This is a genomic window from Pseudoalteromonas sp. AOP31-A2-14 (assembly GCF_052378035.1).
Taxonomy (GTDB): domain Bacteria; phylum Pseudomonadota; class Gammaproteobacteria; order Enterobacterales; family Alteromonadaceae; genus Pseudoalteromonas.
The window spans coordinates 2,555,001-2,612,671 of the sequence record NZ_JBQSXI010000001.1; the positions used below are offsets into that span (position 1 = coordinate 2,555,001).

Below are 57,671 nucleotides of genomic sequence, written 5' to 3' on the forward strand. Positions count from 1 at the left end.
AAACTCTTCAATTAAAAGTTTTTTCTGTCCTTCCCATAAAGGGAGCGGACATGCTCAATGAATTCTGAATTTATTTAATATCTTTCGATATTGAATTGACTGTGCTGAATAAATAAATTTATTCCGTTGGTCACTCAGTTCAATTGAGACTCTAAATTTTTTGCCTCATCTAGCGAACTAGAATCGGCTGTTAGAACTCAATCTGTACGAGTGCCCACACAGATGATTGCTTTATATTGTTAAAGAACGTTGCGATTAAAGCGCTTTGCTTTACCTCGCTAGGGCTGCGCATATTACGCTTTCCTATTTTTTTGTCAATACTTAATTTTAAACTTTCTAAAAAATCTAAACTCAAGTTTTACTCGACTCACTGACTTGCTGCTTGCCTCGCTAAGCGTTGCCTGCTCTGCCGTGTCAGTGGGGTCGCATTATAGGGAGGACAGATTTTTACGCAAGCGTTTTTATTCCCTTTTTTACATTTATTTTTTACCCCAAAGATACAAAGATGATAACCACAAGTTACTCACAAAACCCTGTGGACAACTCTTGTATTTGTCTCTTTAAAACTCAAGATACTTCTTTAACGATATCTCTAAATACAAAAAGCACCTTAAAGTAAGGTGCTTTTATAATATTATTAGCAATAAATGTTAATACAAGATGCTATATAACTTACGACGATATTTAGCTGCTAATGCGTCACCATCTGGGAGAGTGGCAATAATAGCTAAAAAGCTTGCTTTAGCTCCATTAAAGTTTAAATCTTTCTTGAGTACAATAAACAACGCTTCAAGTGCTTCTTCTTTTCGGCCTGCTTCATTTAATAAACTACTAAACTCTATTTTTAGATCAAGATCGTTAGGGGATTTTTCAACTTGTGCTTGCTTAGCTTTAATTTCTGGTGAGTCAGTTACTTCAAGTGCTTGCTTACACTTAGCACTAATATTAGTGTAATAAGCATCTCGCTCATTTTCAGCTACGGAATCAAGTAGGGCTTGCGCATCATCTAATTTATGTATTTGAATACATATATCAGCAAGCACTAATTTAACCCGAGTGTGGGTACTATCTAATTCATAAGCCTGCTTAGCATAAGTAAAGGCACTATTGAGGTCTTGTGCAAGTAGTGCTTGCTTAGCTTGCTCTAGTAATAGTTCAGATTGTGCCGGTAGGTGCTTGGCTAATACTTCACGCACTTGTTGCTCAGTTTGCGCGCCAGGTAGCATATCAACAGGTGCTGAATCTTTTAAGAAAACCAACGTTGGTAATGTTTGCAAGCCAACTTGCTGTGCTAATTGTGATGCAAGCGCTTGCTCTGTATCACAGTCGAGTGTAGCTACTAGTAAATGCTCACCATATTCACTCGCGATTTTATCTAAAATAATGGCTTGAGATTGGCATTCAGGGCTTTGTGCCGAGTAAAAGCTAAGTAATACTAGCTTTTCTTGTGAGGTTTCACCTAACACTTGCTGTAGGTTTTGAGGATTAACATTGACCATATTATTCATTACGATTGATTGCCATATCAGAGTATTTAGAGTTTTATATGGTGGCATAGATAGCAATTACAAGTCTAAAGGTCCTTTATGAAATAACTTAGTTTATATACCACGCTATTATTATCGACTCCCTTTGTATCAGCCAACACCTTGGCTCTGAACTTAGACAAAATAGTACCAGGAATCGCTACCTTGATTTGTACTTATGAAAAACTTTTTATTAATTAACCATAATCTAGGTGACTAACAAGATTTGCGGGTTTAATCGCCTGTAAATTAAGTGTTAACTTTAGTACTATACGAGGGTCTATTAATATTTCGCAATTAAATTTGCAGTAAATTCGCTAGGTTTTTAGTCAAGGCAGAGCCTACGTAGTATGATTGTTCCTTATTATACAGAGGGTAAAATCAACAGAAATACCAAACATATGCTGTGCGTCTAGTTTTGCATAAGGACAAATTACCTTTTATTGCTTGATTTTGACTTAACTTATTCGGTTACAAATCTTGTGCTACGATTAAATTGCCTTTGATTAAGTAGGTTTCTCACGGCAAGATCATTATAAATTGAACTTATAGAGCAAGTAGTGATCAGATCAAGGCATAATAATTACTTGGTCGCATAAATATGAGCACTACTTTTCTGAAACATTTTAATTCAATTACAGATCCTCGCATTGAACGTTGTAAAAAGCATGAACTTATCGATATTCTTCTCCTTGCTATTAGCGCTGTACTCTCTGGTGCAGAAGGATGGGAAGATATTGAAGACTTTGGGCACCTAAAGCTTGATTGGTTAAAAAAATACGGCACGTTCAACGCAGGAATTCCAAAACATGACACGATTGCTCGCGTCATGTGTCGGTTAAAAGCAAATGAAATAGAAAGGGCATTTCAATCTTGGATATCATCACTGATTGAAACTACAGGTGCAGATATCATCGCTATCGATGGCAAAACCGCACGGCGTTCATTTACCACAAAAGACAGAAAAAGTGCCTTACACACGGTCAGTGCATGGAGTTGCCAACACCAGTTAGTGCTTGGGCAGACGGCTGTTGATAATAAAACAAATGAAATCACCGCAATACCAGAATTACTCACCCTGCTCGATATTGAAAACAGTATCATTACGTTAGATGCGATGGGATGCCAACAAGAAATAGCAAAACAAATCATCCAACAAAAAGCAGATTATATTCTTGCACTTAAAGGTAATCATTCAGGCATGCAAAAGGAACTAGAAGCGTGGTGGCACAAGTGCGAGCGTGAAAGGTTAACTAAGCATAATTGTGATGAACATACCGAAATAAGCTCAGGACATGGGCGTGTTGAAACACGTACATGCCAGCAGTTACTTATAGATAAAAGCTGGCTAGGCAAGGATTATCGTTGGCCTGGCTTAACGAGTATTATTAAGGTCAGGGCTGAAGTTCATGATAAGTCGGCAGGGTCGGATACCACTGAAACACGCTGGTATATAAGTTCATTAGACTTAAATGCAGCGCAAGCACTCAATGCAGTACGCAGTCACTGGCAGGTTGAAAGCATGCATTGGATGCTTGATATGAACTTCAGAGAAGATGAATCGAGAATACGCAAACTTCAAGGGCCATTAATGTTTAATGTAATGCGAAAGATAGCCATGGCGCTTTTTAAACAAGATGCATCTAAGTCAGCAAGTATGGCGAGGAAAAAGAAAATGGCAGGGCTAGACGATGATTACCGCTCAACCCTGCTAGAGTCTGGGATTAAAATGCGCTAGCCGTGGTAGGTTTCTACCCAAAAAGGCTAATAGACCTAATATTAATAACAACCCATCAGGCAGGCAAGGCGAGCCGCTATCATTTACTTAAAACAATGGAGATATAATCATGATTACGTTGACCGTCAACGGTAAAACTCGTGAGTTTGCAGGTGATCCAACTACTCCCGTACTATGGTATTTACGAGATGAGCTACAGTTAATAGGCCCTAAGTTCGGATGTGGTATGGCTCAATGTGGTGCATGTACTGTCCATATTGATGGTGTTGCGCAACGTTCATGCATATTGCCAATTTCCGCTGTTTCAGGCTTAAAAATAACGACGATAGAAGGCTTAAGTGATGATGGCGAGCATCCCGTTCAACAAGCATGGTTAGAGCATAAAGTTCCTCAATGTGGCTACTGTCAATGCGGCCAAATGATGCAGGCAGCAAGTTTACTGGCAAGTAACCCGACGCCTAGCGATGAAGAAATCGTACAGAGTATGTCTGGTAATATTTGCCGCTGCGGCACTTACCCCCGTATTCATAAAGCAATTAAATCTGCATCAAAAGTAATGGCGGGTGTTGAGCATTATGTTCCTGAGAAAAAAGGGGAAAAGGCATGAGTCAATATTTTGATTTAACACGCCGGGGGTTTTTAAAGTCCAGTGCCGCTGTAGGCGCTTTAGTACTAGGTACTTGTTTTGTTGGTGCTGCACCTAGAGCCATGGCTGGAGTACTTACAAAACCATCGGAGTCTGCTAAAGAGGCTAATTTATTTGTTGCATTACGTCCTGATGGCATAGTTGAAATTACCTGTCACCGCTCTGAAATGGGCCAGCAGATCCGTACTGCCATCGCACAAATCGTAGCTGATGAAATGGAAGCAGCATGGGACAAAGTGGTAGTTATACAAGGTAAAGGCGACCTTAAGTATGGCGACCAAAATACCGATGGTTCACGCAGTATTCGTTACAATATGCAACGTTTGCGTGAAATGGGTGCAAGTGTTCGATACCTTATGCAACAAGCAGCGGCAACCCGCTGGGGTGTACCTTTAAATTCATGTATAGCAGAGCAGCATGTTGTTACTCATAGCTCCGGAAAAACCCTGACCTACGCAGAGTTAGTAAATGATGCGCTAAACATAACACCGCCACAAACGGATCAAATTCCCCTTAAAAAGCGCAGCGAGTGGCGTTATATTAATACTGCAATGGCGCATATTGATTTAAAAGATCTTGTAACAGGTAAAGCGACATTTGCTGCCGATGTATTAGAACCTAAAGCATTAATCGCTGTGATTGCCCGCCCTCCCGTAGTTGGCGGCAAAGTTAAAAGCTTTGATATTAAAGCTGCTAAAGCCATAGATGGTGTGGTAGATATCGTCGAGATCCCAGCATCAAAAGGAACGCCATTATTTCAGCCCAAAGGCGGTGTTGCTATTATTGCCAAAAATACCTGGGCTGCCATGAAAGGCCGAAAAGCGCTAACGATAACATGGGATGATGGTAAAAACGGCGACTATAACTCTGAAACATTCAAAGCAAGCTTATTAGCTACCGTCGCTTCGCCTCAAAATTCCGTGCGAGAAGTTGGAGATGCCGCTGACATATTAGCTAAATCAACTGATAAGTTAGTAGCCGACTACTATGCCCCTCATTTGACTCAAGCGCCAATGGAGCCGCCTTGTGCAACTGCAATGTATTACAAAGATCACGTTGATGTATGGGCTGCGACTCAAAATCCACAAGCAGATATGAGTACCGTTGCTGCGATGGTCAACATGCAAAAAGAGCAGATTAACGTTCATGTCACTATGCTAGGTGGAGGCTTTGGCCGAAAGTCTAAGCCTGACTTTTCAGCAGAAGCAGCTTACCTCTCAATGAAAACTGGTCAGCCTATCCGAGTGCAATGGACGCGTGAAGACGACATACAACATAGTTTTTATCATGCAGTTTCGGCGCAGCACATTGAAGCATCGCTAGATAAAAACGGGGCAATTGAAGCCTACTTACATCGTACTGCATTTTCGCCAATAGCATCAACCTTTCAAGAAGGTGCCACCACGCCAGGTAGCTTTGAGTTACGTTTAGGTTTTACCGATAACCCTATCAACACACCCAATATGAAGTTAGAAAACGGCGAAGCTGCTGCTAAAACGAGAATTGGTTGGATGCGCTCGGTTTCGAATATTTTCCATGCTTTTGCCATTCAGTCATTCATCGGCGAAGCCGCACACAAAGCTGGTCGCGATCAAAAAGACTACTTACTTGAAACCATAGGTCCTGATCGAATCTTAGATGTAACAGAGCAAAATGCCGAATATGATAATTACGGAGGCGATAAAGCGGTTTATCCATTAGATATTGCTAGGCTGCGCCATGTTATTGAAAAAGTGGCTGAGATGAGTAAGTGGGGCAGAAAACTGCCTAAAGGTCGAGGTTTAGGTATTGCTGCACATCGTAGTTTCTTAACTTATGTAGCGACTGTAGTTGAAGTAGAGGTTTCTGACAGTGGAGAGCTAAAAATCATAAAATCATGGGCAAGTATTGATGCGGGAACGGTTGTTAATACCGATACCGTCATCAACCAAGTACAAGGGGGTTCTATTTTTGGTATCACCGCGGCGATTAGTGAAGGTATCACTTTTGATAAAGGCCGAGTACAACAAAGTAACTTCCATGATTATCGCGTCCCTCGAATGAGCGATAGCCCATTAGAAATAGACGTAGAAATTATTCAAAGTGATGCCCCTCCTGCAGGAGTCGGGGAGCCTGCGACGCCCGTTTATGCCCCAGCGCTTTGCAACGCTATTTTTGCCGCTTGCGGTAAACGCATTAGGCAGTTACCTATTGGTGATCAGCTAAAAGCTTAACTCTTTAGCCATAAACTGCCTATGAAACACATAAAGTTCATAGGCAGTTTGTTGACCAAATATATGCATAGATTGAAACCAAATTAAAAAGCAACAGTTTTAATAACGATAGATACAATTTATTCTCTAACCACAATACTTACGAGCCATCATACATAATGCTACCTGCTAACACTCTTGACACCCATGACGTACTCTCTGCTTGGCAAAACCACAACCCTAAAAGCACATGGGCTATGGCTATAATTGTTGACTGCCAAGGTCACAGCTACCGCAAGCGCGGAGCGTTCACGCTTGTTAACCAAGAAGGTGAACAATTAGGTGTATTAAGTGGCGGATGCCTTGAAGCCAATATTCGGTTAATGGCAAGGAAATCCCTTGCCTTAGAGAAGGTGATGACCAAAGAATATGATGGTAGAGATGAAAATGACGCCTCCTATCAAATGGGTTGTGGCGGTATAGTCTGGATAAAATTTATTCCCCTTAACGACAAAAACAACCATTTACATCTCAATGAAATACTCAACAACTTAGAACAGCGCAAAAGTGTTCGTTTCGGTTTAGATTATGATAATCAAACAAACACCGTTTGCAGTTACGTTAACAGCTCTAACAAAACGCAACTCACCGTAGACATAACTCCAAAAATTCATTTACTAATTTGTGGTGGAGGCAAAGATGCAGCGCCAGTATGTCAACTTGCCAAACAACTTGGCTGGCAGGTCTCTATTTGGGATCCAAGAGCTGCATATGCCAATAAAAATGACTTCATTAACGCAGATAGCATTTTAAAAGATCCACACAGTGAATTATTTCAGTATGCAATTAAACGAAAAGTTAACTTTGCTATTCTTATGTCGCATAATTTAGAATTAGATGCGCAAGCACTGACTGCATTAGCAGACACTGATATTAATCATATCGCCTTGCTAGGCCCTAAAAGACGATATAAAGATGTTGTCTCAGCCAGCGGCATTAATCCGAAAGCTATAAAGCCTAACTTATCTGGCCCTGCAGGACTGGATATAGGAGGTGACTTGCCTACGAGTATTGCATTATCAATTATTGCTAAGTTTCACGCCTTGGCCTTTAATAAAGGTTGATTTAACTGTTTTGTTGCTTCAATTGCGCCACGGTATCTATATCAAGCTCAGCATTAGGTAACAAAACTGAATTAACATTATTTGATGATTTAATTAGATTTCTAGCTCCTTTATCATCTTGTAAATCAAGTAAGCTTGAGAAGTAGTCTATAGGAAATATAGCAGGCACACCTTGGTGATCGGCGTATTTTGAACACGTGATATGCATCGAATCTTCATACCAGCAATCTATTAGCGCTTGCATATCTTCTTGTGTGATAAGTATTTGGTCAACAGTAATAAACATCAGCCCTTCGCAGTGCGAAGGACAATGGGTAACTGCCGTTTTAATAGAGCTCGACATCCCTTGCTGCCAATCTGGATTAAAAATTACATAATGCTCTTTAGCTATGCGACTTAAATGCGAATAAATAACCGGATGATGCGCCCCTGTAATTACCATAAAGTCGCAATTTATAGTTTCGAGTAAAGCAATACGTCTTTCAATTAGTGTTTGGTCTTTATAGTAAGCCAATTGTTTAGGCGAACCAAAACGCGAAGCCTCGCCAGCGGCAAGTAGCGCAATAGCAAGCTTCGGTTTTATTTTATCATTCACGTGGTAAACCTCATTACATAGTAACTTGTTAAATTATAACAGTGATAAAGCGATGACAAAGCCCCTACACCTGCTAATTGATAAGATCAGAGATAGTCTATTATTTACATAATTTGTACTTGAAAAAACGCCTGTTTATTACCTCTAATTTAACTTACCCGAATCATTTGTATCACATCACTAATCACCTACGCTTTTTTAAGTGATTGCTGTTACATTGCTAAAGTTTAAATAACAAAACGCTCTTAAACATTGCTTACTTTTGCTTTAAACCTGCCTTGTTTTTAGTTCCAATTAAACTAACGCTGTTGGCGGCTTTTGCTAGGCGTTACTAGCGCGACTATTCGTTGTTTTTTTATAGGTTGATTTTCGATAAGGCGTTTTTTTACCTCCTTTACTAAAACGCCGCTTTTGCGCCGTTTTTGGTAATTGGGCAAAAACATCGCTATTGCAGTGTTTAGCCTGCTCTACAAAGCTATTAAGGTCGTTTAATAAGGGGGTTAAAAATTGCTGGTAACTCATTTGTTGATCAGCGATATTTCCTAATGAGGCTTCCCATTTTGCGGTTAAATCAGGGCTGGCTAACCCCTCAGGTAAAGCACTGATAAGCGCTGTACCTGTCGCAGTTGCTAAAATAGTTTTTCCTTGGCGCTCTAAAAAACGGCGTTTAAATAAAAGCTCTAAAATACCTGCTCTTGTCGCTTCGGTTCCTAAGCCATCAGTTTCTTTTAAAATCTTTTTTATTTCTATATTTTTAACATAACGGCTTATACCTGTCATTGCACTTAGTAAAGTGGCATCAGTAAAGTGTGCAGGCGGACTGGTCATTTTATCAATCACTTCTCCTTTCGCACAATGTAACTGCTGACCTTTCGTTAAAGGAGGTAGTGTTTGCTGTTCGTTAAGCCCTGTTTTTCCCATTAACGCTTTAAAGCCTAAACTCACTTCTTGCTTTGCATTGGCTTTAAATAAACCACCAGCAATACACACTTCAACTTTTGTCTCATTAAAAACATAGTCTGAGTAAAACTGAATAAGATAATGACGGCTAATTAAGCGGTAAATCTTAGCTTCATCACTACTTAAAACAGTTGATTGTAGCTGTTTTACAGTAGGTATAATTGCATGGTGTGCGGCAACCTTTGCATCATTAAAGCATTTACTGCGTTTTTTTACATCCGCGTTATTACACAGCTCACTACCCTGCCCACCATTATTAGCTATAGCTTTAATAATACTAGCTGCTTCTTGAAAGTGTTCTTTCGGTAAATAGCGATTATCTGACCGCGGGTAGGTAATTAACTTATGACGCTCATAGAGACTTTGGCAAGTATCTAATACTTTTTGCGCTGGCATAGTAAATGCCTTTGCTGCATCTATTTGCAAAGCAGATAAATTATAAGGTAATGGCGCTTGCTGCTTTTTTTGCTTTTGTTCAAGTGACGTCACTTCAGCGGGTTGCTCAGTAATTCGCGAAGCAACATTTTCAGCAAGCCCACGATGAAGCACTCTTCCTTCTTCATCTTGATAAGGCGCACAGGCTTTGCTGGGTTGCCACTTAGTCGTAAAAGCTTGCCTTTCTTCAGTGCTTACATGCGCTAACACTTCATAAAAGGGTTTAGCAACGAAATTAGCAATCTCATTATCGCGATTGACTACCAACCCTAAAATAGGTGTTTGTACTCGCCCCACTGACAGCACATTACCAAACCCCGCCTTTTGCCCAGCCAAAGTATAGGCACGTGTTAAGTTCATACCAAATAACCAATCGGCACGAGAGCGGGCAAGCGCAGAAACACTTAACGGGATAAAGTCACTATTGGCGCGCATAGCATGCAGTGCTTTTTTTACCGCACTAATATTTAAATCACTTATTAATAAACGTTGAATTTGCTGCTTTTTGGTTTTTGATAGTTTTACTTGTTCAATCACTTCATCAACCAATAATTGACCTTCGCGATCCGGATCGCCAGCATGGACAAGTTCTTCCGCCTGTTTTATTAATTTTTTTAGTATCGTAAGTTGCTTGCGGGTTTTAGCTTTAGCTTTTAACTGCCATTGCTCGGGGACGATAGGTAAGTCATCAAAGCGCCACTTTTTAAACTGCGTGTTGTAATCATCCGGCTCGGCTTGCTCGAGCAAATGACCAATACACCATGAAACGCAGTCGCCATTGGCGACTTCGATATAACCATCATACTTTTTATGTGGCTTTGGTAGGGCATCGGCAATTGCACGACCTAACGATGGCTTTTCGGCAATATAAAGTTTCATGGCTGCACATTAATTTCACTGTTTATATAAACAGTAGTTTAGCACAGTGCTTTTAATCTGAAAACTCAGACTAATTTTTTACTTGGCTGGTTTTCTATCACGCTGCATAAATAAGTAAATAAGCGGTAAGTAACACACAATGGCCGTGCCTGTATTAATCAGCGGCATTAGTGTTTTATATAGGTAGGTACTATAAGATAAATCCCATAGATGACGGTCGACCAAACGAAACAACTGTAAAATAGGCGCGCTAATTACCACCAATTGACCAAGCACACCTTGCCACAGGTATACTTTATCTTTAATTGCCCAGTAAGCGATTAACGCCATCCATATTAAATCGTTAGCCGCCCACACAACATAGCGGTAAATATAAGGCTCATCTAATTCTCTTAACGTGTCATGAATTAAGGTACCATAGAAAAAAAATGCCGCAGTCACTAATACAAAACGTAAGGCTAAAAAATCTTTTCGTAGATAAAAAACAAAAATAGCCGGACTTAAAATAAACACCCAGCTAATATTTAAAACTGAAATTCCATAATTGAACCAATCTGGCAATTTTAAATTACCTTAATCTGGTTTTTTATCATCATCGCCACCGCCATTACCAGGCATATAGCTGTATTTATTTAGCTTTTTCATATATTCACCTTAATTACACTTATTATATTAATGTTAGTTAATATTAAGCGAAAATAGGTACTTTGCCAAGCATCATTGCCCTACATCAATCGGAGCAGACTCTTTAGCTTTACCTTGCAGTATGGAAATTTCTACTCGTCGGTTACCTCTGCGGTCGACTTCGGTTACATTTAGCACCAGCGGGCGAGTCTCAGCATGGCCTACAACTACCATGCGATTTTTATCAAAACCTTACTACTTAGCCAATGCTGCTTAAAACATCGACATGACAATGGTTGCTAAATCCACTAACCTCTCCAGAGGAATCGATACATTATGTTACTTCTACACATTTCTTATTAACTACATATCGGCAATCTATTGAATTAATTGAATTATTTTATATAAAAATGAACAGCACACCTATTATTAACATCATTTTAATCGAATATCGCCACCCCACAACGTTTAAGCTTGCATTCATAAAATGAATGTTTACATAAAGATCACTATTAAAGTGCATCAGTCTTTGACCTAGTTTCGCATTCCCCCTAAAATTGGCTGCATATTAATAACAGCTAAGTTGAATCCGTATGGCGATCAAAAAACCTGAAAACCTCAGTTTTGAGCAAGCACTTGAAGAATTATCGACTATCGTAACAGATATGGAACAAGGTGAACTTTCCCTTGAACAGTCATTAAAACAATTTGAACGCGGTATTGCTTTAGCCAACGCATCTTCAAGTAAGTTGCAACAAGCAGAGCAAAAAGTTTCTATTTTAATGGGTAATGAGAGTAAGGCTGAACTAACTCATTTTGACAACACTACGGAATAAATAATGCAAATAAAAGAGCAAATAAAACAAGCTCAGCTTGATGTTGCAGCCATACTTGAAAACTACTTTGCGCAGCCGCTTAATACCGATGACACTTTAAAAACAGCCACTCATTACAGTATTTTAAATGGGGGTAAGCGGTTACGCCCATTTTTAGTCTATGCGACGGGCAAAATGCTCGCAGCAAATAAACAAGATCTAGATATACTCGCAGCCGCTATTGAATGCATTCATAGCTATTCGTTAGTACATGATGACTTACCAGCGATGGATGACGACGATCTACGCCGCGGTCGCCCAACGTGTCATATCATGTATGGTGAAGCACATGCTATTTTAGCCGGTGATGCACTGCAAACACTTGCATTTAATTTAATTGCTAATCACCCGTTTAAAGTTACACCAACACAACAAATGAAAATGATTTCGGAACTTGCTCAAGCTTCTGGCCTAGAAGGGATGATAGGTGGTCAAGCTTTTGACATTGCAGCAACGAATAAAACCATAACGATTGATGAACTTGAGCATATTCACCAATTAAAAACCGGCGCATTACTAAATTGTGCAATTACATTGGGCGCATTATGTGCAAATAATGTCACAGAACATACTTTTAAGCAGCTTGATGTGTTTGGTAAAGCGATAGGTTTAGCTTTTCAGGTACAAGATGATATTCTTGATATTGAAGGTGATACATGCGTACTTGGTAAACCTCAAGGCTCAGATGCACAAGCTAATAAAGCCACTTACCCAGCCTTGCTAGGCCTTGAAGGCGCAAAACAAAAGGCACGTAGTTTGTTAGCTGATGCAATTACGGCCCTAAATGAAATAGAAGCCGACACTCGAGAACTTGAACAATTAGCCTATTATATTGTCGAACGTAACCACTAAAAACACACATATTCAGTGCCAGTGGGATGTATAAAATAACTAAAAAATCAGCGCCGTATTGCGTTATACTATGCGTTGGTTAGCGAAGGATGTATTAAAAATCATGACACTTGATAGTAGCAAGTATCCATTATTAAGTTTGGTTGACGAACCAACACAATTACGCGATTTAGCGCAAAACAAATTACCGGCGTTCAGTACTGAGTTACGTGAGTATTTACTTAACTCCGTTTCGCAAAGTAGTGGTCACTTAGCATCAGGCCTTGGCACTGTAGAGCTTACGGTGGCACTTCACTACGTCTACAATACACCAGAAGATAGGTTAGTATGGGATGTGGGCCATCAGGCATACCCGCATAAGATATTAACCGGTCGTCGTGACCAAATGCATACTATCCGTCAAAAAGATGGCTTACACCCCTTCCCTTTTCGTGAAGAAAGCCCATACGATACCTTTAGTGTTGGCCATTCTAGCACCTCAATTTCAGCCGCCTTAGGCATGGCAATTGCCGCTGAAAAAGAAGATAAAGGCCGTAAAACAGTAGCTATAATTGGCGATGGTGCCATTACTGCCGGTATGGCATTTGAAGCAATGAATCACATGGGGGACATTAACCCTAATGTGCTGATCATTTTAAATGACAACGAAATGTCGATTTCAGAGAATGTCGGTGCGCTAAACAGTTACTTTGCACGCATTTTATCGGGCAGCTTTTATGCAAATATTCGCGAAGGTAGTAAAAAAATACTTTCAGGTCTCCCTCCTGTAAAAGAACTTGCTAGTCGCATGGAAGAGCATTTAAAAGGAATGGTTATCCCTGGTACTTTTTTTGAAGAACTAGGCCTTAACTACATCGGCCCCATTGATGGTCATGACGTTAATATGTTGGTTGATACCCTACGCAATATGCGTAATTTAAAGGGTCCACAATTACTGCACATTAAAACTCAAAAAGGCAAAGGTTATAAACCTGCTGAAGCCGACCCTATTGGTTATCATGGCGTACCAAAGTTTGATCCAACTATTGCAAGCTTACCAAAATCTAAACCTGGTGCCGCAACCTTCTCCAAAGTATTTGGTGATTGGTTATGCGATATGGCACAAGAAGATAGTAAGCTTATGGCGATCACCCCTGCGATGCGTGAGGGTTCTGGTATGGTGCGCTTTTCAAAAGAGTTTCCGCAGCAGTACTTTGATGTTGCTATTGCTGAGCAGCACGCGGTAACACTAGCTGCAGGGCTTGCTTGTGAAGGCTTAAAACCTGTTGTAGCTATTTACTCAAGCTTTTTACAGCGCGCTTACGATCAGCTTATTCACGATGTAGCATTACAAAATTTACCGGTTCTATTTGCCATTGACCGAGCAGGCATTGTTGGTGCTGATGGTGAAACTCATCAAGGCGCATACGATTTAAGCTTTATCCGCTGTATCCCTAATATGGTAATAATGGCGCCAAGCGATACTAACGAGTGCCGTCAAATGCTTTACACAGGCTATCAGTGTAACCAGCCTGTCGCTGTTCGTTACCCTCGTGGTAGTGCGGGTGAATGCGAAATAGTTGAACAAATGACGGCTATTAAAATTGGCCAGTCTAAATTAATTAGAAAAGGGCAAAAAGTAGCAATATTGTCATTCGGTACTTTACTCGATAACGCCAAATTAGCTGCTGAACAATTAAACGCTACGTTTATTGATATGCGCTTTATTAAGCCACTTGATACTCATGCTATAAACTCACTACTTATCGAGCATGATGTGATTGTCACTTTAGAAGACAACGCTATTGCGGGCGGTGCAGGCTCTTCGGTAAATGAATATTTAGCAAGCCAAAAAGCCAAGGTAAGCATTTTAAATTTGGGTATTCCTGATGAATTTATTAAACATGGCACACAAGATCAAATGCATGACGAAATGGGCTTAGGCAGCCAAGGTATTCTAGACTCCATCCAACAGTTTATCACCCTCTGATATATAAAAAGGAGCTATTGCTCCTTTTTTAGTTACTGAATCTATTAGCTTTTTAAAATAAAGTATTTTTATTGCATCCAATTTAGCTGTTCATACGTTTACTCATTGAGGTTAACCGTGAACACAGCGTTCATGCTTTTATTATGCCAGTTACATTGAATTAATGATCTAGTTAATACGCTACAATGATCATTTTTAATAAAGTTAGCATTATGTATTTCTAAGCTTAAGCACTTGTTTGTTCACATTTGATGGATTATTAGAGAAGGTACAAAATAATGATTATGTTTAAATCAGGCTTAAATGCCAATCACACTCACTCTTTATCTTTTGCTCGTAAGGCTTGCTTTTCAGCGCTAACACTCGCTATTTTAATTGGCTTAAGTGGTTGTGATGGTGACGACGGTGCTTCTGGCATGCAAGGCGTTGATGGCAATAACGGCACAGGTGGTGCTGACGGCCAAGATGGTAGCCCAGGCTTTGCCGCTGCAAAGTTTATACTTGCTAACAATGGCCCTGATAATAGTGGCACTGTTAACTTAATTGATCAAAATAGTGCAACACTCAAAACCTTAACCACGAACGCTAACGAAGGTGTTGCTTTTGATAGTTTAGGAAATCTAATTCAGGCAGGTGATGCAGGCAATGGGAGCTTAGTTACGGTCTGTAATGCACTGAATCGTGCTGATGGTGGCATGTATGATAACAATCACGACCGTTCAATCACCGGCCCAACAACAACACTTGTAACTCCTAAAGGGATTCATGTTTCTCATCAGCGCGGTTTAATTTTTGCAGCTGACTTTGATGCCATGCAAATTACTGTTTTTGGTAGCGCTGCTGCAGGTGATGTAGCTCCTTTAGCAAGTACGGTAACTGATGCAAAACCATGGGATGTAACCTATGACGATATTAACGATCGCCTATACGTTGCGTTAACTAATGGTGATGTTGCAGTCTACGATGACTATGTAGATGGTGGATTTATTGCAACCCCCGCTCGAGTTATTACCCCGAGTGATGATACCGGTGAAAAAATATCAGTCAATATTCATGGTATTGTCTTAGATGGAGATACCAATAAGCTTGTTCTTTCTGATGTGGGCAGTGCTGAGGATGTAACCGATGGCGCATTATTTGTAATTGATAATGCCGATCAAGCTGATGGCAATACCGCTGTAGCTCGTAGTATTGCAGGACCAACGACTATGCTAGGTAACCCAGTTGATATTAACCTCACTGGCAGTGATTTACGCGTAGCTGAAAAATCTAACGATGCGGTATTAATATTTAGCAATATATTTTCCGGCCCTAGTGGCGATATAAGCCCTGATTCAGTCACAACCACCATTAAGCCTGAATCGATTACCGAAACAGTAATGCCAAATGAGATGGCTGACATTTCAGATAGCCAAATGGCTAATATGTCACTATTAGGTATCGCAGTAAGTAGCAATCCTAGCTCTGCAGGCCCGACAACGGGCCAAATTAGCGTAAGCGCGCATTTAAGCAGTGCGCTTAGCTATAATCGAAGTCTAGCTGCACATTCCACGGCATTAGGTCGGTAAAATCATCATCACCCTCATCTCGATTCGGCAACGTTTTAAATAAATGCACAAAGTAGTTATAAGGATTGATGTCATTGGCACGACACGTCATCACAATACTATAGAGTGTGGCGCTTGCTTGGGCACCATTAATTGACTTTGAGAATAGCCAGTTTTTCCTACCAGTGGTAAACGGCCGAATATCTCGCTCAGTAATATTATTATCAATCCCTAGTTCGCCATCTTCACTATATCGCATTAATTTCGGCCATTGATTAAGCGTGTATTTTATCGCTTTGCCAATATAACTCCCCGCCGTTACTTTACCTTCGGCTTCATCAAGCCACGCTTTAAAGTGCATTAATATGGGTAAGGCTTTTTCTTGTCGTAACTGATACCGCGCTTGAGGGGATAACTGTTTGTTTTTAGCCTGGGTTTCCAGTTTATATAATTGGCTGATAAAGCTGATGGCTTTATGCGCTCGACCTTTGTTTTTCGACTCTGCTTTTAAGGCATCGTTATATTTGCGTCTAGCGTGTGCCCAACAACCAACAGGGGTAATGCCTTCAATACCGTCATAAACACGGTAACCGTCGCACTGTAAATAGCCTTGATAACCGGCAAGAAATTCTTTTGCGCAAGCGCGACTTCGACCTGCTTGGTAATCGTAAATCACGACAGGCTCATGGCTAACCTCATTGCTGCGATAAACCCACATGTAGGAATTGCTGCTAGGATTGTCACCTTCATCTAAGACTTGTGTACGGGTTTCATCGGCACATAAACTGTGCTCATTAAGCAAGTGACGTTGCATGGCTGCCACTAAGGGGCTGATTAGCAGGCCCGCTTTAATACACCAATTAGCTAATGTTCCGCGCGATAGTTCAAGGCCGCCACGGCCCAGTATTTCAACGAAACGATAAAGCGGTAAGGCATCGCAGTATTTGCCTGTCACAACCGCCGCTAATGCCTCGGGACTGGCAATACTCCCCGGTATCGGTTGTTTAGGTTTAGGCGCGGTGATGATTTTACTGGTCAATTGTTCATGCTCGCAATGTCTGCAAGCATATTTAAATTGTTTGTGCTTAATGACGCTGACTTTCGCCGGAATAATTTTAACTTGTTCGCTGTCTTCACTACCACATTGATGTAGTTGCTCACCGCAACACTGACACGTTAACTCGGTTAAGGTGTGCTCAACCTCTTCTCGTTCAAAGTGCTCAGCCAGCGTTTGTTTGCCTTTCTTATGGTGTTTAGGCGGCTCAGTCGTTTTATGCTGCTCCGCTTCATTGAAGGTGCCCCGTGGGGCTTTTTCACTTTTTTTACCGTATTTTTGGGATTTACTTAACTTAAGCTCAGCAAGCAAGTGGTCAATCCGCGATTGCATTTCAACCTTATCTTCTTGTAAAGCATCAAGCTTAGCCTGCATAAGTGCAAGCTGATTTTGTAGTTCGGTGATGAGAATAGTGTCTGGCATTTTAATAGCATGACACATGGGAAAGATCGTTCAAGTAAAAAAAACGATCTGATTAATTTACATCACCGATAACCCCGATAAAGTCGGGTGCCGTGTTTGATTACTGACCGGTAACCCTGATAGCAACCACTGTAATTGGCGTTGCTCGATGCCCATAGCCGTGTGTTCATTAGTCTGTTTTGGCCACTGAAATCGTCCTTGTTCTAAACGACGATAATAGAGCCAAAAACCGTTGGTATCCCAAAATAAAATCTTTAATTTATCGCGTTGTTTATTACAAAAAACGAACCACGCTTGGCTTAAAGGATCGAGAGATAGGGTATCGCTGACAATAATACTTAGGCCATTGATTGATTTGCGCATGTCGGTGAACCCCGTGACCAAGTAAACTTGGTGTGTGCAAGGTGTCACAGTACGCTCAATAATTTGGCTAGCGTTTGGTTAGCTAATGTCGACTCGAAGTCTATTTGATAGCCGTTTGGTGTGGTGAGTTTAATGATTGAAGGTTGCGTAAAGGCTTGCTCATGAATAACAAACGGGATCACCTGTTGCTTTTTAACCCTTACCGTTTCGTCAGAAAGGCGTTTACGCCAAACATAGAAAGTCGATGCGTTAATGTTGTTATCACGACAAAATTGAATGATGGCTAAACCACTCGATTTTTGCTGCTCAAAAATGCCTTGCCAGTGTTTTATTTTTTGCTGTTTATTCATAATTACCTCAGGTTAATATGCTGAGTAAATTATGCATAGGTGCCATTAACATTGGTATGTGGGGCTAATTACGCGCTTACAAATTAGCCGTTTAAGTGCCCCTCTCACTAGTGAGCTTGGCAGCTACAACGCAAGTGTTGCCGTAGAAAGTGTCACCTTTGATAAAGCAGGTAACAGCTACGCAACCTTCGATGATAGCAGCACTGCAATGGGCGGGATTGTGATCTCAAATAAAGTCGCATTACATCGAGATGGTCAAGTTTATAATGCTAGTCAAGACAGCATTATTACAGGCGCCGCCACGGGGCTTATTTCACCTAAAGGGATTGATGTTGCTTCAGACAGCGGCATGATTTTTATTGCTGAAAACAATGCAGCCACGCCTGGGATTTTAATCTTTTCAACCTGTACGACAGGAGATGCTAGCCCGTTATTAACTCTAACACCATCAGCTGATGCTATCCCTTGGGATGTTGATTACGACGTTAAAACAGACCGTGCCTTTGTCGCATTAACCAATGGCACAGTGGCGGTGTTTGATGAAGTGAAAAGCAAGCTTATGGCTGGTATGACGACAATCACAGGGGAAGATCGCCTAATCACTCCAGCATCTGGTGGCGCGGCACTCATTGCACCTACCAATATTCACGGTATTGATTACGATGCGTTAAGTGATTCGTTGATTATTTCAGATGTTGGCAGCGCTACTGATGCTACAGATGGTAAAATTTATGTAGTTAATAATGCCGGCAATGCAGCAGGCTTGGTGAACATAAGTGTTAATATCAGTGGCCCAGCAACTATGCTCGGTAACCCAGTTGATATTATGTATAGCGGTAACCACTTGTATGTTGCAGAAAAATCAAACAGCTTAGTGATGCGTTTTGACAATATACTTAATAGCCCTGGAGGCGATATTTCCGCCGATGTAAGCTATTCATTTACAGCCCCTGAGTCAGTGGCTATTTTACCAACCTGGTTGAAATAAAGAGTTTTACTCTTAACCTCACCATGCCCTTTTATGAACTCAACATTCATAAAAGGGCATTTTTAGCGTATCCACACCTTAACATCTGCAAGGCCACTTTCTTGTAATGTTCCTAGCTGCTTATCTACATTGTTACCTTGCTCAAATTCAAAGGCATCAAGTTGTACGTCAAAGGTAATATTCGCAACACCGTCACCACCGCGTTTTTTTACTTGATGAAGCGCAATATCAGCAAGGTTTACCGAAGCTTCCCAACCAATGACTTGACCGCCCAGTAATGGTAACGGATAGAATGACCAACCAATTGAAGTCGTTATATGGGTTGTTTTACCATTAGGTAAGTTAAAAGTATGCTCAGCAACAGCGATACATAAATCAGCTGCATAACTATCAATGGCGCTGCGTTTAAAGTCTCTTAATAGCAGTAAGAATTCATCGCCACTCCAACGAGCCACATAATCAGAGCCTTGAGTTCGGCTATTTAATAAAGCAGCCACTTGCTGTAAACAACTATCACCTGCAAGCGGGCCATAGGCATCGTTGATACGACTAAAGTCGTCAAAATTCATAACTAATAATACCAGCGACTTACCCTGCGCTTGTAAAGACTGAGAGTTACGCTGAAAGTGTTCAATATCTTTAGGAAGCTGATCAAACAAGAAACGTCTACTTCTAAGCCCTGTTAACTCATCTGAGTGGCTCACAAGCTTTAACTGAGAATTAACTTGGTTAAGTTTATCATTAGCTTGGCGTAGTTCACCTGTACGTTCAGTCACTAAGCTCTCAAGCGCAACTTGCTTACGACGTTCTTGCGCTCTAAATACCCAAAATACTAGATAAAAAAGTAATATAAAACTACCGCTGATCAGCAGTCTAAAGTAAATTGTTTCATCAAAACGCCTAGGCACCACAAAAGTGTACTCAGTACGCCGCGCTTTTTTCCAATCATCTCCTTGACGTTTTGCTTCCAATTCAAACAAAAATGGTCCTGGCGGTAAATTAGTATAAATTGCTTCGCGGCGCGTATTGGCATAACGCCAATCGCTATCTAACCCACTGAGCTTATATCTAAACTCAATGCTACTTGGCGCGTAATAATCAATCGCTGTGTATTTGAGGGTAATATCACGTTCATCAGTTTGTAACTTCGGGTTGTCACCCAATGCAGCCGTGGCAAATTTACGTAAGCTCGTGGTGATACTCTCAACTTTAGGCTGCAGCTCTTTGGGTCCAAACAGCTCGACGCTTTTAGGAATTTCGACCACCCCTTGTAAACTGGGATACCAAATTGAATTTCCCGTATCTGCAACAGCATCATGACCAAGACCAGCGCAACATTGGCTGGCTTTACCATCGAGCTTGCGATCAAATGAAGAAATGACTTGTTCTACTTTTAAACTGTCTATATCGCTACCAAACTGGTCTACCGGCATGCGATACACCCCATTCATGGTGCTTACCCAAATTCGTTTTAGTTTATCATCGTAGCTTAAACTAAAAATCGAACCATACGGTAAACCATTCGATGCATCAAGCTGGCGCCACCGGCCTTTCGTACTGCGGTAGAACAAGCCATCATTTAGCGAACCAATTAATATACCAATACCATCAACCTGTAAAATACTGGTCACATAAGCGCTTTCGAGTGTGGTTTGGTCACCTATTTTTTCAATGCCTCGATCGGTAAAGTAATAAGCCCCTTTACTGGTACCAATTAAGCCAAAATTTTCTTTATCAAGCACGTAAGTAATAAACTTACTACCCAAGAAGGCATTGTAGGCAAAAGGAGTTAGCCCTGAGTAGCTCAGCCGGTACATACCTCGCCCGGTACCTAACCAAAACCCACCTTTGCTTGAGCGGCTAATCGCAAATACCGGGTTATCACGTAGTGCCCTGCCGGGTACCGTGAACAAAGTATTATTTTCATAAAAATATACTCCACGCCCGGTGGCTATATAGAGCCTATCCCCATCAAACTGCAAATCATGAACAGCAGTACGACCATATTGATTGCTAGGTATTTTATTAATAAAGTTTTTATCGTAGTCAAAATAGCCTACCCCACTACGATTAGCGACCCACAGTTTGCCATCAGGGGCTGCATTAATCGCCATTACCGATTCAGTCATTTTTGATATAGCGGAGTGGCGCTCAATACGCCCTTCGTGAGCCAGCCACAATCCTTCGCTAAAGCTAGCTAGCCAAATATTATTTTGTTTGTCTCGGTAAATATCCGAAAACCAAATACTTTGATCTAGTTGGCTCGGTTCAACCCATTGCCAATCTCCTGAATTATCGCGAAATAATAAACGTCCATAAGTCGAAATCCATAGTGCGCCATCGGAGTCACTCATAAATTTATAAACCGCGGAGCTATTAGCATTAGGAAGTGGAAAAGGCCGCAGTTCATCATCTAAATCAAGAAAATAAGCACCCAGTTCTGACGCTAAATACAAGTTACCTTCTAACCACGCCATATCATGGATAATGGTTTGCGCTAAGCGCTCAGGTAAGGTTACTTTTGCTGTCAGCTCTAGTCGTCGTTTAGCAAAGTCAGATGAAGAGTTAGTTAAGCGCAGCAAGTAGCGCTCATTAACCAACCAAATACCTTCAGGTGATATTGCCATTTGGCTCACTGAGCCGACAATCTGAGTAATTTTAGTTGCGTGTATAACCGCGGGGAAGGTTAAATCAGCTTGATTAGAGTCGAACTTTAGTTGATTTCGTGAAACAAAATACAAGCCATTAGCTGCAACCCAAACACTACCCTTACCATCTTCGATGATATCGCGTACAGGATCTTTAATATTAAAGGTTTTTATTGCCATAGTGGCAGGGTTTAGAACTACGACGCCCTCTTTAGTACCTACCCATAAATACCCTTCGCTATCGACCAGTAACTTATTAATACCATTACTCGGTAAAAAGGCGCTGTTTTTAGTGTTAAAGTTAGTAAAGGTGTTGCCATCAAAACGGCTCAGGCCAAATTGCGTGCCAAGCCACATGTAGCCTTGCTCATCTTGCACAACGCTTTTTAGTGATTGTGAAGGCAGGCCATTTTGCATGTTCCACTGCTTAACCACATAATCGGTTATCGATGCCATGCTGGGCATGCTACTCAGCAGCAAAAACACAACTAATAAAAATCGTAGCATGACCTTACACCTCATTATGCCAAATATTTAAAACGGTATATAACCAGCTTTAAGTAAGGCTTGCAGACAAACCAGCGAAAATATACCCGCAACAATATCATCCGCCATAATACCCAAACCACCATGCATTCGTTTATCTAATATGCGAATAGGGCCTGGTTTAGCGATATCAAAAAAGCGAAATAATAAAAATCCCACTAATAATGACTGCCAACTAAGTGCAGCGCCAATCATGGTAATGTAAAAGCCTGCGACTTCGTCCCATACAATTGCAGGGTGATCATGTACACCTAAATCATCAGCGGTCTTTCCACAGACCCAAATACCAAAAATACTGATCACTATAGCAAAAACAATTTGCAGCCACAGTGGATAATGCATGGTAATAAATATAAAAGGTAACGCTGCAAAAGTACCAAAAGTACCCGGTGCTTTTGGTGCTAAGCCGAGGCCAAAACCCAAACCAAAAAATTGATGCGGGCGTTTTAAATTAAATAATACAGACTTGTTCAAACCGTCTCCTCGTTAAAATGCTCAAAACCATCACAGCTAAACTCAAGCTTTTTTTTATTGTAACGAAGATCAATTGCCCCTTCACCACTTTTAATCTGACCAATACAACTGGCTTCAACACCATATTGACGCAGCTTTATTTCAAGCATACTTTTTTTATCATCTGGCACAGTAAATAAAAGCTCATAATCATCACCATAATTTAAAATATACGGTAATTGTTGCTCGGTATCTAGGCTTGCTTGCATTGCATCCGAGCGCGGAATTTTATCAACGTCAATCGTTGCACTAACCTGTGACATATCCAAAATATGTCCAAGGTCTGCCAGTAAGCCATCAGATACATCAATAGCCGAAGAAGCTAAACCTCGTAAAACTTGTCCTGCAGCTACTTTAGGGGTTGGATAGTCAAAACACTTATTAAGATAGCCCAAATACTCTGGGGCAATACTTAATCCTTGTTTACGCGATTCAATCGCAAGGCCTGCGTCGCCCAGCGGGCCAGTTACAAAAACCCAATCGCCGACTTTGGCGCCACTACGATGCAGGGCTTTACCTTTTGGCACAGTACCTTTGGCACAAATAGTTATAGCTAGCGGCCCTTGCGTGGTATCGCCACCAATAATCTGCACATTAAAATACTCGGCAATTTCATGCATGCCTTCAGTGAATTCCTCAAGCCACTGCACGTCAAGACTTGGCAATGTTAAAGCAACTGACATCCATGTGGGCTCTGCTCCCATTGCAGCTAAGTCACTTAAATTAACAGCAAGTGCGCGGTGGCCTAAAGCACGGGGAGATATATCGTCAAAAAAATGCACACCTGCCACTAAGGTATCTGTAGTAACAGCAAGCTGACAATTTTCAGGGATGGTAACTAAGGCGCAATCGTCACCGATGCCTAGGTCAACATCACGACGAGTAATACCGCGACCTTTAAAGTAGCGGTTTATTAATTCAAATTCCTTCATATACAAAAAAGCCGGCCCAAGCCGGCTCTCCTTCTTACGGTTTAATTACTTACGCAGTTGTTTAACTGCTTTATCAAGTACACCGTTAACAAATTTATGGCTGTCTTCAGCACCAAATATTTTAGCCAACTCAATGCCTTCATTGATAGCAACTTTATAAGGCACATCTTCGCGGAACTTAAGCTCATAGCTGCTTAAACGTAAAATAGCACGTTCAACTTCATCTAACTCGTCAAATGGACGAGTAAGGTGTGGTGAAACGACTTCGTCTAGTTGCTGATGATTAACTGCAACGCCACGCGCTAAATCTTTAAAATATTCCACATCTATTTTAGTTATGTCATTTTCGATCAACATTTGTTGTTCAATATCGGCAATAGCATTACCACTTAACTGCCAAGAATAAACGGCTTGAAGTGCTAAGATGCGTGCTTTACGTCTTGCTGCTGGTTTCACAGAGATTCCTTAAACTTAAATTTTATCTAACACATTAACCATTTCAAGCGCACCAAGTGCAGCTTCGCCGCCTTTGTTGCCCATTTTGGTGCCCGCGCGCTCAATTGCTTGTTCAATACTTTCAGTGGTTAATACGCCAAATGCAACCGGGATATCATACTCAAGCGATATTTGTGCAAGGCCTTTGTTTGACTCACCTGCTACAAGATCAAAGTGTGGCGTACCACCTCTGATCACCACGCCTAACGCAATGATTGCATCATATTCTTTTTTTGCCGCAACACGTTTTGCCGCTAAAGGTAATTCAACTGCACCAGGTACATATATAACAGTAATATCATCTTCAGATACACCACCAGTGCGCTTTAACTCATCAATAGCACCTGCTAAAAGGCTACTACCAATAAAGTCATTAAAGCGAGAAATGACAATGGCAAATTTTTTGCCTGGGGCGTATTTATTACCTTCAATAATTTTCATTTGATAACCCTAAAAAATAAGTTCGGCGATTGCGCAAAAATTGCAGCGCATCATACCACAAAAATAAAAAGATAGCCTAGCGCCTGTTTGCCTTTGAAAATTAAAACTTGTTTAATCCTGAAGAATAAACAGGCGCTTAGTTTAGCTCGCTTATTGTGGCTCTACGTAGTCAACCACTTCTAAATGAAAGCCCGATAATGCATGGTATTTTTTAGGACGACTCATTAAGCGCATTTTCTCAATACCTAAGTCTGCCAGTATCTGAGAGCCCACACCCACCGTACGAGATGTACCTTTAAACTTACCATGGCTGACACTTTCACCGGCATCCTCTGCGGCAAATGCTTTAACGGTCGCTTCTAAATCTTCAGTCTGCTCTTGCTTGCCTAATATGACTAACGCGCCATTATTTTTAGCGATATACGCCATGGCATCCGATAAGCCCCAACTTCTGTCGACATTACGGTCTGAAAGTAAAATATCGTTAAAAGTATTTTGTAAGTGAACGCGGACTAACGTGGTATCTTCTTTACTAATATCACCTTTAATAAGCGCATAATGAAGTTGACCATCAATAGTGTCTTTATAGGTCACTAAATCAAACGTGCCGTGATCGGTGGGTAACTTACACTTAGCAACACGTTCGATAGTGGTTTCGTTTAGGTTACGGTATTCAATTAAGTCAGCAATGGTACCTATTTTAATACCTTGCTCTTTGGCAAATATTTCTAAGTCAGGGCGACGCGCCATAGTGCCATCGGCATTTAGAACTTCAACAATTACTGATGAGGCTTCAAGCCCTGCTAAGCGCGCTAAATCACAACCTGCTTCGGTGTGCCCTGCGCGTGTTAACACGCCGCCTGGTTGCGCCATAATTGGGAAAATATGACCCGGCTGTACAATATCACTTGGCACCGCGCCTTTACCAATAGCAGCTTGCACAGTACGCGCGCGATCAGCGGCTGAAATACCCGTTGTTACGCCTTTTGACGCTTCAATTGACATCGTGAAATTAGTTGAGAAAGCCGCACCATTATTTTTCACCATTAAGGGTAAGTCAAGCTGTTCACAACGTGCTTGAGTCATGGTTAAACAAATTAAACCGCGGCCATGAGTGGCCATGAAGTTAATGGCTTCGGCGCTGATGTGCTCAGCGGCAATAATTAAGTCGCCTTCATTTTCTCTGTCTTCATCGTCCATTAAAATAACCATTTTACCGGCTTTAATGTCATCGATAATTTCTTGTGCGCTGTGTAAATTCATAACCTACTCATATTAATTTGTGGAGTCTATATACCCAAACCAACTCAAGAAGCGAGTTTCAGTGGGAATTAAAAGCGATTTAGACAAGGCATTGATTGCAAATAATAGTGATTCTATTACTAAAATCAATAGCGAAGTATACGTCGCTTTTAAACCAACCCACCGAGCGTTTCACAAGGGCATACTCTTATCATTGTTATCCCATAAAAGGGCATGCCATTCTTGCAACGTAACACTTTGAGATTAAGCCTGTGTGTAACGCTGAGCTCTGCATCTCGAGTTGGTTTGGGTATTACTTAATAAAGCCTGCTTGCGTGAGTAAGCTCATTGATATATCTGAGCTTGCAGGCTGCTCTGCACCTTTGATCAATCGTTCTAAATAACGGGCTATTTGGTCAACTTCGAGGTTAACCTCAGTGCCAACTTTAAAGTCAGCAATACTCGTTTGTTCGCTAGTATGCGGTACAATGGTGAGTTTGAATTTGTTTTCCTCGACCGCATTTACAGTCAGGCTAATACCATCAACGCAAACAGAACCTTTATAAGGAATGTATTTCATCAACTCGCTGTTAGTACTTAACCAATATTCAGTTGCGCGGGCATTAGGGGTAATACTCGTAATTGTCGCGATGCCATCAACGTGACCTGAAACTAAATGCCCACCAAGACGAGATACCGGTTGCATGGCTTTTTCAAGGTTAACTTTTTGGCCTTGTTTATAGTTAGCAAAACCAGTTAAACCAATTGTCTCATTCGATAGATCAGCACTAAACCCATCACTATGCTTAGTCACCACAGTTAAGCACACACCATTAGTTGCAATGCTGTCTCCAATCTTCACATCAGCCATTTTCAAATCGTTACTTTGAATGCGAATAGCTAAATCACCTAGCTTTTTTTGTAATTCGCTAATGACGCCCGTGGCTTCAATAATCCCAGTAAACATAGTGGTTACTCTTTAGTTATAAGATGGAGTTGTGGTATTTTAGCACGCTTTGCAGTGATACGAATATCATCACCAATCACAGTGCAATCAGTCATTGTTAAATTTACCGCATCTTGCATACTCGTCAGTTCATTAAAATTTAGTAAGCTTTTAGCGTCACTTCCTAAAAACTTAGGTGCAAGATAAACAATGTATTCATCAATAAGGTTTTCTTCAGCCATTTTACCAGCAAGCGTGGCTCCCGCTTCCAACCAAACATGATTAAACTGGCGTTTGGCTAAAATTACTAATGCCGTAATTAAATCAATTTTATTGTTTTTTTCAGGCACCAGTACATGGCTTACAAAATGAGGCCACTGGATTGATTTATCAAGCTGGGTAGTTAGGATTATCACTTCGCTTGCAATGCTAAATAGGGCCAAATCTGGCGTTAAGCGATTTTGTGAATCAATAATAACTCTAACCGGTTGGCGCAAGGGTAAATCTGTCGGTAATTTTTTTGGTAATTCATTTACCCGAACATTGAGCTTAGCATCATCAACTAATACAGTGTCTGCACCACTTAAAATTGCGCAGCTTTGTGCGCGATGCAACTGCACATCTTGGCGAGCTTTAGCACCTGTTATCCATTTGCTTTGGCCATTTTTAAGGGCAGTTTTGCCATCAAGGCTCGCTGCCATTTTACAAGTGACAAATGGTAGGCCCTGTTCCATGCGTTTTAAAAAACCACGATTTAACAACCTTGCTTGTTGTTCTAACAACCCAAACGCAACTTCGATTCCCGCATCTTCTAAAATAGCTAAACCTTTACCTGCAACTTGCGGGTTAGGGTCAACCATGGCTGCTATCACCTTTTTAACGTCCGCGGCTTTTAATCCTTCGGCGCATGGCGGAGTACGTCCATAATGACTGCATGGCTCAAGCGTTACATACGCAGTGGCGCCTTTGGCCTTACTGCCCGCCATTGTTAATGCGTTGACTTCTGCGTGGCCGTGCCCTGCAACTTGGTGAAAACCTTCGCCGACAATAATATCATCTTTAACCAATACACAGCCTACGTTTGGATTGGGCGTAGTAGTAAAACGGCCAAATTTTGCAAGCTCAATAGCGCGTGCCATGTAGTTAGTATCTTGCTCAGTGAATGTTTGCTCACTCATCACTACTCTCCTAAACGAGCAATTTCTTCACCAAACTCACGAATATCTTCAAACGAGCGATACACAGATGCAAAGCGTACATAGGCAACCTTATCAAGTTTTTTAAGTGCTTCCATAATGCACTCGCCTACTAAATGACTAGAAATTTCGCGCTCGCCAGTGCCTCGTAGTTGTGACTTAATGATATTCACTACTTCATCTACTTGCTCGGTACTGACAGGACGCTTTTCTAAGGCGCGCGTTAGGCCATTGAGGAGTTTATCTTCGTTAAATGGTTCGCGGCTGCCGTCTTGTTTTACAACCCGAGGCATCACAAGTTCAGCGCCTTCAAAGGTAGTAAAACGCTCATGGCATTCATTACATTCACGACGGCGTCTTACTTGGTGACCACCGCCAACTAAACGCGAGTCAATCACTTTGGTATCATTTGCGGTGCAAAATGGGCAATGCATAGGTATCAGTTCCGTTAACGACAAAAAAGGCCGCTTTTAAGCGGCCTTTATAATAGCAAAAAACAACGCTATTGTGATCTAAATTACTGTTTACTGCTTAATTAAGCGTAAACAGGTAATTTTTTACAGATTGCTTTAACTTGTTCTTTTACTTGTGCTTGTACTGACTCATCGTTGATGCTGTCTAGTACGTCACAAATCCAGCCAGCAAGCTCTTTTGATTCAGCTTCTTTAAAACCACGACGAGTGATTGCAGGAGAACCAATACGTAGGCCTGATGTAACAAATGGCGAACGTGGATCATTGGGTACTGAGTTCTTGTTCACGGTAATATTTGCATTACCTAATGCTGCATCAGCGTCTTTACCCGTAATGTCTTTATCAATTAAGTCAAGCAAGAACAAGTGGTTTTCTGTTTTATCAGAGACGATTTTGTAGCCGCGTTCTTGCATAACTGCAACCATTGCTTGAGCATTTTTAACAACTTGTGTTTGATAAGCTTTAAACTCAGGCTGTAAAGCTTCTTTAAATGCCACAGCTTTTGCAGCAATAATGTGACATAAAGGACCACCTTGGCCACCAGGGAAAACCGCACTGTTAAGCTTTTTATAGATAGCTTCGTCGCCACACCCTGAGATGATTAAACCGCCACGAGGGCCTGCAAGTGTTTTATGAGTTGTCGTAGTCACAACGTGTGCATGTGGTACCGGGTTTGGATATACACCCGCCGCAATAAGACCAGCAACGTGAGCCATATCAACAAACAGGTAAGCACCTACTTTGTCTGCAATTTCACGAAATTTAGCCCAATCAACAACCCCAGAGTATGCTGAGAAGCCACCGATAATCATTTTTGGTTTATGTTCAAGCGCTAGCGCTTCAACTTGAGCGTAATCAATTTCGCCCGTTACTTCGTCTAGTCCGTATTGAATCGCATTGTAAAGCTTGCCAGAAAAGCTGACGTGTGAACCATGCGTTAAGTGACCGCCATGCGCTAAACTCATACCTAATACTGTATCACCAGCATCTAAAAGTGCTAAGAAAACAGCAGCATTTGCTTGAGAACCGGCATGCGGTTGTACGTTTGCATAATCAGAACCAAAAAGTTCGTTTGCACGGTCAATGGCTAATTGCTCTACTACGTCAACATGCTCACAACCACCGTAGTAACGTTTACCTGGGTAGCCTTCTGCATATTTATTAGTTAGCTGCGAACCCTGTGCTTCAAGTACGCGTGGGCTACAATAGTTTTCAGATGCGATAAGCTCAATGTGTTCTTCTTGGCGAGTAGTTTCTTTGTTGATTGCTTCAAATAACTCTGGATCGAAATCCGAAATATTCATGCTACGTTCTAACATGCGGGCTCCTAGGGCAACGTGTATGGTATTTATGAAGGCCAAATTATACGCTGAAAACGTCAATTTGCCTATGTTGTATTGATGAACATATTTAAACAGGGATTGAATTTATTTCACAGTGTTTTAGTAATGATATTTTTTTATAGAAACATTAAAAATATAAATGCCTAACCACTACTACATTTTCAAAGTTAATATTAAATTCATTTTGCACTTTCTCTATTAACTACCACATTAGCTGGCTTTAATTTAGTGGGTATCGACATTTAACGAATGCGGCAGGAGCGCTACCGGTGTAATGCTCTCTTTTGTTGGCCATTTATTTTAGCCTTAAGACTTTAAACTGCCGCTCATACGTCTAATTAAGGGCCTAAATTCGGATAATAAGTGCAATTTCTCAGATTAGATGGCCAGCTGTTATAATTCGGCCATTTTCTCGCCAAAGGAAATTGCTTTAATGAAATATAAACAGCTGACACAAGAAGAAAGATACCAGATTTACGCGTTAATAAAAGCAGGAAATAACCAAAAGCAGATAGCTGAAGAACTAACTCGTTCACCGTCATCTATTTCTAGAGAGCTAAAACGCAATAAAGGACTTAAAGGCTATCGGCCTAACCAAGCCAATAACTTTGCTGAACAAAGACGTAAGTCATCTTTCAAAGCAAGTAAGTTAACAGAGGACGTCACTCACTGGATTAATAAATTGTTGCATGACGGACTTTCCCCTGAGCAAGTGGCAGGCCGCTTAGCTTTAGAGAAACAGGTCGTTTTACATCATGAAACAATTTATCAATATATTTACAGAGACAAGGCTCGTGGTGGCAAGCTACATAAGACACTCACTCGTGCATGTAAAAAGTATAAAAAACGCTATGGAAGCTATGATAAACGTGGACAGATAGTTAATCGAGTCAGCATTGATGAACGCCCAAGTATTGTGGATTCAAAGTCTAGGATTGGTGATTGGGAGGGCGATACAGTGATAGGTAAAGGGCGTAAAAATGCGCTTGTCACAATGGTTGAACGTAAAACGTTATATACAGTCGTTCACAGAATTGAAAGCAAGCATGCGAAAATAACAGCCGATGCGCTGATCACGTGTATGACACCATATAAAGGTAAGGTTATTACCGTGACGTTAGATAATGGAAAAGAGTTTGCTCACCATGAGCATGTTGCACAAAAATTAGAAGCTGATGTGTATTTCGCTCATCCCTATTCATCATGGGAGCGGGGCATAAATGAGAATACCAACGGCTTACTTAGACGCTTCTTCCCCAAGGGAACTGACTTTATGGCGCTAAGTGAAGCAGAGATACAGGCGGCAGTTGATAAGCTCAACCATCGGCCAAGAAAAACAAGAGGGTATAAAACCCCTCATGAATTATTTACGGGGCAATCAGAAGTTCTGGTGGCTGCATAATGATTGCACTTAATACTTGAATTCAAGGGGTTATTAAAAAGCCGAACATTGTATTTAATGTCCGGCTTTTATCGTAATAAAGTCGTCTCTTAAAGTCTTAGCCTAACTTAGCTAATATTTCAGAGCGAAGTGCATCATAGTCATCAGCTATATCTTGTGCTAAACATGGTTTAGCTAAGGCATCTGCTAGTGGTTTAGGCATTTCGAGTTCAATATTTAAAATCTCTTCAACACTTTCTTTAAACTTAGCAGGATGTGCCGTCGCCAAAAAAACACCCGCGGTATTTGGTGCTAAATTAGCTTTTAATCCCTGATAAGCTATTGCCGTATGTGGCTCAGCAAGATAACCCGTTTGTTGAATTTTTTTCATCACTGTTTGCGTTTCACTTTCGTCCACACTCGTTGAATAAAAGTCATCATAACTAAACCAGTTATTATCAAGCATGGTTTGTACACGCGGCCAGTTATTAGGTTTGCTAACATCCATAGCATTTGATAACGATTCAATTGTGGTATTTGGAGCCCAATTTTTATCAAGGATAAAACGCGGCACAGTATCGTTTTGATTAGTTGTCGCGCTAAGCTTATCTACTGGTAAGCCAATGACGGCACCAATCATCGCAGCACAAACATTACCAAAGTTACCACTAGGTACTGAAATATGCGCACTAGCACGCTTTTCTTTAGGTAGTTGAGCAATCGCCTCAAAGTAATAACATACTTGAGCCACTAAGCGGCTAATATTAATTGAGTTTGCTGAATTTAGACCTAAGCGAGATTGAACCTCATCATCTAAAAACGCATTTTTAACCATACTTTGACAATCGTCAAAACTGCCTTCAACCGCATAGCAATGAATGTTATTGCCAAGAGTGGTAAATAACTTTTGCTGCGCCAATGAAATTTTGCCTTTAGGGTAAAGAATAACCACGTCAATATTTGGCTTGTTATAAAAAGCATGCGCAACAGCAGCCCCTGTATCACCTGAGGTGGCGGTTAAAATTGTGGTTTTTTCGCCTTGACTAAACCGAGCTAAACACTCAGCCATAAAGCGCCCGCCAAAATCTTTAAACGCAAGCGTTGGCCCGTGGAATAACTCTAAACAATAAATATTCTCTTCAACTTCTACCAGCTTAACCGGGAAGTTAAAGGCGCTTTCCACCATTTTTTCTACCGTGTCTGCAGGGAGTTCATCCCCAATTAAATGAGACAGTATTTTGCTACTACGGGTGACAAAGTCCATATCTAATAGCGCATCAATATTTTCCATTGGTGCTAAAGATTCAGGGAAAAACACCCCTTGATTACGACCTAGGCCTGTTTTAACCGCTTCGATAAATGACACCTTTTGCGAGTCATCTTTTAAATTATGTAATTGCATTTGTTCTAATTTCCTTTAACTCTTTACAACTGACGTGTGCCCGCATTATCAAGCTTACAAACATGGCAAAAGCCTTGTTCATTAATATAGTTTTGTTCAAGCCATGCTGCACATTCCTTGGCCGCATCTACACTTTTACACAGTGCAAATAATGTAGGCCCTGCGCCTGAAATGCTAATGATTTCAGCGCCAAGTTCTGGCAGTGTTGCTTTAGCTTCACTAAAGCCTTGAATAAGTGGCGCTCGGTAGGGTTCAGCTATTTCATCACTCATGATACTAAGCGCATCATCAAAACGCTTAGCCAGTAATAAGCTACTAAACGCCGATAAGCGCTGTGCAAACTCAACACTTGCATGCATGCTTAATTCTTTAGGTAACACTGAGCGTGCTTTAGCGGTATTTAGTGAAAACCCTGGAAAGGCAGCAACGTAATACCAGTTTTCATCAACGGGTAAGCTAATTGATTTATTGGGAATTAAATCACCTGTTAGTTGTAAACCACCTAAATAACAGGGGGTGATATTATCGTAATGACGACCGCCACTGACTATAGCTTCAAAATCGGCCATCAATTCAATTAATTCAACTTGGCTAAGTTTTGTACCCGCAAATTTATCAAGGGCAGCAAAAGTCGCGACTACGGAGCACGCACTTGAACCAAGCCCAGAACCAATTGGTAAATTCTTTTTAAGCTCGAGCTTGACGCACGGCATACTTGGCATTATGTGTTCGCGAAAATGCACTAAACATTGATATGCTAAGTTTTCCTTAACATTACCCGGTAACTTATGAGCATAGTCGCCTGAGCAAGTAAATTCGTCAGTTGTCGCAGGACTTACTGCAACTACATCGCCAAGTAATGTACCATCGATAGGCGCAAGTGCCGCGCCAAGAGCATCAAAACCTACGGAAAAGTTACCAATTGAAGCAGGGGCATAAACTTCGATCATAATGCTCTCCTAGCGCGACAATGTTTTTAAGATATCAGCAAACACACCTGCCGCTGTTACTTCAGAGCCTGCACCATAACCACGAATAACGAATGGGCGCGGCTGATAATATTGACTTAAAATAGCGAGGGCATTTTCGCCGTCACGAATATCATAAAGGGCATGCTTAGTATCAACGGCTTCAATACCTACTTTGCAGTGACCATCTTCAATAGTGCCAACATAACGCAATACTTTACCTTCGTTAGCTGCGCTTTGAATGCGATCATTAAAAGCGGCATCTAAACTTGGCAGTTTTGCCATAAACTCATCAATACTTTCGCCTTCGGCAAAACCTTCAGGCAATACTGACTCCACTTCGATATCATTAAGCTCAAGTGGTAACCCCGATTCACGTGCAATGATTAGTAGCTTACGCGCCACGTCAGTACCTGATAAATCATCACGAGGATCTGGCTCTGTAAAGCCACTTTCTTTGGCTTTTTGTGTTGCCTCTGATAATGATAGGCCATCTTGTAAAGCACCAAACATATAAGAAAGTGAACCTGATAAAATACCGCTGAATTTTAATAACTCATCACCTGCACTAAACAGCAATTGCAAGTTATCAAGTACCGGCAAACCAGCACCAACGTTAGTTTCATATAAAAATTTACGGCTATTTTTATGTGTTGCTGCAACAAGTTCCTGATAATAAGCATAAGAACTGGTATTGGCTTTCTTATTAGCAGCAACAACATGAAAACCGGCATTTAAAAAGTCTACATATTGCCCGGCAAGCGCATCTGATGAACTACAATCAACCAATACAGGGTTAATTAAATGGTTTTGTTTAACAAATTGTTCGACTAGTTTTAAATCAAAGCTTTGCTCTGAATCTGCTAACTTTTGCTGCCAATCATCAAAAGCAATACCTTCGCTATCAAGGTGTAATTGACGGGAGTTTGCTACACCATACAAGTTAAGTTTAATGTTACGCTTTTCAAGCCATGCTTGTTGGCGCTCTAATTGCTGAATAAGCTCTTGACCTACTAAACCACAGCCTAGTAAAAACACATCGATTGATGGAATATGAGTAAAGAAGTTTTCATGGCACACTTTTACAGCATCGTTACACAGCTCGCCGTCGATCACCGCCGAAATAGCACTTTCTGTAGAATCTTGGGCAATGGCAACAATGTTTACTTGTGCTTGTGATAAAGACGAAAAAAACTTAGCCGCTAAGCCGCGATGCGCACGCATGTTGTCACCAACTAAAGTCACTATAGCTAGGTTACGCTGTACTTGCACTGGCTCAATTAAACCCGCTTTTGACTCGAGTTCAAAGGCTGATTGCAACGCAGCAAGAGCAAATGATAAATCTGTTTCATGCACACAAAAGCTAATACTAAATTCACATGACGACTGGGTGATTAAAACAATTGACACGTTATCGTGAGCAAGCGCATTAAATACTTTTGACGCCATACCCACTTTACCTTTCATGCCTGGGCCTGAAACCGTTAGCATTGCAAGATTTTGTAAGCTTGAAAGCGCTTTTACAGACTCTGATGACACATTATCATTACTGATCAATGACCCTTCAGCTAGCGGGTTATGGGTATTTTTAATTTCGCATGGCACACCCGCTTTCGCGCACGGTAAAATTGTTTTTGGATGTAATACTTTAGCACCAAAATAAGAAAGCTCCATGGCTTCTTTATACGATAAAAAATCAACTTTAGTGGCTTTTTTGATATAGCGCGGATCCGCATTATATACGCCATCAACGTCTGTCCAAATTTGGCAAACATCGGCTTCTAAACAGGCAGCGGCAATGGCCGCTGAATAATCTGAACCATTACGGCCAAGTGTTGTTAGTTCGCCTTGTTCATTGCTCGCTGTAAAACCAGGCATAATATAAATAGTGGCCGGGTTTGCTTTTAAGGCAGCTTGAAAACGTACTTTACTGGTAACTAAATCAGCTTCGGCATCAATGTGACCACCCGTCGAGGCGATACAATTGGTTGCTTCAAGGTAATGGGCATTGTTATCACTCAATAAACGCTGCATCAGTGATACACTAATGCGCTCGCCAAAACTAATCACAAATGCGCGAACTTGGTCTGGACAACATTTTATTAATTTAACGCCGGCTAGTTTCTCTTTAAGTTCATTTAAATTTGGCCAGTTTTCAAGCTGGCCGTATTCGGCTTCAACCGCTGCCTTTAAACTTTCAGCGCGCTCAACTAAGGCTTGCCAAAGTTCGCTATAATCATCGCCTTGCTCAGCACTAGCGGCGAGTGTAACTAACGAATCTGTCATACCGCCGGGCGCTGAAAGCACCAATAACATTTCATCTTTTAATTGTGTTTTAACTAATTGAGCTACTTGCTGTAAGCAAGCAAAGTCGGCAAGTGATGACCCACCAAATTTTAATACGCGCATTTTTTATGTTCCTCATCCCATAAAACGAAAAAAGGCCTATGTTCTTAGTGAACACAGGCCTTTAAATTTGTTGCACCGACCTATGCCACTATCCAGTAAGAATGGTGGTTGTAATAATAATAGTGGTCAGTACGTGATTATTTATTTTCATAGCCTGTAGACTGCCTTAAACAGTCCTATTCTGTCAACCCCACTTAAAAAGATAAATTATGCTGTTTGGTTATAAAGAAAACGATAAGGTGCCAAATTTATGCAGTGTTTTTTCAACCTCTTTTTATCAACTGCCTTATTAATAAAATCTATAGCGCCTTAGTTAACGATGCGTTGTTTCATTTTTGTTTGTATATTCGCGGAGATCACCAATACAAAACATACTATTTTTTGCTCTTGAATAGTTTCTAATACTTTCACATCATCGACTTCTGGCACGATAAAATCTAAATGAAGTAAGTCAAAACTATATTGATTTTATAACTCTAACGCCTCACGCCCATTACAGGCTTGCATAATCCTAGCGGTGACACACTTATTTGCGTGCACTACTTACTTTCGAGCTATTGTGGAGTCGGCGCATACTAATATGGAAAATTCATAAATTAATATTACATTTAACCTTGGCAAAAAACTGTCTGTGGCGATATTGATGTTACCAGCTCACCAGACAATGGACTGCATTATCGCATTAGCTTTTTAAAAAACATGCGTAAACCACTTTCAATGTTTAATCGGTAAGTAATTAAATCCCCATTCATGGCACAATCATTCATTTCAGGGCTAGCCTTTTATTGCTATGATTAGGCAATTTTATACACAGGACATTCCTTATTATGTGGTTTAGTAACTTAATTTGTTACCGCTTTAAGCAAGACGTATCGTATACGCAAGAAGACTTTGAAACAGCTCTCGAACAGGATCTATTCCGTTCATGTGGTGGCCAAGATCTCTCTACATTTGGTTGGACCAAGGCATTTGGTAAACATGGCCAAACATTATCGCACTTTTCACAAAAAAGTATTTTAGTGTGTGCAAAACGTGAAGAAAAAGTATTACCCGCAGCTGTTATTAATGAGTTGGTTGTTGAAAAAATAGAGCAAATTGAAATAGAAGAAAATCGACCTGTTAAGAAAAAAGAAAAAGACGAACTAAAAGAAAACATTCTTCACACCCTTTTGCCACAAGCCTTTAAAAAATCAAGCTTACAATTTGCCTTTATTGACCAAGAAAATGGCTGGGTAGTCGTTAATAGCAGTAGCTTTAATAAAGCCGAAGAACTACTCGCACTACTTCGTAAGTCACTGGGTACACTGCCTGTTGTACCAGCCTTTGCAAACTATGACTTAGATGTATTTTTGACTGACTGGCTTACCAACTTTACTACCCCTGAAGGCTTTGCTATTGGCGCTGATGCTGAACTTGAAGAGGCTGATGATAGCGGTGCACAAGTTAAACTAAAAGGCCATGACCTAAGCTGTGATGAAGTTAAAGCTCACCTTGAAAATGGTAAGCGTGTCACTAAGCTTGCACTTGATTGGCAAGAACGTTTGAAATTTATGCTACAAAATGACGGTTCAATTAAACGTTTAAGCTATTCAGAAACGCTTAAAGAAGAAAATGCTGATATTCCTAAAGAAGATATGGCAGTGAAGCTCGACGCTGACTTTATTTTAGCTTCTGAGGAAATTAAGCAATTACTAGAAGAACTCACCGCAGGTTTAGGTGACGTTGAAGATTTAACGTGATCTTTTTACGTAAACCTTAATGAAAAAGCGCCATTGATATCAATGGCGCTTTTTCGTTTAATTAGTTGTTAACTTATTTTTGTATTAACCAAATACTATTTTCACATCATCTATCCTTGCATGGTATTCATCGGTAGTGAATATTCCAAGCGAGGTATAATCCCTTTATCGATATAGCTTTTAATACTGCATACTTATCAATAACTTGACGACACTCTACTTCAATTACAATAGGTAGCACATCAATTTACTGCAATTTCAGACAAGGTAGCAAGAACCAAGGTGTTATTATTTATTCAGACGACCAAAATGGTCATTAAAGCGTTTTCTATTGCCGTAAATGTGACATTCTTTTTTGATTAGCAGCTACAAAGATATTTAATCCCGTGTTGACTAAGAGTTACCGTTAAAGTTGAAAAATACAGAACTGTTTTGTACTTGCTATTTAATACTGAGTTTTGTTTAATAACTATAATGTAGTACCCAGTAATCAATATTGGTTTAACGTACTATTACCTCTCATATCTTTTAACAGGCAATGTAATGATTATTAATAAAATTAGCCAAGCACTGATTTTAAGCGGTGCAGTTTTTCTTGGCGCATGCTCTGAGCAAGCCCCTTCTCCTAAAAAAGAATCAACCGCTGATGTTGAAAAAAAAGCGGCTTCCCCTGTAAAACCCGGCATCAAACTGGTTAATGCCGAGCAAAGCCGCCTTGATATCTACACCGACTTTACGCTTACCAGTGATTTATCGCACTTAAGCGCGAATCAAAAGAAAATGATTGCCAAGCTTATTGATGCTTCAAAAGTAATGGATGAGCTTTTTTGGCGTCAAGCCTTTGGTGAAGGTAAAGACGAGCTATTAAGTAACATCAGCGATGACAAAGTGAAAAAGTTTGCTGATATAAACTACGGTCCTTGGGATCGCTTAAATGGCGATAAAGTATTTTTGTCTGGCTTTGAAGAAAAAGCAGCTGGCGCCCAATTTTACCCTGCAGATATCACAAAAGAAGAGCTAAATAATGCTGACGTTGATGAAAAAACCGATTTGTATTCTGTAATAAAGCGTGATGATACCGGCAAACTTTTCAGTGTCGCTTATTCACAGGAATACGCAGAACCACTTGAAAAAGCGGCTAACTTACTACGTGAAGCTAGCGCTTTAGCTGATGATAAAGAGTTTGCAAACTATCTAAACTTACGCGCAAGCGCTCTACAAAACGACCAGTACCAAGCATCAGACTTTGCTTGGATGGATATGAAAAATAATCCTATTGATATCGTTATTGGCCCTATCGAAACCTATGAAGACCAATTATTTGGTTATCGCGCAGCGTTCGAATCGTATGTACTTATTAAAGATTTAAAGTGGTCAGAACGTTTAGCAAAGTTCGCAGCCTTTCTACCTGAGTTACAAAAGGGCCTACCCGTTGATGAAAAATACAAGCAAGAAGTACCTGGCTCTGATGCCGACTTAAATGCTTACGATGTAATTTACTACGCCGGGCATTCAAATGCGGGTAGTAAAACAATCGCCATTAACCTACCTAATGATGAACAAGTGCAGTTAGAAAAAGGCACCCGCCGTTTACAACTTAAAAATGCTATGCGTGCTAAATTTGATAAAATTTTAGTGCCAATTTCAGAGCAGTTAATTGCTCCTGAACAACGTAAATATATTACCTTTGACGCATTTTTTGCCAATACTATGTTTCATGAAGTGGCTCATGGTTTAGGTATAAAAAATACTCTAACCGGTAGGGGTACCGTTCGTCAGTCTCTTCAAGAGCACGCCAGTGCCCTTGAAGAAGGTAAAGCGGATATTTTAGGGTTGTACATGGTTGAACAATTACTTAAAAAAGGCGAAATCACCGAAGGCAGACTTGAAGATTACTACACCACCTTTATGGCTGGCATCTTCCGTTCAGTACGTTTTGGCGCTTCAAGTGCGCACGGTAAAGCAAACATGATCCGCTTTAACTTTTTCGCACAAGAAGGCGCATTTTCTAAAAATGACAATGGCTTATATCGTGTAAATATGGAAAAAATGGGTCTGGCGATGGAAAAGCTTTCACGTCTTATTTTAACCTTGCAAGGTGACGGTGATTATCAAAAAGTAGATCAACTTATTGCTACTCACGGCAATATCAAAGCAGAACTAGCTAAAGATTTAGAAAAGCTAAGCGAAGCTAATATTCCGGTTGATGTTACCTTTAAACAAGGTAAAGAAGTGTTGGGCCTTAACTAGTTTCAGCTTATTTATTACCTAAAAACAGTCTAAAAAAGCGTTACAGTTAAAAACTGTAACGCTTTTTTATTGAGCACAAGATACTGTGCATACTACTTATTAGGGCGTGTTTATATTTCAAGGTTAAATTTGCGCTGCTCACGAGTTGTTTTTAGGGATAATTAACTCATTATTACCTATATAAATATAGGTAAAGTGCGTGAACAGGATGCGTCACTTTATTCAATTTTCACTTAGCCCGCCAGGTTATAAGTCTCGCACCGCAATTAAATTGCCCCTAAATTGAACGAATTTTAATCCTGAAAGGTCAACACTCTCGTTATGGTTACTTTGTAGTAATTATTTTGCGCACTACGGGCTCTAAACTGCTCATTCCCCAATGTCTTCCCTTGGCTAATGAAGATTCTATATCGAGTCCTTCTGCATGGGCAGAGATTGCAATTAAAGCTCCTACTCTATTACTGCTAGCACAATGTAGCAGTACAGGCTCGCCTTTTAGCTCCCCCATTACAGTAGCCAACTGTTGTGCGTTTTCGACGCTAATATCTTGCGCGCCTGAAATTGGCAATGAGTAATATTGCATCCCTAATGAAGTGACTAATTTAGCTTCATCCCAGTCTTTCTCATTTTCAGTTCGTAAATTAATTACGTGCTTAACCCCTGCATTCGCAAGTTTTTTAAGCTGCTCTTGTGTTGGCTGGGCTGCAGACAAGATTTGATTTTCATGAATAACTAAATTACCAACAGCTGCAGCTTTAACTGCATGGGTATTCATAGCCTGTTCTTTTGCAAAGGCACTGGTTGCGCTCAACAATGCAGTGATAAATACGACATAAACAAATCGCTGAATTAATATCATTTCTCGCTCCTTATTTTATAAAAGTTATATACCTATATAGTAATAGAACCGATTAAAAGTGGGCTTTTAGTTTTGCTATTTGCTCTTTTTTATATGGCACTGCTGGGTATTTACCCCATACCGGCGCAGGCCAAGCAGCATCAATTTTAAAGCGCGCTATATGGTGAACATGTAATTGCGATACCATATTCCCAAGCGCTGCCACATTTAGCTTATCTGGAGTAAATACCTCTTTGATTAAATGGCTTAATTTTGCAGATTCTTGCATTAAAACAAGTTGGTCTTGTTCATTTAAATCAATACTCTCTTTTAGCCCAGCTTGACGCGGCACTAATATAAACCAAGGATATTGGCTGTCGTTCATCAATAACACTTTGCACAGTGGCCAGTCGGCTAGTTCAATACAATCTCGGGTAAGCTCTGGGGCTAATAAAAACGCTGTACTTGTCATGCTATATTCCTTAAAAGTTCTTATCTAACCACTTTAAAGCATTTAGTTGCAGTTGCCCACGCTTGGCATTACCATCATGGCAGTTTTTATTCGAGCAAAGGTAATCACGTGTTAAAAAAAATAAAACACCTCTCCTGGGCGATGCCATTAATGGCAAGCGCTTTTAGTGTTCAAGCTGAACCACTGAGCCTTGAACGTATTTTTGATGATCCGAGTCTTGCGGGTAAATCGCCTATACAACTTAAGTTTTCACCAGATGGTAGCCGCGTTACCTACTTGCAAGGTAAAAGCGACGACTACAACCGCTACGATCTATGGGAATACAACTTAAAAGATAATAAAAACCGTATGCTGGTTGATTCAGCCAAGCTTTTTTCAGGCCCCGAAAGCCTGTCTGATGAAGAAAAAGCCCGCCGCGAACGCCAACGTATTTTTGGTAAAGGCATTTTAGAATATAAATGGTCTAAAGACGGCAAAGCCTTACTATTCCCACTCAATGGTGACTTATATTACTATCAGGTAGATTCAGCTAAAAGCCGAAAACTAACCGAAACCGACACCTTTGAAACCGATGCTCGTTTCTCACCTAAAGGTAACTTTGTCTCGTTTATTCGTGATCAAAACTTATACGCATTAAATCTTAAGTCAGGTAAAGAAGTGCAGCTGAGTAAAGATGGCGGCGGTGTCATTAAAAACGGCATGGCCGAATTTGTAGCACAAGAAGAAATGAGCCGGATGACCGGTTATTGGTGGTCTGGTGATGAATCAAAAATTGCCTATACCCGCATTGACGAAAGCCCAGTAAAAGAAGCCATTCGTAACGAAATTTACGCCGAAGAAGTAAAGCTTTTCAATCAGCGCTATCCATTCACCGGCACAAACAACGTAAAAATTCAGTTAGGTGTGGTCAGTATAGACGATCAAAAAACGGATTGGATTGATTTAGGTAAAGATCAAGACATCTATATCGCGCGTGCTAAATGGCTTAAAGATAACGAAACTTTATCTTATCAATGGCAAAATCGTTCACAGCACAAATTAGAACTGCGTTTTTATAACAGTAAAAGCGAAGAGCAAAAGGTCGCGTTAACAGAAAACAGCGACACTTGGATAAACCTACACTTTGATTTAGAGTTTTTGAAAGATAAAAAGCACTTTGTGTGGGCATCAGAACGTGATGGCTTTAAACATCTGTATTTATATCGCACTAACGGTAAAATGATCCGCCAAATTACCAGTGGTGATTGGGTCGTTGATAGCTTAAAAGGCATCGATGAGGAAAAAGGCATAGCCTACTTTGCAGGACGTAAAGACTCCGCTATTGAAAGCCACTTATATAGTGTACCGTTATTTAAAAAAGGCGCAATTAAACGCATTACCGAACAAGGCGCTTATCATAATGTTGTGATTGCTAAAGATAGCAAAACATTTATTGATAATAGTTCATCGGTTAATAAACCGGGTTCTGCTGCACTTCGCAAAATAAACGGTGAGTTTATTACTTGGCTTGAAGAAAATAAGCTTGATAATAACCATCCGCTTACGCCTTACTTAAATGATTTGGTCACTCCTGAATACGGCACCATTACCGCAGAAGATGGCCAAGCAATGCATTATCGCTTGTTTAAACCTAGCAATGTCGCAGATGGCAAAAAGTATCCTGTTATTGTTAACGTTTACGGCGGTCCGCATGCACAACGTGTAACAAACAGCTGGCGCAGTAAAAATCTGTATTTTCAATATATGGCGCAACAAGGTTATGTCATTTTTCAATTAGATAATCGCGGCTCATATAACCGGGGTAAAAAGTTTGAAGATGCCATTTATAAGCACCTAGGTGAGGTTGAAGTAGCAGACCAAATTAAAGGCGTTGAGTTTTTACGCACTCTTGATTATGTCGATCCAAAGCGAATTGGTATTTACGGTCACAGCTATGGTGGTTATATGGCATTAATGACCATGTTTAAAGCGGGTGATTACTTTCAAGCAGGTGTTTCTGGCGCGCCAGTGACTGACTGGGCACTTTACGATACCCACTACACTGAGCGATATTTAGGCCACCCACAAACCAACGCTAAAGGCTATGAAGACAGCGCCGTATTTCCTTACGCTGATGGCTTAAAAGGCCCACTAATGGTTTATCATGGCATGGCTGATGACAACGTATTGTTTACTCACGCGACTAAATTATTTAAGCAATTACAAGATAACGAAAAAGAGTTTGAGATGATGACTTACCCTGGCTCTAAGCACAGCCTACGTGGTAAAAGTGTGCAAACACACTTACATAAAACCATCACTAGCTTCTTTAACCGTCACTTTGATGAAGAGTAAAGCAAGTAAACAACAAAGGCTGATTGAAAGCTCAGCCTTTCCCACTCCCTTAAGACAGTCAAGTAGTAAGAGCAACAGGGCAGCAAAGCCAGCGATAACTTGAAAAGTAGTAGCCAAACACTTTCAGATGCAGTGGCTTACTTTAAGCCCGATAAAAAAAGCGCCGGATAAACCAGCGCTTACACATTTAAAACTAAACCGTGGGCGCGATTTTGTGTCGCGCCTTTTATTTTTACTTATAAACAATAACGAGCAAACAGACTGCTAATTGTAGCAGCTGTTGGTTTACCGTGCTGCCAATCGCCACCTTCAATACCGCTACCGGCAATATCCATATGTACATAAGGTAATGGCTGCTTAGAATCACTACCATGCTTATCTAAACCGCCTACAGTAGCTAAAAACGCCATAGGGAATTGATGCCCACGAGCGGTAACCGCTGAAGCTGCATTATTACTTGATAAGACATCATCAGCTAATGTGCGCGGCTGTATAAAGCTATAATCTTCACGACGACTACGAGATACCTCAGCACAATCTCCCCATAAATCACCTAAATCAGCAATTTTACGTGATACATTCGCCGCACGTGCAGGACCATTTTCAACATAAGCACTGTATGGGCCCATAGCTCGTGCCGCATGGCCAGTAAGAGTGGCAACCGTAAATAACTCTGGGTTTATTTCACCTTTAGCTAAATCTTTCATTTCACTCAGTAAATCACCCATCGCTAAACGCCCTTCAGCATCGGTATTACCAATGCGCACTCTCACACCTTCACGGCTGGTAATTATTTCATCAGGCACGAAGCAATCTGAACCGATTGAATTACGTACTACCGCAAGATAAGCAACCACTTTAACGCCCTCAGGAGCATAATCTGATACAGACTTCATAAACCCAGCAACAGAAGCAGCACCGCCTTTATCACGGCTCATGCCTGCCATAAAGCCACCCACTTTTAAATCTGCGCCGCCAGTGTCATACACAATCCCCTTACCTACAAACATCAACGTACGGTGTACTTCACTTTGTGGTACGTATTCAAGCTTTACTACACGTGGATGATGACGCTCAACCGCATAAGAAGCGCGAGCAACTGTACTCATCATTGGGTAATCTTTATCTATTTTTGCAATATCGGCTATCACGTCAACTTTAACATTGCTGTTTTTAAATAAATCAACGCAATAATCAGCAAAAAGTGGAGGAGCCATACGTTCTGGCTCTGTGCCACACAGATCGCGCGCAGCATATTGCCCAGCCGCAATAGCATTAATGGCTTTAATCGTTTGCTGGTTCGCACCAAATAATGCAATTTGAGTTACCGGTTCAATACCCTCCCCATGATGTTCACGGGCTTCAAGCGGCTGCCATAATGCTTGGCACGCACCTAAAAACGCCACTTCTAGTGCGTATTGGTAACGCGGATCTTGGCTTGCTTGGGGTAAGTAAATAGCAGGGTGTGTACTACCTGACGCTTTCGCTTCATTGATGGCAAGCTTTGCGGCATCAAAATAGCGACGAACATCGTCGTAATCACGATTTAAAGGACCTGTTGGTGCTAAAATAACGCGTTTAGCGTTAATAATCAGCAAAGTAACTTGCTTGCCAATACGAGCATCAACCTTCATCTGCGCTTTAATCGCTTGGCTTAAATCAGGGTCGGCTAAATGAGAAAAATCATCACCAATGATGATCAATGCGTCGTGTTTATCTGAGGCTAATAAAGGTGCCGCCACTGCATGAGGATATGCCATAAAATAAGTCCTAGTATAAAAACAGAAGGCCTTATTATCGTTGATTTACGTACCTTTTGCCAGCCACGTAAGTATCAATAGAGTATAGCTGGCAAGTTGTTGTTACAGCTCTTACAACTTATAGCTGCTGATCTTTTTAAGCATTTTTCTCTTGCAATGCGCAGCAATAACTAACCCTGCTTCTAACAGTACAATAATGACCGTTTGCAGAGTTTTCTCTTTATAGTGTTATCGACACTAAGGCAAAGAAAATAACAACAATTGTTAACTTAAACTTTTAATCTAATATACTCAACTGCTGATGCACTAATGGCTCACTTCTAACGCCCACACCAATCCCTAATAAACGTACGGGTTGCTCTGCACCGCGCTTAAATGCCTTGGTTAATAACTCAGTAAAAATTTGATTATCCAATTGATGATAGGCTTGATCCGCCGATGTCACTACAAAGTTAGCAAACTTTACCTTTACACTAAGTTTATTAATACGCTGTTCGAGTTGTTGTTTATTAAGTCGCCGAGTTAACTCCTCTAGTAATGAAGGAAGCTGCTCTAGGCATTCTTGAAGGTTATTTTTGTTATATTCATAAGTGTGTTCAACACTTAATGACTTTCTTATTCTATCGGTAGAAACATGCCCAATATGTTGCCCGGCACATTTTTGATAAAGCGAAACACCAAAATTACCAACATGCTGCTGCATCCAGTTTACCCCCTTAGCGCAGACATCAGCACCGGTGTACAAACCTTTTAAATTTAACTTTTCGAGGGTGACCTTACCCACACCTGGAATTTTACCGAGTGGTAATTGAGCCAAAAAATCATCTACTTGCTCTGGCAACACCACGAACTGGCCATTAGGTTTATTTTCATCGCTGGCAATTTTGGCAATAAACTTGATAGGAGCAATCCCCGCAGAAGCTGTTAACCCTGTAGCTGAAAAAATATCGGCACGAATTTGCTCAGCCATTAACGTTGCACTGCCTTTACATAAGGAACTATTTGTTACATCAAGGTAAGCTTCATCTAAGGAAAGCGGTTCAATTAAGTCAGTATATTTTTTAAATACAGCGCGGATTTGCTGAGAAACTTCTTTATAAACCTGCATGCGGCCAGAGACAATCACTAAGTCTGGGCAAAGTTGTTTGGCACGGTAATTAGACATGGCCGAACGCACGCCATATTCACGGGCAACATAATTAGCCGTTGAAAGCACACCTCTGCGGCTATTACCGCCAATGGCAAGCGGCACATTAACAAGCGCTGGATTGTCGCGCATTTCCACTGCGGCATAAAAACAATCCATGTCAATGTGAATAAATTTTTTCATTAAATGGCTAATTAACACTGTGCATTTGTACAGTCATTATTATTTAAACCATCCACGATAGCAAGTTATTAGACTTAGTTATTGTCCTGCAAGCCCTTTTTACGGCTAAACAATTTTGCGCAAAACAACCAAAAAGTACCCTCAAGTATAAAACCAAGGACCACTAAGCTAACAAACCCTGACATTGCTCCCATACTGTAGCACACTAGCGCCAACACGATTATAACTAGCATCGCCAACCATTTAACTGCTTTTGTTGTTATATGCTGCATAATAGCTCCTTTGTATTTTTTCGCTCACCCACTCACCATAAGACTAATAAGTGTAAGCGTGAGCTTATCAATCTAGCACATTTTTGCTAGCTTTCTAGTTTTCTAGTTTTCTAATTTTCTTGAGCTGAAAGCGACATATTGCTAACCTAAGTTTTTACTTTATTAGTCGGCTCTTGTTATGCAATCGTTTATAGAACAACACCCTATTCATACTAAAGTCAATGTCGCATGGGGCGAAATGGATGCCTTACAGCACGTTAATAATGTGGTGTACTTTCGCTACTTTGAAAACGCACGAATTGATTTTTTAAATCAAATAAACCTACTGGGAGACTTAAAAAAAACAGGTATAGGCCCTGTAATAAGCGAAAATAATGCCCGTTATAAACGCCCTGTTACGTTTCCTGATACGGTGTTGATCGGAGTGAGCATTAGTGACATTAATAAAGATAGGTTTATGATGCACTACACCGTATTTAGCGAACAACAAAATGCCATTACCACAGTCGGTTCGTCGCAAGTGGTGATGTTTAACTTTAAAACAGGCAAAAAAGCTGACTTAAGTGAAACATTACTCGGTGAGCTTCATAAATATTCTCGTGATTAACAAGGATTAACTATGCTTTACACTCCACTAGGCAACAGTGGTATTGATGTTTCACGCGTTTGCTTAGGCACCATGACGTGGGGCGTACAAAATAATCAAACAGATGCCGACGACCAACTTAGTTATGCACTCGATAAAGGAGTTAACTTTATTGATACGGCTGAAATGTATGCCGTGCCTCCTTCACCAGACACCTACGGTAAAACAGAGCTTATTATTGGCGATTGGTTGTCACGTAACAAACAAAAACGTGATGATATCGTGCTTGCCACTAAAATTGCGGGTAATGGTTTGCCTTGGGTGCGTGATGGTGCCGATATTACTCGTAAGGCTATTGTGAGCGCCGTAGAAGGGTCGCTTAAACGTTTACAAACAGATGTGATTGATTTATATCAGCTGCACTGGCCTAATCGCACCTCGCCACATTTTGCCAAGCAATGGCCAGGACAAGTACGCTTTAGTGATGCGAATACCGAACAACATATCGCAGGTATGCTCAATATTCTTGAAGGCTTAAACGATTGCGTAAAAGCAGGAAAAATAAAACACTGCGGGCTCTCTGATGATACGCCATGGGGGGTTAGTCAGTTTTTGCGTTTAAGTGAGCAACATAACTTGCCGCGTATGGTATCGATTCAAAATGAATTTAGTCTCGCTCACGCAAAAGACTGGCCGTATTTAATGGAGCAATGTATTCATGAAGACATCGCTTACTTACCTTGGTCACCTCTGGCCGCAGGCTTACTTACGGGTAAATACTTAAATGGTGCTCGTCCAGAAGGTAGTCGCTGGACGTTTACGCAGCGCAACGGTATTTTCCGTGATACTGATCAATCAGAGCAAGCAACTAAAGCCTATGCCGCACTTGCTAAAGCTAATAATATATCCCCAGCGCAGCTTGCACTGGCTTGGTGTAATCAAGTAGATGGTGTTGCCTCGACAATTATTGGTGCCACCAACAATGATCAGTTAAAAGAAAATATCGACGCCTTCAATATAACGTTAAGCAAAGAGTTACTTGCTGATATAGACAAGATTTTTAGGCAATATCCCGCACCTTATTAGGTTATTTAAAAGCCAAGCAATAAAAAAGCCCTGTCACTTTACACTTATAAGGAGTGGCTAGGCTTTAACACATACCTCTGAATATAAAAAACAACACCCGATTTTAGCCTGTTGAAATGGCGGCACAGAGTATTGCATGGTCATATTTAGCAATAAGTTAACTTCATTTTCATCCCGCACGCCTTTAACTTTACTTAATGAGATAGCTTTTAACACCAAACATAATAAGCGCTCACTGCACAGTAGCGATAATGAAATCTCTAGCTAAATTATCAGCTTATCAATTATCCCATCAACTACCCGTCGTTTGTTAAACAGTACTTTAAAGGGTTTTCAAACATAACCAGACCTTTAACTCAGTTCAATATAAATCAAACCACCGTTACAGGTTAGATAGAACGATTAATAATTTCACCACGTAATAACAGCTATATACTTAACCAGCCAACCATTGCTGAGTAAGCAGTAATGTCTTCCCTTGATAAAGTTTTGCAATAAATTCACTCCCCGTATTAACGATGCCTACTCCCGCGGGAGTGCCTGTCATAATAATATCGCCATCACAAAGTGTCATAAACTCTTTTACTTGTTCAATAATTGCCTGTGGTTTATAAAGCATTAGGCTTACATTACCCTGCTGACGCTGCTTGCCATCAATAGTTAAAGTAAGTGCTAGCTGCTCAATGTTGGTATCATCAAATGCAATAAAGTTACTAAAAAGCGCGGCGCCATCAAACCCCTTAGCGCGTTCCCAAGGTAAGCCTTTTGCTTTTAATTTGCTTTGTAAATCACGCTTGGTTAAATCAAGTCCAATACCGACATAAGCTAAGCGTCCTTGTACAACTTTAAAACAAATTTCAGTTTCAAAATGTAACGGCTCATTATTATGAAGACTCCTCAACTGCGTTGAAATAGCACTTGCCGGTTTTAAAAAAACCACCATTTCATCTGCAACTTCGTTACCTAACTCCGTAATATGTTCAACATAATTACGACCAATGCAAATAACTTTAGAAGCTGGTAATTCCAACCCACAATTATTATCACTGCTCATCAAATTCACCTATTAAAGTCAAAGACCTTCAGTTTAAAGCTTTAACAAACTTAATTTATACCTTTATTTTACACAAACCCAATAAAATTAGGTGGTGTGTCAGAAAGTATGCTGAAGAAATAAAGGAGGGTGACAGCCAAAGCAAGATGATATATTTGAGGTTATGAAGACACAAATAGATATCAGCTGCCCCGACTGTCACAGTCCCAGTTTAAAGAAAAACGGCATAAAAAGCTATGGCAAGCAGAACTACCAATGCAAGGACTGCAAACGTCAATTCATTGGTGACCATGCCTTAACTTATAAGGGCTGTCACTCTAAAATAGAAGACATCATACGGCTAATGACGGTGAGAGGTTGCGGTGTTAGAGACATAGCTATTATAGCCTCAGTCAGTATCGGTAAAGTATTGGGCACCATAGGCTCATCTGTTTATAAGATCGCGCCTAAGAAGCGCTACTATGAACGCTTAGAGGTTGATGAGTTCTGGACTTACGTGTATCGCAAGAAGCGTAAAGTCTGGCTCATCTACGCTTATGACCGTGCTACTAATGAGATTGTCGCTTATGTCTGGGGCAAACGTGACTTAAAAACAGCTAAGAAGCTAAGAGCACGTTTAAAGCAACTTAAAGTAAGCTATGGCTCTATCAGTATGGACAACTGGGATAGCTTTAAAACCGCCTTTAAAGGTGATCACAAACAGGTTGGCAAACAGCATACCATAGGTATAGAGGGTAATAACTGTCGCCTTAGACACCGATTAAGACGAGCGGTTAGAAAGACTTGTTGCTTCTCAAAAAAGCTTGATAATCATTTTAAAGTGTTTGATTTGGTGTTCTTTTACATCAATTATGGCTACGTCTGATGCCAGCATACTTTTTAGAACACCACCTAAAATTAAAGTTATATGATTACTTTTATAAAAAAAATATATAAATATTACCTATAACAACATAAACATACCTATTTAACGCATCAGGGCAAAATCATACTTGAGCGTTATTTATCCTAAAATAAGCTGCTCTCTTACCTCATCTGACCAAGCAGCCTGTTTCAACTTACCTTTCATACTGTCTTTTATCGCGCTTAATTTCGCTAAGTTCATCGCAAATCGTCTGAAGGTCGCCATATTCTCGGGGGCATCACCTCGACGAATACGTGAATCGTCTTCTTTAAATGTCATATCTAATACCCAGTGTGCTGAGTTTTCTATTCCCCAATGCTGGCGAATAGACTTGGCTACTTGCTCTGGGTTTATCCCTAGCGAGCTGATGTAATAACTCGTTTCCATTGTATGACTATCGCCAACATAACGCTGTCGTACTACCTCGACTATGGAGTTGAAATTGACCCAACCGTGGCGCTGCTCAAGCCAATCTGTCACCAACAGTTGAGTGTACGTGCGCTGCTCTATTCGACCATGCCCATCATTTACTGTTTCATGGCTATTTTGCTGGATGAGTGATGGCTGCTCTCGTCTGACTTTGTGATAGTAGGCTTGAATTTCTTTGTTCAATTTTCCTTGGTTATTCTTCACTTGCAGCAAATAGTCTCCGTCTTTCTTGCTGACGGCTTTCGTCACTTTCTTTAAACAATGCATCGCGTCTGCTGTGATGATATTGCCTTTAAGCTCAAGTAATTCAATAAGTGCCATCACTGTTGATACTTCATTCTTCTTACTTTTGGATTTGCATTGTGCTAGTACTAGGCCCTGTTCAACTGCATAAGCTGAAACACTGTGAATAGCTGTTTTTTTATCACCATCATAAGAATGGCGAAGTGTTTTACCGTCAAAGGCAATGACGCTTTGATTATTCGCATCTCTAAGCTCATTAACCCAAGAAACAAAACAAGCTAATAAAGCTTCAGGGGCCAGTGAGCTAATGATACGAGCAATCGTATCATCGACAGGAATACCATTTTCAAATGAACGAAACTTACGTAACCAAGTCAGTTTACTGTCACCGAATTGCTTAATATCCTTCCACCCTTCAGCACCTGAAATAATCGCAGTGACTGTAAGGAATATAACATCCAGCAATTCATGTTTTTTGTTGATGTGTGAACGAGTATCTTGAATGTCGTTGAAATGGTTGATGAATGACATGTTAATCGCCTTTGAGAAAAAGGCGATTTGATCACAGATTCGAAGTAATAATCAAGTTAAGTATGATCTTGCCCTGTTTAACGCATTTATAAATGGTGATTGGTATTGACCATTATGTAACTTTATACTAACTTAATGTAAGCGGTTACATTAAGAAAACTCGGGTTTGGCATTTTTTTGAAATAAAATGTAAGCGCTTACAATGATAGCAACGTATAAAAATAAAACCAGATTTGGAGATTTGCATGAATCACACACATTTTAAGAAAAAGCAGCTAGCCCTGAGCCTCTCTATGGCAATGGGACTAAGTGCGCTAATTCCTCACACCGCAGTTGCCGAAGAAGAGCCCAACAACCAAGCAAGTGATATCGAAGTCATTCAAGTATCTGGTATTCGAGGCAGTTTAGTTAAGTCGATGGATATCAAACGTCAGTCTGCTGGTGTTGTTGATGCCATCACTTCTGAAGATATTGGTAAATTTCCTGATACCAACCTTGCTGAATCACTGCAACGTATCACCGGCGTATCGATTAATCGCAGTAACGGCGAAGGCAGCGAAATTACCGTTCGTGGTTTTGGCCCTGAGTTTAACTTAGTCACCCTAAATGATCGTCAAATGCCTACCACTGGTAGTCGCTCGTTCGATTTTGGTGATATTGCCACAGAGAGCGTCAGCGGTGTTGAAGTATATAAAACAGCGCGCTCAAGCGCCCCAAGTGGAGGTATTGGCGCAACGGTAAATATTACGACCGCAAAACCTCTGTCAAATCCTGGTATGCATGCATCTATTGGTGCTAAAGCAGTTTATGACACATCAAACGAAACCGGTGATGATGTAACCCCCGAACTTTCAGGTATTTACAGCAACACGTTTAATGATGATAAGTTTGGCATTTTAATTTCCGGCTCTGTACAAGAGCGCGATAGCCGCGAGCAATCAATGGCGGTTGATAACTGGATCCCAAATGTTGATATTTCTTCATCGAATGCCGCGGTGACAGATAATAACCAACGCGCTGATGGTACCACTTGGTACCCACAAAATGCGGGATACTCTTTTTCAGATAACAGCCGTAAACGTACTAATGGACAACTTGTTCTGCAATACGCACCAACTGACGACCTAGTCGCAACGGTTGATTACACTTACTCTAAACTTGAGCTAGAAAAAGAAGGCCGTAGTTTTGGTGTATGGTTTAATAATGGCGGGAATGTAAGCTCAGCAAATATTAATGAGAACGGCACTTATACTCAAATTTCTGAGTATGGTGGCGATTACTCAACAAACCTCAATAGAAGTTCAACAGAAAACGAAAATAAATCGTTAGGTTTAAACCTTGACTGGCAAGTAACAGATACATTGAACCTTGAGTTTGATGCACATAACTCATCAGCAACCAGTGCAGGAACAGGCTTAGGCCAAGACGCATACATGATCATCGGTAATACTTCATGCATCGATTGCGAAAACCCAACTGCAGCCATTGATGAAAAAACAGCTGATTTTAGCCAAACAGATATTCCACTTATTGGTATGTCCCTCACGAATGGCCAAGCCGAGTTATTACCAAGCGATATAGGCACTCTCTTTGCTGGTGTTAGTAAAGAAGTAAACACTAATGACCTTGATCAATATCAATTGAAAGGTACATGGTATAACGAAGACAGTGGCGCATTAGCCAGTATTAATTTTGGCGTTTCACACACCACTATAGATTTTCGTACAACCTCAGCTTACTCAGGCCAGTTAGCCGCGGGTTGGTGGGGTACATCAGCTGATTGGTACGACGACAGCTTATTCTCGCGCACTGATAGCAGCGGTTTATTGGATGGATTTTCAGGTGGCGGCAGCGACAAATTATTAAATTACTATTACGATGCTGATTTTGATGAAATAGTTAATATTGCACAAAGTATCGATTGTAATCATCCAGATGCCGCTGTAGGCGCTTGTAGCTGGCCTGCTGATGTGAATGGTCAAGTTCAATCAGGTCCTATTGATGACGACCACCGTGTAAGCGAAAAAACCTTAGCGTTTTACATGCAAGCAAATTTCGAAACCGAGTTTAATGGCATGCTAGTTAATATAACTACAGGCCTGCGTTATGAAAAAACAGACGTTACCGCAAACAGCTTAGAACGCCCGGCAGTAAACATGGAATGGGTAAACGGTAGTGAGTGGTCATACATTTATGCTAATGAACGCTCATTCTCTGAAGGTGAAGGCAGCAGTAGTGAATTTTTACCTAGTTTTGATATGAATGTTGAAGTGGTTGAAGATGTAATGGCTCGTTTTTCTTATAGCCGAAGCCTTGCTCGTCCACCAGTGAGCTCACTACGTTCAACAACTTCATTTTTAGGCAATCCTAAAGTAGGTCAACGTACAGTTTCTGTTGGTAATCCTAACTTAAAACCCTACACATCTGATAACTTAGATTTATCACTAGAGTATTACTACGGTTCTGGCAGCTATGTATCAGCAGGTTATTTCCGTAAGCAGGTTGAAAACTTCCTAGTTAATGTAACAACAGAAGAAACGCTAGGCGGTATAACAGACCCGTACAGCGGAGATCGTGCTGAGCAAGCACGCGCTGATTTGGCCGCCGCAGGTGAGTTACAATCGGACCAAGCAATTCATGACCAAATAAATGAAAACCAAGGCACCGCACAAGGAACCTCAATTGTTGGTAATGCTTCAGACCCATTAACTAACTTCTTCGTTTCACGTGATAACAACGTTGAAACTGCAAATCTATGGGGTTACGAAGTAGCGGCTCAGCATATGTTTGGTGACTCAGGCTTTGGTGTTACTGCCAATGCGACATTTGTTTTTGGTGATGTAGAAGCTGATCGTGATGCAACGGGCTATCAGTTTGCGCTACCTGGATTAAGTGATTCAGCTAATATTTCTGCAATTTATGACTTAGATGGCTTATCTGCTCGCCTCTCATATAACTGGCGTGATGAGTTCTTAACAGGTTTTGATCAACATTCATCGCCTATCTTCACTGAAGCCTACGGACAGTTGGATGTGAACGTTAACTATTCAGTAAACGATCAATTAACGGTATTTATTGAAGGCCTAAACTTAACGGATGAAACGCAGCGTACTTATGTTCGCTACTCAGAACAGTTACTTAGTGCTTACCAATATGGTGCGCGTTATAACATAGGCTTCCGTTACGCTTTTTAAGATTTTGTAGTTAAAAAGCCGCTTTATGCGGCTTTTTTTTGCTACGATACTTATCCCTTAATACTGGTAATTATTGATGACTACATCTTCTATTAATCATATCGTTATTATCGGTGGTGGCAGCGCTGGTTGGTTAAGCGCAGGCTTAATTGCAGCTCAACCCCACTTAACTCATAACGCTAAAATCACTCTAATTGAATCGCCTAATGTGCCAACTTTGGGCGTTGGCGAAGGTACTTGGCCTACCATGCGCCAAACCTTAAAAACCATAGGCATTAGCGAAACGCAATTCATCCGCGAGTGCGACGCATCTTTTAAGCAAGGTTCGCGCTTTGATGGTTGGTGCCATGATGTAAAAAATAATAAAAATAATGAATATTACTACCATCCTTTTAGCTTACCCGTTGCCTATCAAAACCTAAATATTGCACCCTATTGGTTTGCACAGCACGAGGCAGTTAGTTTTAGCCATGCCGTATCAAGCCAAACTTACTTTTTTGATCATAATAAAGCCCCAAAAACTCACTTGCACAGTGACTATCAAACACACGCCAATTATGGCTATCATTTAGATGCAGGGAAATTTGCTCAGTTATTGCAACATCACTGTATTGATAAGCTAGAAGTTAACCATGTCATTAGTCATGTTGATGAAGTTATTAACGATATTGATGGCTACATTACTGCAGTAGAAACCCGGGATCGCGGCATTATAACGGGCGACTTATTTATTGATTGCTCAGGCCATCATGGCCACTTGATTGATAAGCACTATAAAGTACCATTGCAAGCACAAGATCATATTTTATTTAATAATCGCGCCGTTGCCGCACAAGTCCCTTATAAAAATGATGAACAAGAAATTTTGTCTTACACTAAAGCAACCGCACAAGATACTGGTTGGATTTGGGATATAGGCTTGCAAAGCCGGCGCGGTGTCGGCATGGTGTATTCTAGTGAGTTTGAATCAACCCAAGGTGCTAAAGATAAATTAATCAATTATTTAAAAACCACACAAAGTGATTTAGAGCCTAGCGAATTAACAATACGTGAACTTAAGTTCACCCCGGGTTATCGGGATCGGTTTTGGCATAAAAACTGTATTGCGATAGGTATGTCAGCAGGGTTTATTGAACCACTTGAAGCCTCAGCGTTAGTTATGGTTGAGCTTAGTTTAAATAACTTATTAGCGAATTTTCCAACTCATCGCAATGCGTTACCCGAACTTGCTAAGCGCTTTAATCAACAGTGTCATTATCGTTGGCAGCGTATTATTGAATTTTTAAAATTACACTACGTACTTTCAAAGCGCACGAGTGAGTATTGGCAGGCACATAGAGACGTGAATACATCGCCGCAACGACTACTCGACAACCTTGCACTTTGGCAATATCAAAGTCCATGGCTGAATGATTTTGACCGTGCTCAAGAAGTATTTTCAGCAGCAAGTTATCAATATGTTTTATATGGTATGAAACATTTACCGCAGTTCCCTAAAATAAAGATGCCCACATCCGTTATTGAGCACTTTACTAATAGTCAACAAGAAGCAAAGCAAGGGCTAGCGAAACTGCCAACTAACCGTCAGTTACTTGATCATATTCAAAAGTTTGGTTTGCAGCCTATTTAACAAAACAAATTAAGCAAACCTATTTAATTAACCTTATTGAACATGCAGGAGGCCAAATGGCCAATCACGTTTTACTTGATAATATTACCCACAAAGATTTAAAAGTGATCACCGCACGCGGCGCCCAATGGGGCGACGCCGTTAGTTGCACGACTATTTTTCCTTCTGAGTTTACTAAAGTGCAAGCTCAACAACCCATTGTATTTCGCAAACACCCACAAACAGGACAATTTGAAGCGTTAGCCTTATTTGGTTTTGAAAATAACGAAAACTTATTGCTCGATAAGCAAGGTAACTTAGCGTTAAATTACTTACCGCTAAGCATGCAGCGCCAACCCTTTTTAATTGGCCAACAAACCCAATACAACCAAGGTGTGCCTGAACAATCCTTAGTGGTGCATGTTGATTTAGACAGTCTACGTATTAATAAAGAGCAAGGTGAAGATATATTTTTAGAGCACGGCGGCAACACCGATTATTTAAATCATATTGCGCAAGTGCTCAATACCTTACACCTTGAAAACCAAGCCCTACCCGCTTTTTTTGAACAACTGTTAGCACTTAATTTAATTGAAGCATTTTCGATTGAATATCAACAACAAAATGGCGATAAAGTGACTGTGGGCGGCTTTTATACCATCAACCAGCAAACGTTAAATAGCCTAACAACTTCGCAACTACAAAACTTACAACAAAGCGGTTATTTACACGCAATTTATATGGCGGTTGCTTCACTTGAGCAAATCCCAATGTTGTTGAGAAAAAAGTGGCTACAGCAGTAATGCAAAGCTCTACTCTACAAATACACCAGCAAGTTAAAGAATGTCATCTTGATGATATTACCGACTTACCTGCTTTTTTGGCAAAGCAAGCCACACCGATTGTTATTAGAAATGTGTGCGCGCATTGGCCAATGGTCAAAAATGCAAAACAAAGTGATGCAC

Annotated in this window: 46 protein-coding genes, 1 rRNA gene and 2 pseudogenes (2 of these 49 cut by a window edge); 20 read left to right on the top strand and 29 right to left on the bottom strand. The window is 40.7% G+C overall.

All coding sequences use genetic code 11. The annotated features are described in order from the left end of the window. Positions 1-14, bottom strand: a 16S ribosomal RNA gene (locus ACT3S9_RS11845); it reaches 1,522 nt to the left of the window's first position. A gap of 636 nt (positions 15-650) precedes the next feature. Then, on the bottom strand, positions 651-1,508 hold the full coding sequence (locus ACT3S9_RS11850) for a tetratricopeptide repeat protein (protein WP_444511498.1): 858 nt from the start codon (positions 1,506-1,508) through the stop codon (positions 651-653). 619 nt (positions 1,509-2,127) lie between these two features. Here ACT3S9_RS11850 and ACT3S9_RS11855 point away from each other — a divergent pair. From ACT3S9_RS11855 to ACT3S9_RS11870, 4 genes are all read left to right on the top strand, one after another. Continuing rightward, a complete protein-coding gene (locus ACT3S9_RS11855; RefSeq protein WP_008466968.1) occupies positions 2,128-3,264 on the top strand; it encodes an ISAs1 family transposase in 1,137 nt (378 codons plus the stop codon). Positions 3,265-3,373: 109 nt separating this feature from the next. Further along, complete coding sequence (locus ACT3S9_RS11860) at positions 3,374-3,871, top strand: (2Fe-2S)-binding protein (RefSeq protein ID WP_441835868.1); 498 nt, start codon at positions 3,374-3,376, stop codon at positions 3,869-3,871. Beyond that, positions 3,868-6,123 carry a molybdopterin cofactor-binding domain-containing protein gene (locus ACT3S9_RS11865; RefSeq protein ID WP_441835869.1) on the top strand — a complete coding sequence of 752 codons (2,256 nt, stop codon included), beginning with the start codon at positions 3,868-3,870 and terminating at the stop codon, positions 6,121-6,123. Before ACT3S9_RS11860 ends, ACT3S9_RS11865 begins: the two co-directional genes overlap by 4 nt. A gap of 158 nt (positions 6,124-6,281) precedes the next feature. Continuing rightward, positions 6,282-7,226: an XdhC family protein gene (locus tag ACT3S9_RS11870; protein WP_441835870.1), complete on the top strand. Its 945-nt coding sequence runs from the start codon at positions 6,282-6,284 to the stop codon at positions 7,224-7,226. Between the two features lies 1 nt (position 7,227). On the opposite strand, the gene ACT3S9_RS11875 is transcribed toward ACT3S9_RS11870, so the two are convergent. The 4 genes and pseudogenes from ACT3S9_RS11875 to motB all read right to left on the bottom strand — a co-directional run. Then, positions 7,228-7,821, bottom strand: a complete 594-nt coding sequence (locus tag ACT3S9_RS11875; protein WP_441835871.1) for a nucleotidyltransferase family protein — start codon at positions 7,819-7,821, stop codon at positions 7,228-7,230. Positions 7,822-8,142: 321 nt separating this feature from the next. After that, complete coding sequence (locus ACT3S9_RS11880; protein WP_441835872.1) at positions 8,143-10,095, bottom strand: DNA topoisomerase III; 1,953 nt, start codon at positions 10,093-10,095, stop codon at positions 8,143-8,145. 78 nt (positions 10,096-10,173) lie between these two features. Next, positions 10,174-10,656, bottom strand: a complete 483-nt coding sequence (locus tag ACT3S9_RS11885) for a hypothetical protein (RefSeq protein ID WP_441835873.1) — start codon at positions 10,654-10,656, stop codon at positions 10,174-10,176. A gap of 156 nt (positions 10,657-10,812) precedes the next feature. Further along, positions 10,813-10,971 (bottom strand): annotated as a pseudogene (gene motB / locus ACT3S9_RS11890) (flagellar motor protein MotB); the annotation flags it as partial. Between the two features lie 341 nt (positions 10,972-11,312). Between motB and ACT3S9_RS11895 the strand changes: the two are divergent. From ACT3S9_RS11895 to ACT3S9_RS11910, 4 genes are all read left to right on the top strand, one after another. Continuing rightward, positions 11,313-11,555, top strand: coding sequence for an exodeoxyribonuclease VII small subunit (locus tag ACT3S9_RS11895; protein WP_441835874.1), 243 nt, complete (start codon positions 11,313-11,315; stop codon positions 11,553-11,555). 3 nt (positions 11,556-11,558) lie between these two features. After that, positions 11,559-12,446 (top strand): (2E,6E)-farnesyl diphosphate synthase, encoded by an 888-nt coding sequence (gene ispA, locus ACT3S9_RS11900; protein ID WP_441835875.1) that lies wholly within the window; start codon positions 11,559-11,561, stop codon positions 12,444-12,446. A 103-nt stretch (positions 12,447-12,549) separates the two neighbouring features. Next, entirely contained in the window at positions 12,550-14,415 is a 1,866-nt protein-coding gene (gene dxs, locus ACT3S9_RS11905; RefSeq protein WP_441835876.1) for a 1-deoxy-D-xylulose-5-phosphate synthase, read from the top strand. Between the two features lie 278 nt (positions 14,416-14,693). Further along, complete coding sequence (locus ACT3S9_RS11910; RefSeq protein WP_444750953.1) at positions 14,694-15,983, top strand: hypothetical protein; 1,290 nt, start codon at positions 14,694-14,696, stop codon at positions 15,981-15,983. Here ACT3S9_RS11910 and tnpC read toward each other — a convergent pair. Genes tnpC through tnpA form a run of 3 tightly spaced genes read right to left on the bottom strand, consistent with a single transcriptional unit; the run spans position 15,934 to position 18,152 of the window. Beyond that, positions 15,934-17,457, bottom strand: a complete 1,524-nt coding sequence (gene tnpC, locus ACT3S9_RS11915; protein ID WP_443489209.1) for an IS66 family transposase — start codon at positions 17,455-17,457, stop codon at positions 15,934-15,936. The genes ACT3S9_RS11910 and tnpC overlap by 50 nt on opposite strands. Before the next feature lie 39 nt (positions 17,458-17,496). Beyond that, positions 17,497-17,850 carry an IS66 family insertion sequence element accessory protein TnpB gene (gene tnpB, locus ACT3S9_RS11920; RefSeq protein WP_301563133.1) on the bottom strand — a complete coding sequence of 118 codons (354 nt, stop codon included), beginning with the start codon at positions 17,848-17,850 and terminating at the stop codon, positions 17,497-17,499. Beyond that, positions 17,847-18,152 carry an IS66 family insertion sequence element accessory protein TnpA gene (gene tnpA / locus ACT3S9_RS11925; protein ID WP_301563154.1) on the bottom strand — a complete coding sequence of 102 codons (306 nt, stop codon included), beginning with the start codon at positions 18,150-18,152 and terminating at the stop codon, positions 17,847-17,849. Before tnpA ends, tnpB begins: the two co-directional genes overlap by 4 nt. Positions 18,153-18,231: 79 nt before the next feature. Here tnpA and ACT3S9_RS11930 point away from each other — a divergent pair. Beyond that, positions 18,232-19,140: pseudogene (locus ACT3S9_RS11930) on the top strand (hypothetical protein); the annotation flags it as partial. 62 nt (positions 19,141-19,202) lie between these two features. On the opposite strand, the gene ACT3S9_RS11935 reads toward ACT3S9_RS11930, so the two are convergent. The 10 genes from ACT3S9_RS11935 to glyA form a co-directional block, all read right to left on the bottom strand. Further along, positions 19,203-22,295: a diguanylate cyclase domain-containing protein gene (locus tag ACT3S9_RS11935; RefSeq protein WP_441835384.1), complete on the bottom strand. Its 3,093-nt coding sequence runs from the start codon at positions 22,293-22,295 to the stop codon at positions 19,203-19,205. Between the two features lie 27 nt (positions 22,296-22,322). Beyond that, a complete protein-coding gene (locus ACT3S9_RS11940; protein ID WP_441835383.1) occupies positions 22,323-22,808 on the bottom strand; it encodes a phosphatidylglycerophosphatase A family protein in 486 nt (161 codons plus the stop codon). Further along, positions 22,805-23,779: a thiamine-phosphate kinase gene (thiL, locus tag ACT3S9_RS11945; protein ID WP_441835382.1), complete on the bottom strand. Its 975-nt coding sequence runs from the start codon at positions 23,777-23,779 to the stop codon at positions 22,805-22,807. The genes ACT3S9_RS11940 and thiL overlap by 4 nt, the downstream gene beginning before the upstream one ends. A gap of 45 nt (positions 23,780-23,824) precedes the next feature. Next, positions 23,825-24,235: a transcription antitermination factor NusB gene (gene nusB, locus ACT3S9_RS11950; protein ID WP_441835381.1), complete on the bottom strand. Its 411-nt coding sequence runs from the start codon at positions 24,233-24,235 to the stop codon at positions 23,825-23,827. 15 nt (positions 24,236-24,250) lie between these two features. After that, on the bottom strand, positions 24,251-24,715 hold the full coding sequence (gene ribH / locus ACT3S9_RS11955) for a 6,7-dimethyl-8-ribityllumazine synthase (RefSeq protein WP_441835380.1): 465 nt from the start codon (positions 24,713-24,715) through the stop codon (positions 24,251-24,253). 150 nt (positions 24,716-24,865) lie between these two features. Next, positions 24,866-25,978, bottom strand: a complete 1,113-nt coding sequence (ribBA, locus tag ACT3S9_RS11960) for a bifunctional 3,4-dihydroxy-2-butanone-4-phosphate synthase/GTP cyclohydrolase II (protein ID WP_441835379.1) — start codon at positions 25,976-25,978, stop codon at positions 24,866-24,868. A gap of 292 nt (positions 25,979-26,270) precedes the next feature. Beyond that, complete coding sequence (locus ACT3S9_RS11965; protein WP_441835378.1) at positions 26,271-26,924, bottom strand: riboflavin synthase; 654 nt, start codon at positions 26,922-26,924, stop codon at positions 26,271-26,273. Between the two features lie 5 nt (positions 26,925-26,929). Next, entirely contained in the window at positions 26,930-28,081 is a 1,152-nt protein-coding gene (ribD, locus tag ACT3S9_RS11970) for a bifunctional diaminohydroxyphosphoribosylaminopyrimidine deaminase/5-amino-6-(5-phosphoribosylamino)uracil reductase RibD (RefSeq protein ID WP_441835377.1), read from the bottom strand. A 2-nt stretch (positions 28,082-28,083) separates the two neighbouring features. Further along, entirely contained in the window at positions 28,084-28,533 is a 450-nt protein-coding gene (gene nrdR / locus ACT3S9_RS11975) for a transcriptional regulator NrdR (RefSeq protein ID WP_441835385.1), read from the bottom strand. Between the two features lie 101 nt (positions 28,534-28,634). Then, complete coding sequence (gene glyA / locus ACT3S9_RS11980; RefSeq protein WP_441835376.1) at positions 28,635-29,891, bottom strand: serine hydroxymethyltransferase; 1,257 nt, start codon at positions 29,889-29,891, stop codon at positions 28,635-28,637. A gap of 457 nt (positions 29,892-30,348) precedes the next feature. On the opposite strand from glyA, the gene ACT3S9_RS11985 reads away from it, so the two are divergent. Then, entirely contained in the window at positions 30,349-31,317 is a 969-nt protein-coding gene (locus ACT3S9_RS11985) for an IS30 family transposase (protein WP_086959932.1), read from the top strand. 97 nt (positions 31,318-31,414) lie between these two features. On the opposite strand, the gene thrC is transcribed toward ACT3S9_RS11985, so the two are convergent. Genes thrC through thrA form a run of 3 tightly spaced genes read right to left on the bottom strand, consistent with a single transcriptional unit; the run spans position 31,415 to position 36,075 of the window. Next, complete coding sequence (gene thrC, locus ACT3S9_RS11990; protein ID WP_441835375.1) at positions 31,415-32,698, bottom strand: threonine synthase; 1,284 nt, start codon at positions 32,696-32,698, stop codon at positions 31,415-31,417. Between the two features lie 23 nt (positions 32,699-32,721). After that, entirely contained in the window at positions 32,722-33,648 is a 927-nt protein-coding gene (gene thrB / locus ACT3S9_RS11995; RefSeq protein WP_441835374.1) for a homoserine kinase, read from the bottom strand. 9 nt (positions 33,649-33,657) lie between these two features. Further along, positions 33,658-36,075 (bottom strand): bifunctional aspartate kinase/homoserine dehydrogenase I, encoded by a 2,418-nt coding sequence (gene thrA, locus ACT3S9_RS12000; protein ID WP_441835373.1) that lies wholly within the window; start codon positions 36,073-36,075, stop codon positions 33,658-33,660. A gap of 827 nt (positions 36,076-36,902) precedes the next feature. Here thrA and rdgC point away from each other — a divergent pair. Together rdgC and ACT3S9_RS12010 are read left to right on the top strand one after the other, a co-directional pair. Further along, complete coding sequence (rdgC, locus tag ACT3S9_RS12005) at positions 36,903-37,814, top strand: recombination-associated protein RdgC (protein ID WP_441835372.1); 912 nt, start codon at positions 36,903-36,905, stop codon at positions 37,812-37,814. Positions 37,815-38,357: 543 nt separating this feature from the next. Further along, on the top strand, positions 38,358-40,064 hold the full coding sequence (locus tag ACT3S9_RS12010) for a dipeptidyl-peptidase 3 family protein (RefSeq protein WP_441835371.1): 1,707 nt from the start codon (positions 38,358-38,360) through the stop codon (positions 40,062-40,064). Positions 40,065-40,389: 325 nt separating this feature from the next. On the opposite strand, the gene ACT3S9_RS12015 is transcribed toward ACT3S9_RS12010, so the two are convergent. Together ACT3S9_RS12015 and ACT3S9_RS12020 are read right to left on the bottom strand one after the other, a co-directional pair. Beyond that, entirely contained in the window at positions 40,390-40,923 is a 534-nt protein-coding gene (locus ACT3S9_RS12015) for a fused DSP-PTPase phosphatase/NAD kinase-like protein (protein ID WP_441836604.1), read from the bottom strand. A 52-nt stretch (positions 40,924-40,975) separates the two neighbouring features. Then, positions 40,976-41,374, bottom strand: coding sequence for an HIT domain-containing protein (locus ACT3S9_RS12020; protein WP_441836603.1), 399 nt, complete (start codon positions 41,372-41,374; stop codon positions 40,976-40,978). 108 nt (positions 41,375-41,482) lie between these two features. On the opposite strand from ACT3S9_RS12020, the gene ACT3S9_RS12025 reads away from it, so the two are divergent. Further along, positions 41,483-43,708 carry a DPP IV N-terminal domain-containing protein gene (locus ACT3S9_RS12025; RefSeq protein ID WP_441836602.1) on the top strand — a complete coding sequence of 742 codons (2,226 nt, stop codon included), beginning with the start codon at positions 41,483-41,485 and terminating at the stop codon, positions 43,706-43,708. Between the two features lie 236 nt (positions 43,709-43,944). On the opposite strand, the gene ACT3S9_RS12030 is transcribed toward ACT3S9_RS12025, so the two are convergent. The 3 genes from ACT3S9_RS12030 to ACT3S9_RS12040 form a co-directional block, all read right to left on the bottom strand. Then, a complete protein-coding gene (locus ACT3S9_RS12030) occupies positions 43,945-45,468 on the bottom strand; it encodes a M17 family metallopeptidase (RefSeq protein WP_441836481.1) in 1,524 nt (507 codons plus the stop codon). A 277-nt stretch (positions 45,469-45,745) separates the two neighbouring features. Next, a complete protein-coding gene (gene dinB / locus ACT3S9_RS12035; protein WP_441836482.1) occupies positions 45,746-46,798 on the bottom strand; it encodes a DNA polymerase IV in 1,053 nt (350 codons plus the stop codon). 74 nt (positions 46,799-46,872) lie between these two features. After that, positions 46,873-47,070, bottom strand: a complete 198-nt coding sequence (locus tag ACT3S9_RS12040) for a hypothetical protein (RefSeq protein ID WP_441836483.1) — start codon at positions 47,068-47,070, stop codon at positions 46,873-46,875. 178 nt (positions 47,071-47,248) lie between these two features. Here ACT3S9_RS12040 and ACT3S9_RS12045 point away from each other — a divergent pair, with 178 nt between their 5' ends. Next, positions 47,249-47,677, top strand: a complete 429-nt coding sequence (locus ACT3S9_RS12045; RefSeq protein ID WP_441836484.1) for an acyl-CoA thioesterase — start codon at positions 47,249-47,251, stop codon at positions 47,675-47,677. 12 nt (positions 47,678-47,689) lie between these two features. Next, positions 47,690-48,742 carry an aldo/keto reductase gene (locus tag ACT3S9_RS12050; protein WP_441836485.1) on the top strand — a complete coding sequence of 351 codons (1,053 nt, stop codon included), beginning with the start codon at positions 47,690-47,692 and terminating at the stop codon, positions 48,740-48,742. A gap of 436 nt (positions 48,743-49,178) precedes the next feature. Here the strand turns inward: ACT3S9_RS12050 and ACT3S9_RS12055 are convergent, their stop codons facing one another. Then, positions 49,179-49,796 (bottom strand): fumarylacetoacetate hydrolase family protein, encoded by a 618-nt coding sequence (locus tag ACT3S9_RS12055; protein WP_441836486.1) that lies wholly within the window; start codon positions 49,794-49,796, stop codon positions 49,179-49,181. Between the two features lie 163 nt (positions 49,797-49,959). Here ACT3S9_RS12055 and ACT3S9_RS12060 point away from each other — a divergent pair, with 163 nt between their 5' ends. Further along, positions 49,960-50,661, top strand: a complete 702-nt coding sequence (locus ACT3S9_RS12060; RefSeq protein ID WP_443489204.1) for an IS1 family transposase — start codon at positions 49,960-49,962, stop codon at positions 50,659-50,661. Between the two features lie 138 nt (positions 50,662-50,799). Here ACT3S9_RS12060 and ACT3S9_RS12065 read toward each other — a convergent pair whose 3' ends face one another. Beyond that, entirely contained in the window at positions 50,800-51,903 is a 1,104-nt protein-coding gene (locus ACT3S9_RS12065) for an ISAs1 family transposase (RefSeq protein ID WP_096793603.1), read from the bottom strand. Between the two features lie 245 nt (positions 51,904-52,148). On the opposite strand from ACT3S9_RS12065, the gene ACT3S9_RS12070 reads away from it, so the two are divergent. The 4 genes from ACT3S9_RS12070 to ACT3S9_RS12085 all read left to right on the top strand — a co-directional run. Continuing rightward, positions 52,149-55,097 carry a TonB-dependent receptor gene (locus ACT3S9_RS12070; RefSeq protein WP_441836552.1) on the top strand — a complete coding sequence of 983 codons (2,949 nt, stop codon included), beginning with the start codon at positions 52,149-52,151 and terminating at the stop codon, positions 55,095-55,097. A gap of 76 nt (positions 55,098-55,173) precedes the next feature. Next, complete coding sequence (locus ACT3S9_RS12075; RefSeq protein ID WP_441836553.1) at positions 55,174-56,727, top strand: tryptophan halogenase family protein; 1,554 nt, start codon at positions 55,174-55,176, stop codon at positions 56,725-56,727. 56 nt (positions 56,728-56,783) lie between these two features. Next, positions 56,784-57,509 carry a SapC family protein gene (locus ACT3S9_RS12080; protein WP_441836487.1) on the top strand — a complete coding sequence of 242 codons (726 nt, stop codon included), beginning with the start codon at positions 56,784-56,786 and terminating at the stop codon, positions 57,507-57,509. Beyond that, positions 57,494-57,671 carry the 5' end (the start) of a cupin-like domain-containing protein gene (locus tag ACT3S9_RS12085; RefSeq protein ID WP_441836488.1) on the top strand. Its footprint extends 863 nt past the window's final position, so the window shows 178 of its 1,041 coding nt (coding positions 1-178); its start codon is at positions 57,494-57,496; its stop codon lies off the right edge, out of view. The genes ACT3S9_RS12080 and ACT3S9_RS12085 overlap by 16 nt, the downstream gene beginning before the upstream one ends.

What these genes read in the sequence shown, in the direction of transcription:
- ACT3S9_RS11850 (WP_444511498.1), bottom strand. Translation starts at nt 1,508, where the DNA reads ATGAATAATATGGTCAATGTTAATCCTCAAAACCTACAGCAAGTGTTA.
- ACT3S9_RS11855 (WP_008466968.1), top strand. Translation starts at nt 2,128, where the DNA reads ATGAGCACTACTTTTCTGAAACATTTTAATTCAATTACAGATCCTCGC.
- ACT3S9_RS11860 (WP_441835868.1), top strand. Translation starts at nt 3,374, where the DNA reads ATGATTACGTTGACCGTCAACGGTAAAACTCGTGAGTTTGCAGGTGAT.
- ACT3S9_RS11865 (WP_441835869.1), top strand. Translation starts at nt 3,868, where the DNA reads ATGAGTCAATATTTTGATTTAACACGCCGGGGGTTTTTAAAGTCCAGT.
- ACT3S9_RS11870 (WP_441835870.1), top strand. Translation starts at nt 6,282, where the DNA reads ATGCTACCTGCTAACACTCTTGACACCCATGACGTACTCTCTGCTTGG.
- ACT3S9_RS11880 (WP_441835872.1), bottom strand. Translation starts at nt 10,095, where the DNA reads ATGAAACTTTATATTGCCGAAAAGCCATCGTTAGGTCGTGCAATTGCC.
- ACT3S9_RS11895 (WP_441835874.1), top strand. Translation starts at nt 11,313, where the DNA reads ATGGCGATCAAAAAACCTGAAAACCTCAGTTTTGAGCAAGCACTTGAA.
- ispA (WP_441835875.1), top strand. Translation starts at nt 11,559, where the DNA reads ATGCAAATAAAAGAGCAAATAAAACAAGCTCAGCTTGATGTTGCAGCC.
- dxs (WP_441835876.1), top strand. Translation starts at nt 12,550, where the DNA reads ATGACACTTGATAGTAGCAAGTATCCATTATTAAGTTTGGTTGACGAA.
- ACT3S9_RS11910 (WP_444750953.1), top strand. Translation starts at nt 14,694, where the DNA reads ATGATTATGTTTAAATCAGGCTTAAATGCCAATCACACTCACTCTTTA.
- tnpC (WP_443489209.1), bottom strand. Translation starts at nt 17,457, where the DNA reads ATGTGTCATGCTATTAAAATGCCAGACACTATTCTCATCACCGAACTA.
- tnpA (WP_301563154.1), bottom strand. Translation starts at nt 18,152, where the DNA reads ATGAATAAACAGCAAAAAATAAAACACTGGCAAGGCATTTTTGAGCAG.
- ACT3S9_RS11935 (WP_441835384.1), bottom strand. Translation starts at nt 22,295, where the DNA reads ATGCTACGATTTTTATTAGTTGTGTTTTTGCTGCTGAGTAGCATGCCC.
- thiL (WP_441835382.1), bottom strand. Translation starts at nt 23,779, where the DNA reads ATGAAGGAATTTGAATTAATAAACCGCTACTTTAAAGGTCGCGGTATT.
- ribH (WP_441835380.1), bottom strand. Translation starts at nt 24,715, where the DNA reads ATGAAAATTATTGAAGGTAATAAATACGCCCCAGGCAAAAAATTTGCC.
- ribBA (WP_441835379.1), bottom strand. Translation starts at nt 25,978, where the DNA reads ATGAATTTACACAGCGCACAAGAAATTATCGATGACATTAAAGCCGGT.
- ACT3S9_RS11965 (WP_441835378.1), bottom strand. Translation starts at nt 26,924, where the DNA reads ATGTTTACTGGGATTATTGAAGCCACGGGCGTCATTAGCGAATTACAA.
- ribD (WP_441835377.1), bottom strand. Translation starts at nt 28,081, where the DNA reads ATGAGTGAGCAAACATTCACTGAGCAAGATACTAACTACATGGCACGC.
- nrdR (WP_441835385.1), bottom strand. Translation starts at nt 28,533, where the DNA reads ATGCATTGCCCATTTTGCACCGCAAATGATACCAAAGTGATTGACTCG.
- glyA (WP_441835376.1), bottom strand. Translation starts at nt 29,891, where the DNA reads ATGTTAGAACGTAGCATGAATATTTCGGATTTCGATCCAGAGTTATTT.
- ACT3S9_RS11985 (WP_086959932.1), top strand. Translation starts at nt 30,349, where the DNA reads ATGAAATATAAACAGCTGACACAAGAAGAAAGATACCAGATTTACGCG.
- thrC (WP_441835375.1), bottom strand. Translation starts at nt 32,698, where the DNA reads ATGCAATTACATAATTTAAAAGATGACTCGCAAAAGGTGTCATTTATC.
- thrB (WP_441835374.1), bottom strand. Translation starts at nt 33,648, where the DNA reads ATGATCGAAGTTTATGCCCCTGCTTCAATTGGTAACTTTTCCGTAGGT.
- thrA (WP_441835373.1), bottom strand. Translation starts at nt 36,075, where the DNA reads ATGCGCGTATTAAAATTTGGTGGGTCATCACTTGCCGACTTTGCTTGC.
- rdgC (WP_441835372.1), top strand. Translation starts at nt 36,903, where the DNA reads ATGTGGTTTAGTAACTTAATTTGTTACCGCTTTAAGCAAGACGTATCG.
- ACT3S9_RS12010 (WP_441835371.1), top strand. Translation starts at nt 38,358, where the DNA reads ATGATTATTAATAAAATTAGCCAAGCACTGATTTTAAGCGGTGCAGTT.
- ACT3S9_RS12015 (WP_441836604.1), bottom strand. Translation starts at nt 40,923, where the DNA reads ATGATATTAATTCAGCGATTTGTTTATGTCGTATTTATCACTGCATTG.
- ACT3S9_RS12020 (WP_441836603.1), bottom strand. Translation starts at nt 41,374, where the DNA reads ATGACAAGTACAGCGTTTTTATTAGCCCCAGAGCTTACCCGAGATTGT.
- ACT3S9_RS12030 (WP_441836481.1), bottom strand. Translation starts at nt 45,468, where the DNA reads ATGGCATATCCTCATGCAGTGGCGGCACCTTTATTAGCCTCAGATAAA.
- dinB (WP_441836482.1), bottom strand. Translation starts at nt 46,798, where the DNA reads ATGAAAAAATTTATTCACATTGACATGGATTGTTTTTATGCCGCAGTG.
- ACT3S9_RS12040 (WP_441836483.1), bottom strand. Translation starts at nt 47,070, where the DNA reads ATGCAGCATATAACAACAAAAGCAGTTAAATGGTTGGCGATGCTAGTT.
- ACT3S9_RS12045 (WP_441836484.1), top strand. Translation starts at nt 47,249, where the DNA reads ATGCAATCGTTTATAGAACAACACCCTATTCATACTAAAGTCAATGTC.
- ACT3S9_RS12050 (WP_441836485.1), top strand. Translation starts at nt 47,690, where the DNA reads ATGCTTTACACTCCACTAGGCAACAGTGGTATTGATGTTTCACGCGTT.
- ACT3S9_RS12055 (WP_441836486.1), bottom strand. Translation starts at nt 49,796, where the DNA reads ATGAGCAGTGATAATAATTGTGGGTTGGAATTACCAGCTTCTAAAGTT.
- ACT3S9_RS12060 (WP_443489204.1), top strand. Translation starts at nt 49,960, where the DNA reads ATGAAGACACAAATAGATATCAGCTGCCCCGACTGTCACAGTCCCAGT.
- ACT3S9_RS12065 (WP_096793603.1), bottom strand. Translation starts at nt 51,903, where the DNA reads ATGTCATTCATCAACCATTTCAACGACATTCAAGATACTCGTTCACAC.
- ACT3S9_RS12070 (WP_441836552.1), top strand. Translation starts at nt 52,149, where the DNA reads ATGAATCACACACATTTTAAGAAAAAGCAGCTAGCCCTGAGCCTCTCT.
- ACT3S9_RS12075 (WP_441836553.1), top strand. Translation starts at nt 55,174, where the DNA reads ATGACTACATCTTCTATTAATCATATCGTTATTATCGGTGGTGGCAGC.
- ACT3S9_RS12080 (WP_441836487.1), top strand. Translation starts at nt 56,784, where the DNA reads ATGGCCAATCACGTTTTACTTGATAATATTACCCACAAAGATTTAAAA.